50 protein-coding genes and 1 tRNA gene are annotated in these 56,162 nt (G+C 56.9%); 23 read left to right on the top strand and 28 right to left on the bottom strand.

Annotation, left to right across the window (positions count from 1 at the left end; genetic code table 11):
• Positions 1 to 369: 369 nt before the first annotated feature.
• Positions 370 to 1,464, bottom strand: a complete 1,095-nt coding sequence (locus AC2FIZ_RS19560; RefSeq protein WP_496791501.1) for a tyrosine-type recombinase/integrase — start codon at positions 1,462 to 1,464, stop codon at positions 370 to 372.
• Between the two features lie 365 nt (positions 1,465 to 1,829).
• Here AC2FIZ_RS19560 and AC2FIZ_RS19555 point away from each other — a divergent pair, with 365 nt between their 5' ends.
• The 6 genes from AC2FIZ_RS19555 to AC2FIZ_RS19530 all read left to right on the top strand — a co-directional run bounded on the left by AC2FIZ_RS19555 (position 1,830) and on the right by AC2FIZ_RS19530 (position 10,312).
• Positions 1,830 to 2,252: a helix-turn-helix domain-containing protein gene (locus AC2FIZ_RS19555; protein ID WP_025059175.1), complete on the top strand. Its 423-nt coding sequence runs from the start codon at positions 1,830 to 1,832 to the stop codon at positions 2,250 to 2,252.
• 330 nt (positions 2,253 to 2,582) lie between these two features.
• Positions 2,583 to 3,668 carry an SH3 domain-containing protein gene (locus AC2FIZ_RS19550; RefSeq protein ID WP_496791500.1) on the top strand — a complete coding sequence of 362 codons (1,086 nt, stop codon included), beginning with the start codon at positions 2,583 to 2,585 and terminating at the stop codon, positions 3,666 to 3,668.
• A 53-nt stretch (positions 3,669 to 3,721) separates the two neighbouring features.
• A complete protein-coding gene (locus AC2FIZ_RS19545; protein ID WP_496791499.1) occupies positions 3,722 to 6,679 on the top strand; it encodes a hypothetical protein in 2,958 nt (985 codons plus the stop codon).
• On the top strand, positions 6,676 to 7,122 hold the full coding sequence (locus tag AC2FIZ_RS19540) for a response regulator (protein WP_025059171.1): 447 nt from the start codon (positions 6,676 to 6,678) through the stop codon (positions 7,120 to 7,122). The genes AC2FIZ_RS19545 and AC2FIZ_RS19540 overlap by 4 nt, the downstream gene beginning before the upstream one ends.
• On the top strand, positions 7,119 to 8,315 hold the full coding sequence (locus AC2FIZ_RS19535) for a phosphorylase family protein (protein WP_496791497.1): 1,197 nt from the start codon (positions 7,119 to 7,121) through the stop codon (positions 8,313 to 8,315). The genes AC2FIZ_RS19540 and AC2FIZ_RS19535 overlap by 4 nt, the downstream gene beginning before the upstream one ends.
• On the top strand, positions 8,303 to 10,312 hold the full coding sequence (locus AC2FIZ_RS19530) for a DUF2075 domain-containing protein (RefSeq protein WP_496791496.1): 2,010 nt from the start codon (positions 8,303 to 8,305) through the stop codon (positions 10,310 to 10,312). Before AC2FIZ_RS19535 ends, AC2FIZ_RS19530 begins: the two co-directional genes overlap by 13 nt.
• Here the strand turns inward: AC2FIZ_RS19530 and AC2FIZ_RS19525 are convergent.
• From AC2FIZ_RS19525 to AC2FIZ_RS19505, 5 genes are all read right to left on the bottom strand, one after another.
• Positions 10,305 to 10,607: a hypothetical protein gene (locus tag AC2FIZ_RS19525; RefSeq protein WP_025059168.1), complete on the bottom strand. Its 303-nt coding sequence runs from the start codon at positions 10,605 to 10,607 to the stop codon at positions 10,305 to 10,307. The genes AC2FIZ_RS19530 and AC2FIZ_RS19525 overlap by 8 nt on opposite strands.
• A 29-nt stretch (positions 10,608 to 10,636) precedes the next feature.
• Entirely contained in the window at positions 10,637 to 12,205 is a 1,569-nt protein-coding gene (locus AC2FIZ_RS19520; RefSeq protein WP_496791495.1) for a relaxase family protein, read from the bottom strand.
• Complete coding sequence (locus AC2FIZ_RS19515) at positions 12,202 to 12,672, bottom strand: plasmid mobilization protein (RefSeq protein ID WP_245604566.1); 471 nt, start codon at positions 12,670 to 12,672, stop codon at positions 12,202 to 12,204. The genes AC2FIZ_RS19520 and AC2FIZ_RS19515 overlap by 4 nt, the downstream gene beginning before the upstream one ends.
• Positions 12,669 to 13,469 carry a hypothetical protein gene (locus AC2FIZ_RS19510; protein ID WP_496791493.1) on the bottom strand — a complete coding sequence of 267 codons (801 nt, stop codon included), beginning with the start codon at positions 13,467 to 13,469 and terminating at the stop codon, positions 12,669 to 12,671. Before AC2FIZ_RS19510 ends, AC2FIZ_RS19515 begins: the two co-directional genes overlap by 4 nt.
• Positions 13,470 to 13,681: 212 nt before the next feature.
• Positions 13,682 to 13,758: transfer RNA gene (locus AC2FIZ_RS19505), tRNA-Arg, on the bottom strand.
• 115 nt (positions 13,759 to 13,873) lie between these two features.
• Between AC2FIZ_RS19505 and AC2FIZ_RS19500 the strand changes: the two genes are divergently transcribed.
• Together AC2FIZ_RS19500 and AC2FIZ_RS19495 are read left to right on the top strand one after the other, a co-directional pair.
• On the top strand, positions 13,874 to 14,899 hold the full coding sequence (locus tag AC2FIZ_RS19500) for a LacI family DNA-binding transcriptional regulator (RefSeq protein ID WP_142637565.1): 1,026 nt from the start codon (positions 13,874 to 13,876) through the stop codon (positions 14,897 to 14,899).
• A gap of 3 nt (positions 14,900 to 14,902) precedes the next feature.
• Positions 14,903 to 16,117: a winged helix-turn-helix domain-containing protein gene (locus AC2FIZ_RS19495; RefSeq protein ID WP_271952604.1), complete on the top strand. Its 1,215-nt coding sequence runs from the start codon at positions 14,903 to 14,905 to the stop codon at positions 16,115 to 16,117.
• Here the strand turns inward: AC2FIZ_RS19495 and AC2FIZ_RS19490 are convergent.
• Together AC2FIZ_RS19490 and hpaR are read right to left on the bottom strand one after the other, a co-directional pair.
• Positions 16,110 to 16,808 (bottom strand): fumarylacetoacetate hydrolase family protein, encoded by a 699-nt coding sequence (locus AC2FIZ_RS19490; RefSeq protein WP_281973881.1) that lies wholly within the window; start codon positions 16,806 to 16,808, stop codon positions 16,110 to 16,112. The genes AC2FIZ_RS19495 and AC2FIZ_RS19490 overlap by 8 nt on opposite strands.
• Positions 16,809 to 17,424: 616 nt before the next feature.
• On the bottom strand, positions 17,425 to 17,877 hold the full coding sequence (gene hpaR / locus AC2FIZ_RS19485) for a homoprotocatechuate degradation operon regulator HpaR (RefSeq protein ID WP_142637561.1): 453 nt from the start codon (positions 17,875 to 17,877) through the stop codon (positions 17,425 to 17,427).
• A 228-nt stretch (positions 17,878 to 18,105) separates the two neighbouring features.
• Between hpaR and AC2FIZ_RS19480 the strand changes: the two genes are divergently transcribed.
• Positions 18,106 to 19,518 (top strand): pyridoxal phosphate-dependent decarboxylase family protein, encoded by a 1,413-nt coding sequence (locus AC2FIZ_RS19480; RefSeq protein ID WP_271952609.1) that lies wholly within the window; start codon positions 18,106 to 18,108, stop codon positions 19,516 to 19,518.
• 9 nt (positions 19,519 to 19,527) lie between these two features.
• Positions 19,528 to 20,295 carry an HpcH/HpaI aldolase family protein gene (locus AC2FIZ_RS19475; RefSeq protein WP_496791492.1) on the top strand — a complete coding sequence of 256 codons (768 nt, stop codon included), beginning with the start codon at positions 19,528 to 19,530 and terminating at the stop codon, positions 20,293 to 20,295.
• On the opposite strand, the gene AC2FIZ_RS19470 is transcribed toward AC2FIZ_RS19475, so the two are convergent.
• Positions 20,292 to 21,434 (bottom strand): DUF3095 domain-containing protein, encoded by a 1,143-nt coding sequence (locus AC2FIZ_RS19470; protein WP_496791490.1) that lies wholly within the window; start codon positions 21,432 to 21,434, stop codon positions 20,292 to 20,294. The two genes, AC2FIZ_RS19475 and AC2FIZ_RS19470, sit on opposite strands and share 4 nt — an antisense overlap.
• A gap of 141 nt (positions 21,435 to 21,575) precedes the next feature.
• Here AC2FIZ_RS19470 and AC2FIZ_RS19465 point away from each other — a divergent pair, with 141 nt between their 5' ends.
• The 4 genes from AC2FIZ_RS19465 (at position 21,576) to AC2FIZ_RS19450 (ending at position 26,459) form a co-directional block, all read left to right on the top strand.
• Complete coding sequence (locus AC2FIZ_RS19465; RefSeq protein WP_281973864.1) at positions 21,576 to 22,748, top strand: MFS transporter; 1,173 nt, start codon at positions 21,576 to 21,578, stop codon at positions 22,746 to 22,748.
• A 23-nt stretch (positions 22,749 to 22,771) separates the two neighbouring features.
• Positions 22,772 to 23,806 (top strand): glycosyltransferase family 4 protein, encoded by a 1,035-nt coding sequence (locus tag AC2FIZ_RS19460; protein ID WP_496791489.1) that lies wholly within the window; start codon positions 22,772 to 22,774, stop codon positions 23,804 to 23,806.
• A 111-nt stretch (positions 23,807 to 23,917) separates the two neighbouring features.
• Positions 23,918 to 24,940, top strand: a complete 1,023-nt coding sequence (locus AC2FIZ_RS19455) for an aspartate-semialdehyde dehydrogenase (protein WP_142637551.1) — start codon at positions 23,918 to 23,920, stop codon at positions 24,938 to 24,940.
• A 181-nt stretch (positions 24,941 to 25,121) separates the two neighbouring features.
• Positions 25,122 to 26,459, top strand: coding sequence for a metal-dependent hydrolase family protein (locus AC2FIZ_RS19450; protein WP_281973867.1), 1,338 nt, complete (start codon positions 25,122 to 25,124; stop codon positions 26,457 to 26,459).
• 92 nt (positions 26,460 to 26,551) lie between these two features.
• Here AC2FIZ_RS19450 and AC2FIZ_RS19445 read toward each other — a convergent pair whose 3' ends face one another.
• Together AC2FIZ_RS19445 and AC2FIZ_RS19440 are read right to left on the bottom strand one after the other, a co-directional pair.
• Complete coding sequence (locus AC2FIZ_RS19445; protein WP_496791488.1) at positions 26,552 to 27,088, bottom strand: SRPBCC family protein; 537 nt, start codon at positions 27,086 to 27,088, stop codon at positions 26,552 to 26,554.
• A 104-nt stretch (positions 27,089 to 27,192) separates the two neighbouring features.
• Positions 27,193 to 27,843: a carbonic anhydrase gene (locus AC2FIZ_RS19440; RefSeq protein WP_142637545.1), complete on the bottom strand. Its 651-nt coding sequence runs from the start codon at positions 27,841 to 27,843 to the stop codon at positions 27,193 to 27,195.
• A gap of 144 nt (positions 27,844 to 27,987) precedes the next feature.
• Between AC2FIZ_RS19440 and AC2FIZ_RS19435 the strand changes: the two genes are divergently transcribed.
• The 3 genes from AC2FIZ_RS19435 to AC2FIZ_RS19425 all read left to right on the top strand — a co-directional run bounded on the left by AC2FIZ_RS19435 (position 27,988) and on the right by AC2FIZ_RS19425 (position 30,557).
• On the top strand, positions 27,988 to 28,377 hold the full coding sequence (locus AC2FIZ_RS19435; RefSeq protein WP_496707765.1) for a hypothetical protein: 390 nt from the start codon (positions 27,988 to 27,990) through the stop codon (positions 28,375 to 28,377).
• A 63-nt stretch (positions 28,378 to 28,440) separates the two neighbouring features.
• Positions 28,441 to 29,823, top strand: a complete 1,383-nt coding sequence (locus AC2FIZ_RS19430; RefSeq protein ID WP_496791486.1) for a leucyl aminopeptidase family protein — start codon at positions 28,441 to 28,443, stop codon at positions 29,821 to 29,823.
• The gene (locus AC2FIZ_RS19425; protein WP_281996106.1) at positions 29,820 to 30,557 is read left to right on the top strand and encodes a C40 family peptidase; all 738 of its coding nucleotides are present in this window, start codon (positions 29,820 to 29,822) and stop codon (positions 30,555 to 30,557) included. Before AC2FIZ_RS19430 ends, AC2FIZ_RS19425 begins: the two co-directional genes overlap by 4 nt.
• On the opposite strand, the gene AC2FIZ_RS19420 is transcribed toward AC2FIZ_RS19425, so the two are convergent.
• The 10 genes from AC2FIZ_RS19420 to AC2FIZ_RS19375 all read right to left on the bottom strand — a co-directional run bounded on the left by AC2FIZ_RS19420 (position 30,554) and on the right by AC2FIZ_RS19375 (position 41,546).
• Positions 30,554 to 30,904: a DUF2794 domain-containing protein gene (locus tag AC2FIZ_RS19420; protein WP_271950694.1), complete on the bottom strand. Its 351-nt coding sequence runs from the start codon at positions 30,902 to 30,904 to the stop codon at positions 30,554 to 30,556. The two genes, AC2FIZ_RS19425 and AC2FIZ_RS19420, sit on opposite strands and share 4 nt — an antisense overlap.
• Positions 30,905 to 30,975: 71 nt before the next feature.
• Positions 30,976 to 32,643 (bottom strand): ABC transporter permease, encoded by a 1,668-nt coding sequence (locus AC2FIZ_RS19415; RefSeq protein ID WP_281996107.1) that lies wholly within the window; start codon positions 32,641 to 32,643, stop codon positions 30,976 to 30,978.
• A 119-nt stretch (positions 32,644 to 32,762) separates the two neighbouring features.
• Complete coding sequence (locus AC2FIZ_RS19410) at positions 32,763 to 33,983, bottom strand: phenylacetate--CoA ligase family protein (RefSeq protein ID WP_281996108.1); 1,221 nt, start codon at positions 33,981 to 33,983, stop codon at positions 32,763 to 32,765.
• A gap of 19 nt (positions 33,984 to 34,002) precedes the next feature.
• Entirely contained in the window at positions 34,003 to 34,836 is an 834-nt protein-coding gene (locus tag AC2FIZ_RS19405) for an ABC transporter ATP-binding protein (protein ID WP_271950688.1), read from the bottom strand.
• Between the two features lie 108 nt (positions 34,837 to 34,944).
• Entirely contained in the window at positions 34,945 to 36,228 is a 1,284-nt protein-coding gene (locus AC2FIZ_RS19400) for an ABC transporter substrate-binding protein (RefSeq protein ID WP_142637531.1), read from the bottom strand.
• Between the two features lie 73 nt (positions 36,229 to 36,301).
• Entirely contained in the window at positions 36,302 to 37,378 is a 1,077-nt protein-coding gene (locus tag AC2FIZ_RS19395) for a branched-chain amino acid ABC transporter permease (protein ID WP_142637529.1), read from the bottom strand.
• Positions 37,379 to 37,381: 3 nt separating this feature from the next.
• Complete coding sequence (locus tag AC2FIZ_RS19390; RefSeq protein WP_271950685.1) at positions 37,382 to 37,639, bottom strand: hypothetical protein; 258 nt, start codon at positions 37,637 to 37,639, stop codon at positions 37,382 to 37,384.
• 2 nt (positions 37,640 to 37,641) lie between these two features.
• Positions 37,642 to 38,628: a branched-chain amino acid ABC transporter permease gene (locus AC2FIZ_RS19385; protein WP_142637525.1), complete on the bottom strand. Its 987-nt coding sequence runs from the start codon at positions 38,626 to 38,628 to the stop codon at positions 37,642 to 37,644.
• A 77-nt stretch (positions 38,629 to 38,705) separates the two neighbouring features.
• Positions 38,706 to 39,524, bottom strand: a complete 819-nt coding sequence (locus AC2FIZ_RS19380; RefSeq protein WP_142637523.1) for an ABC transporter ATP-binding protein — start codon at positions 39,522 to 39,524, stop codon at positions 38,706 to 38,708.
• A gap of 78 nt (positions 39,525 to 39,602) precedes the next feature.
• A complete protein-coding gene (locus AC2FIZ_RS19375) occupies positions 39,603 to 41,546 on the bottom strand; it encodes an AMP-binding protein (RefSeq protein WP_496791503.1) in 1,944 nt (647 codons plus the stop codon).
• A 575-nt stretch (positions 41,547 to 42,121) separates the two neighbouring features.
• Here AC2FIZ_RS19375 and nadA point away from each other — a divergent pair.
• The 3 genes from nadA to nadC are packed head-to-tail and all read left to right on the top strand — an operon-like array spanning position 42,122 to position 45,600.
• Positions 42,122 to 43,174: a quinolinate synthase NadA gene (gene nadA, locus AC2FIZ_RS19370; RefSeq protein WP_281996109.1), complete on the top strand. Its 1,053-nt coding sequence runs from the start codon at positions 42,122 to 42,124 to the stop codon at positions 43,172 to 43,174.
• A gap of 6 nt (positions 43,175 to 43,180) precedes the next feature.
• Positions 43,181 to 44,749 (top strand): L-aspartate oxidase, encoded by a 1,569-nt coding sequence (locus AC2FIZ_RS19365; RefSeq protein ID WP_281996110.1) that lies wholly within the window; start codon positions 43,181 to 43,183, stop codon positions 44,747 to 44,749.
• Positions 44,746 to 45,600, top strand: coding sequence for a carboxylating nicotinate-nucleotide diphosphorylase (gene nadC, locus AC2FIZ_RS19360; RefSeq protein ID WP_142637514.1), 855 nt, complete (start codon positions 44,746 to 44,748; stop codon positions 45,598 to 45,600). The genes AC2FIZ_RS19365 and nadC overlap by 4 nt, the downstream gene beginning before the upstream one ends.
• A gap of 41 nt (positions 45,601 to 45,641) precedes the next feature.
• On the opposite strand, the gene AC2FIZ_RS19355 is transcribed toward nadC, so the two are convergent.
• From AC2FIZ_RS19355 to AC2FIZ_RS19335, 5 genes are all read right to left on the bottom strand, one after another.
• Positions 45,642 to 46,616 (bottom strand): hypothetical protein, encoded by a 975-nt coding sequence (locus tag AC2FIZ_RS19355; protein WP_281996111.1) that lies wholly within the window; start codon positions 46,614 to 46,616, stop codon positions 45,642 to 45,644.
• A 91-nt stretch (positions 46,617 to 46,707) separates the two neighbouring features.
• Positions 46,708 to 47,160: an SRPBCC family protein gene (locus AC2FIZ_RS19350; RefSeq protein ID WP_142637510.1), complete on the bottom strand. Its 453-nt coding sequence runs from the start codon at positions 47,158 to 47,160 to the stop codon at positions 46,708 to 46,710.
• 144 nt (positions 47,161 to 47,304) lie between these two features.
• Positions 47,305 to 48,843: a tripartite tricarboxylate transporter permease gene (locus tag AC2FIZ_RS19345; protein ID WP_142637508.1), complete on the bottom strand. Its 1,539-nt coding sequence runs from the start codon at positions 48,841 to 48,843 to the stop codon at positions 47,305 to 47,307.
• Between the two features lie 10 nt (positions 48,844 to 48,853).
• Positions 48,854 to 49,285, bottom strand: coding sequence for a tripartite tricarboxylate transporter TctB family protein (locus tag AC2FIZ_RS19340; RefSeq protein WP_281996112.1), 432 nt, complete (start codon positions 49,283 to 49,285; stop codon positions 48,854 to 48,856).
• A gap of 86 nt (positions 49,286 to 49,371) precedes the next feature.
• The gene (locus tag AC2FIZ_RS19335; RefSeq protein WP_142637503.1) at positions 49,372 to 50,340 is read right to left on the bottom strand and encodes a Bug family tripartite tricarboxylate transporter substrate binding protein; all 969 of its coding nucleotides are present in this window, start codon (positions 50,338 to 50,340) and stop codon (positions 49,372 to 49,374) included.
• A 148-nt stretch (positions 50,341 to 50,488) separates the two neighbouring features.
• Here AC2FIZ_RS19335 and AC2FIZ_RS19330 point away from each other — a divergent pair, with 148 nt between their 5' ends.
• The 3 genes from AC2FIZ_RS19330 to AC2FIZ_RS19320 are packed head-to-tail and all read left to right on the top strand — an operon-like array spanning position 50,489 to position 53,581.
• A complete protein-coding gene (locus tag AC2FIZ_RS19330; protein WP_281996113.1) occupies positions 50,489 to 51,160 on the top strand; it encodes a response regulator transcription factor in 672 nt (223 codons plus the stop codon).
• Entirely contained in the window at positions 51,153 to 52,550 is a 1,398-nt protein-coding gene (locus tag AC2FIZ_RS19325; protein ID WP_281996114.1) for a sensor histidine kinase, read from the top strand. The genes AC2FIZ_RS19330 and AC2FIZ_RS19325 overlap by 8 nt, the downstream gene beginning before the upstream one ends.
• Entirely contained in the window at positions 52,547 to 53,581 is a 1,035-nt protein-coding gene (locus AC2FIZ_RS19320; RefSeq protein WP_281973878.1) for an ABC transporter substrate-binding protein, read from the top strand. The genes AC2FIZ_RS19325 and AC2FIZ_RS19320 overlap by 4 nt, the downstream gene beginning before the upstream one ends.
• On the opposite strand, the gene AC2FIZ_RS19315 is transcribed toward AC2FIZ_RS19320, so the two are convergent.
• Complete coding sequence (locus AC2FIZ_RS19315; RefSeq protein WP_281973879.1) at positions 53,578 to 55,074, bottom strand: heme biosynthesis protein HemY; 1,497 nt, start codon at positions 55,072 to 55,074, stop codon at positions 53,578 to 53,580. The two genes, AC2FIZ_RS19320 and AC2FIZ_RS19315, sit on opposite strands and share 4 nt — an antisense overlap.
• A gap of 10 nt (positions 55,075 to 55,084) precedes the next feature.
• Positions 55,085 to 56,162, bottom strand: a 1,078-nt coding sequence (locus AC2FIZ_RS19310; protein ID WP_281973880.1) for a COG4223 family protein, incomplete at its 5' end; no start/stop codon positions are given.

The following is a 56,162-nucleotide window of genomic DNA, read 5'->3' as shown; positions in this document are numbered from 1 at the left end:
TATACCCCTGAAACTCACGGGTATGAATCACGCAGGCGGGATGACGGCAACCAAATTAATAGGTCCAGAACCTAAGCTGGCGAATGCCACAAATTCGCGAGGCTGGCCCCGTCACAGAGCAAGAATGGACAATATCCGGTCGACTTTCGGACCAGTAATTTGTTTTGCCGCACTCGCCCCAAAAGAAATTCATTCTCGGCGATGGATATTTTGATTGGCTCATCCGAACCAATTTTTAGTCATGTGTCACCTTTCGAAGCGAGTGAATTGTCTAAAGTATGGAAAATAAATGATTTCATTAGATATCTTGGCGACCCCGGCAGGATTCGAACCTGCAACCTGCCCCTTAGGAGGGATGCGTTCATAGCGCTATTCCTTTTGTGATTTCTTGCTGTTGGGTGTTTGTACGGCGTCATCCTGTACATGGTTTGTACGAAAACGGACTCTGATGTCGGCCTCATCGGTCTCCGCGTGGGCATAGATGCGCATCGGCAAATTGGGGTCTGACCAGCGTCCAGCCTTGGCTGCCGTGACGGGATCGACGCCCTGACGGACAACAAGCTCCGTGAAGAAGCCGTGCCGTCCTGCTGGGTGAGCAGAAAGGTACGGGATGCCCGCGCGCTTGCAGATAGTCTTCCAGCGTGTGTTGTAGCCAGTTGAACTGCCATAGCCGAAAACGCGCGCCTTCATCAGCTTGCCGGTCTTGCGGTTCTTTGGCCGTTTGGGTGGTAGTGCGAGAAGCTCGTCCATCATCTGCGGTGAGACAGTGATCCAACTCTCTGGATGCCCCTTCTGCGCTTTCACTCGGACTTTGTTCTCATGCGGCCGTAGGTCATCCGGCTCCAATGACACGGCCTGATCAATCCGTGCGGCCGTCTCGAACATGAAGCGGACCAGAGCGGCGTTATATGGATCGGCGGCACGGCAAAATGCCTCGATCCATTCCTTGTCAGCTGGCGTGCGTTCGACCCGGCTAAGCTTGCCGCGCCGCTTGTCCTGCGCGATCCGTTCGAACTTATCGTAGGGCTTCACGCGGATCAGCGGCGTCCCCTCCAGCTCGTGGGCATTGTTGATCACAGCACTCGCTGGCGTCACAATTTCACGCCACCAGGTATCGGTCGACGCCTTGGGTTTCAGCTTCGGCCCAAGGCTTTTCAGTAGCGCGCCAGATATCGCACCTAACGACAGGTCACCGATTGCTTCGACTATCGGGATCAACTGCTTCGCTGCCTTAGGCGATGCGTTGTAGAGCATAATTGCATCGGAGAACGTCTTACTCGGTTCGTCGCCCACGACATAACGGCGGATTTGCCGTTCGGTCTCATGGTTTATCCAGTCCCGTGCGCCCTCTTCTGTAGATGCCTTAGTGCTTCGCCGGTATGGGCCGGCGATTGGCCTGCCGTTGTATTCAATCCACCCCTTGGCCCAGTAGACACGGCCCCTCTTGTAAATTTGGAGCGGCATGACTGGCCTCCTTCAAAAATCGTGTCGATCTGCGCGGGGGTGATCAGCATGGTTCGCCCAAGGCGATAGAATGCGCCCGTCTCATTGGCGCGTTCGCGTAACGTCCGCTCTGAAATATCGATCCCCATCCCGGCCATAACTTCGACCCACTGCGCGGGCGTTTTTCCTAGCCCCAGGATCTGAGAGCTGTCTGAATAGTTGGTCTCTGCCATTTCAGTCGTCCTTGTCCGCTTAAGTTGAATCGGCGACACGCATGGAATCGCTTGTTCTGCACCTTCTGACGTGGTCAGATGGGATTAATTGGAATTTTATGTCATATTGTGCAGTTTCGCGCAATTTGACAGTCACGTCAATGGGAACCTTGCATGGCGCGGGATTTGAAGGCTGTCTTCTCGGCAATGGGTGCGCGTCTTGCGATCGCGCGCAACGAAGTCGGCTTGACGCAAACCGCTATGGCGGACGCCATCGGCGTCTCACACCGCGCATATCACAGCTACGAAAAAGGCCAGCGCGGCCTTCCTGTTGAGGCCTTGGTCGCGATTGCCGACAAGTTCGAAGTAGACGCAGCATGGATACTCTTGGGCACAAAGTCCGTCAGAGCTGCGCATGATTTCGAGGCGCTAAAGCGGATCGAGATTTCGCTGGATCAACACCTCACTGAAGAAAACATCAAAATTAAGAGCGAGAAACGCGGAGCAATCGTAGCTCGTTGGTATCAGTCACACGTCGAAGGCCGTGAAGTCAGTGACGATGATGTGCACACGTGGATTGAATTGGTAAGGGATTAAGATTGTGAAGCATGCGAGCAAAAATTGGCGCCAAGTCAGACGTGCTACGTTGGAACGGACGCAAAGAAGCATTGTCCACCCTTTGCTGTCTATCCAGACCGCCTTTTTGGTTGCTATCTCAATTTATTTCGGCGGGCTTCTTCGCTTCTCAATCTTTTACACTGGCCCTTCCGAGTTTTTCTTGTTCGATGTTTTTCAGGCTGTCACTTTGGTGGCTGCTTCGATCGCAATCATGCTTTTGCTCGGTCCCGTCGTTATTCTAGGTATGCTTTCTCGACGCTTTGAGCGCCTTCTCGGGGAACAGTAGGATCCGTAAAAAGCACGTCTCAGATGCCATTCTCAAAAGAGCGTACAGAACTCATACTGTCCCGCATTAGGGGCAAGCTAGACTCAGATTCAGTAAATGATTGGGAACAATCATTCCTTCAAAACATGGAGGCGCTGTTCTTGCGGCATGGGCCCAAGACCAGTCTGAGCAAGGCGCAATACTCGAAGCTCCACAAAATTCTGAAGCTGGAACGCCCAAAGAGCGACGACAAATCCACTGCTGCAACGCCTCAACAGGTTGGGAAACCAAACGACCCTTCGGCGCAAATGCCAGCCGTTAGGACCGTACAACAACGATCTCGGCCTCGGAAACGGACTGAGTCACCGGCCCAAATCATCTATGCGCCCAAACGGGCAATTCGTAGAGCCCAACGAAAGCTGTTTTTCCCCGTCATCCTCGTTATGGGGATTTTGGGCCTGCTAAGCGCATTGTTTGATAGTGGGTCATCCAGCGTTCAAACTCGCCCAGCCGATAGTTCGACATACGCGATTGTAACCGGGAGCAGCGTCAATCAACGTGAAGGCCCTTCAACCAACAATCGGGTGATGGGCCAGCTGGCAGAGGGCGCAAGAGTACGTGTTCTCACCGATCAGAACGGCTGGTCGCAGATCACCTCTCCACTCGGGACGGGCTGGATGTCATCCAACTACCTAGCTGCATCAGGAAGACGCGTTCCCGCGCCAACAAATAATCCAAGCAGCAGAACGGTCAGCGCATCTGAAGTTCGCGTCATTGACGGCGATACCGTAGCAATAAGAGGTCAGCAGGCAAACGTTCGGTTGGTTGGGTTTAATGCCCCAGAAACCGGCTCTCCTGCATGCAACGCTGAGCTCCAGCGCGGGCGGCAGGCGACAAATCGTTTGCGAATCCTATTACAGGAAGCTGGATCTATTCAATTCCAAAGGGTGGCTTGTGCTTGCCGCCCCGGGACTGAAGGAACTCGTGATTGCAACTATGGAAGGCAATGTGGTTTGCTTTCCGTTGATGGGATGGATGTGGGAAGAATTCTGATTGGTGAAGGCCTAGCTGTCCCTTACCGTTGCGGCGCTACAAGCTGCCCGCCGCGGCCAGGAAATTGGTGTAGATAATCGGCATAAGGATAGAAATTGAAGAATTTTCAGTGGGAATACCTGCAGTGGGCGTGAAGAAAGACCGGAAAATGGAAAGTGATATTGGTATCGGGATTGCCCCCACAAAAAAGGCAAAAAACTTACTTCGGGGTCTTTTGGATCGAAAGATACAAGAGGATCGCCCAGGCGTTTTCCCTTCAGTGATTTCAAAGATCTACAAATCTAAGGATACGGAAGCCATACGCTGGTCCGATTTTCAACTTCGATACAACAACCAGTACTCACATGTGCAAATACCTAGAGATTTTCCGCACTCACCAGACCCGTTCCGTGAGACAATTCTACTTAAAATGACGAACCCAACAGTTCGTGCACGTACAATAGTTGACCGTGGAAATCGAAACGCATCAAAAGTTGTTCGATCCTTTAAGAAGCTAAAAGATATCAATCGCGCAATCGCCGACCACAACCACACCCAAATACTAGCCAATATGACGGAGTACCTAGATGAGTTTGGGTTCTCCCATATTTTGCTGCGGAAAGCGGCATTTATCGCGTCCACGACCAATGAGAAGGATCGATCCGAAGAGTTCAAATCACTGATTGATAGACTCGAATTTTCAAAGCGCGATGTGATCAGACCAAGCCTTCTAGATGCCTACAACCGAAAAAGGCAGTATTTGGGTGTGGTTTCGAACATCATGAATATTTCAGGTCAAAGTGAGCGGAGCAGTTTTAGAAAGGCTATTTCAAAATTCACTGTTAGACCAATTTGCTACAGCGAAAGAGAATTTAGCGAAACCTTAGAGGCTTTTTCAAACTATTCGCTTGTAGACGCTCTTCACTTTCTCTCACTTCACATCGAAACACAGACCGATCTCAAAATTTGGCCTGAGCTATCAAGGATTTGGTCGGATCTTGATGATGAAGTTCGGGACGTAATGTTTTGCGACTTGGTCAATCAAGAAACTTTGCAACCCTTTTACGCCGACACGGACGAAGAAGGGGAAAAAACTGATATATCAAGCTATCGCCACCTTTCAGCGTTTCTTGAGTGTCAAAGTCACGTCAAATTGCGCGCTGTCGGAGACTTCTATTTCGCATACAAACCGGAAACATCTAGTGAACCCTCGTTTGTTGGTATGCTGAGAGAAGAACGTTACGGGCAGGCAATTTCGTGGCAAGGCTTAACTTGTAAGGAAACGACTAAAGGGACACTACTAGTAGGCCAGGCGTCAGGCAGCCTGAGCACGCTCGAACGAACGCTAGCGATGGCGATATTCTTCGCTAGGCAACCCCTGCCAGAAAGTACTGGCGCAGACGAAATACTATGTTTGATGAACGAAACTACATTTGCGGATCGAGTAATTTCCAAGAGAGTGTTGAACCAACTTTACGATCAAGCTCGAGCTTCCGGCGACCAATTGTTTCAGATAATTCCTCTTTGCCTACTTGCTGTCGATCCACAAAACACTCGGGATGAGTTTCGATTGAGGCGTGTTTTGCAAGACTATGTGCGTGAAAACTTTGCTTCTGACTATGTCAGCTTCATTGAAGACGTACATGAGCAAGCGCCTCAGGTTGGTATCTATCTATATCAAGTCTCAACAGATGAGTTTTTATTACAATTTTATCATTTGTTCGACGAGTCCTCCCAGGCAGTTGAATGCCGTGCGAAACTTCACGAACTAATGTACAAACACTACGGAGACCGGCGGTTCCAAGATCTCGCCGATAGCCTAAGGTTGTCTGCAAAAATTTCTAAAGCACGAGAAGAGCTTGATGACTCGCGTATATATGTCGACTTAACCAGGTTTGGAAATTGGCTTAAGGACCATCAACTCGAACGGATGTTGACACTAATTCGTTCTGGCGCCCTGCAGAAAGATACTCTTGAGAGCCTCAATATTTCAACGATTAACAGCTCCCAGGGCAATGAGTCCGAATTCATGAAAATACTTGGGGAATGCTATAGGGAGTTTTGTGAAAATCGCATCTTTGGGATTGCGTCCTTTCTTGGGCGGCGCATCCGGCATGGAACACTTAGAGGGACGCTATTGCAAGACTTTGAACGTTCAGTCGATGAGCGCTTTCCACAATTCTTTCGCACCGAACCATGCAGGGAGTATTTCGACCAATGGAAAGACGACTTCGAAAGATACATCAAAAAAATTGGATCAGATTACTTTCATATTAGGTCTCAGCAAAAAACTAAGGGAATGATAAACCCAGAGATTACTGAGGGGCGAAAATTCGGATACCTAAAAGCAGGCGCCAATTCGATCCTGGATGCCTTTGAAGACTACGAAGACCCAGAGTATTTTATACGTATAATAAGCGAAACCTGCTGGCAAATAGCCACTACGGACCTGCAAAATGCGCAACAAGTTATTGCGTCTTGCAAGGCAACCAGGCGGATTGTGTCTATACCTGAGCCCGCGAAGGCTGGACTCGGCCCCAACCATGTTGAGTTTATTAAGCATATGAACGCAAAACTCGACGAGAAGTTTGGTCTTATTGCATCATGGTTCAACCGGCCGCGAATTACTGTTCCTAGTGTGGATTTACCCACGCTTCTTCGAGTGGTTCAAAGCGAAGTAAGTGAAGAGTTTAACAGCTACGAAGGTGCAACTACTGATGAGAGCCAAACAAGAATAGAGTTGACCGGATCCTCCTACCACATAGTGTACGACTTCCTGTTTGTGACCCTAAAGAATGCAGCAGAACATGGGAAGCCCGGAGGAAACGTAAGCATCGACGTTAGTGCTGCTTTTCAGGATGCCATGGTCACGCAACTCGTGCTGAAAATTTCTTCCGAGTACAAAGAACAAGAGGACGCATCGACAGTGAATGAGCAGGTAAATCTCTGCCGCTTGGATGCTTTGGACCTCGCTTACGTCGAGGAGGGCAAGAGTGGGTTGCGTAAGATAAAACGACTAGAGAGGGATTGGAATGAAGTATCTGAAGTGTCCATAGATGCCGCCGAGGATGGGTTTCATGTGACGATGACGCTGGATTTGATACGTTGAATATACTGATAGTTGAAGACGATGAGTTCAAGTTGAACGCACTACAACGGCTTGTAACTGACGTACGCGATGACATAAAAATCGAGATCTGCAAAAGTGTAAAAGCAGCCGTCAAAGCCGTTTCAGAGCGAGATCACGACCTCCTAGTCTTAGATATGTCGCTCCCCTCTCATGACTTGGAACTAGCTGAAGGCTTGGGCATACCTCGATTGTCTGGGGGCATCGAAGTTCTCTTTGAGGTGCAGTATCAGGCAAAGAAAATGCCGACCATTATTGTTACTCAATATCCTGAGATTGAGCTGGAAAACCGGATGGTGCCGATTTCTGAAGTAAGAAAATACTTGATTGACGCATTCGAAATTGAAGTCGACACATGTCTATTTTTTGACCTGGAAGACATGACTTGGTCAGAAGAACTTAGAAGGGTTTTAGCCGCCAGATGAAGATACTTATTGTCGAAGATTCGATTGAAAAATTTGAAGAAATTCGCTCGGTTATCACCGATAACTTTGACTGGTGTTCAATTGAGTTTCACTGTGCTGGAAGTGTTCATGAGTATTGCAAGGTGATCAATTCTCAAAAGTTTGATCTGATTATCTTGGACATCCTTCTACCCCGGTGGTCCGGTGAGGACGCGATTGATGTTTCCAACGAACTTATGCAAGAGCGCTTGGGTACACTCAATCAAGAGTCCTTTGCTGTAGCCTTAACGGCAATGACATCACCAGAGTATGATACGCTGCTGTGCTTCAATGAGTGCTCAGTACCTGTCCTGATGCATGGACACTCAGATTCCGCATGGAAACCCCAGCTCTTAAAAATCGTAAACGGCCTATCCGATGTCTCGATGCTCGATTTTGCAATTTGTTGTGCTCTCGAAAAAGAAGCCGACGCTTTCGAAGCAACTGATGCCACGCTTAAACCATGGAAATCTGATTTAGGTGCCCTGAGGTGGCGGCCAATTCAAGTCGGGGATCAGAAGGGGGCGATTTTTGTCTTTCCACAGATGGGTGTTACACAGTCCGCCCTGTACACATCCAGAGTGCTAGAGGCATTTCAGCCAAAAGTAGTCGCTATGTCTGGAATATGTGCCGGCCTTAAAGATGAATGCAATTTGGCGGACATCGTCGTCGCCACCATGGCGTGGGACCATCAGGTAGGCAAGATGACTGACGAAGGCTTCAAGCAAGAGATTAATTTGGAAAATGTGGATCCGGATGTAATTGGTCGACTAAAGCACGTACAGAAGACGCGCCCAACGACTTTCAATCTCCTCGCCAATGGAGAGAATTCGACCCAGAACTACTCTCCAAAAATCGTTTTCGGACCGGTCGCATCTGGCTCTGTGGTAGTTGCAAGCACAAAGGAAATTGCGCGTATTGAGGCGCAGCAGCGCAAGGTAGTCGGAGTCGAAATGGAAATAGCAGCCTTCCTTGCTGCATGCAGCTACAGCCGTGTTAAACCCAAAGCCTTTGCTGCGAAATCAGTTGTCGATTTCGCCGACGCAGATAAAGATGATGACGTTCATAGCATTGCATCAATAGCATCTGCTCAATATGTGGTAAGCGTGTTGCCGGATATCTGCACAATGTCGTCTGGCAATACGATACACATCGGGTGCCTTTGGAATTCCTAGAACAATCAGAAACAGAGCGCGCCTTGGAAAAAGCTTACTACCAAGAAAAATTTGCAGCGTTCTGCTGTGAAAATGGTTCCTCAGTTCTGGGAATCTTGACTGCTCACAATCGGCATGACCTAGAACATTTGCAACGCAATGCCTGGATCGAGCAAATCCAATATCTCAAGGGCTCTCTGCCTCCTACTTCGCCAGGAATGTTGTTCTTCGAGTTCATCATACCTCGCATGGGCAAGCGCGCCGATTGCATTCTCGTTACAGGAGGTATCGTCTTTGTTATTGAATTCAAAGTTGGCTCGTCGACCTTCGATCGGCATGCCATCGAACAAGTTCATGACTATGCCTTGGACCTAAAGAACTTTCATGAAGGTAGCCACGCCTCCACAATCATTCCTGTTTTGATTGCCACGAAATCTGACAAAAGCGAATTCGTTCTGGACCTTGGCCTAGATGGGGTAGCAGCTCCAATCTGCATAGGACGGTCAGGCCTCGACGACCTTCTCGCTCAAGCTTCTGGCATACCGCGTGAGCAATCTGTTTCATCACCCAGTTGGGAGGCATCCGGATACAAACCGACACCGACCATAATCGAGGCCGCACAGGCTCTCTACAAATCGCACGATGTCACCGAAATTTCCCGTTCAGATGCGAGCGCTAAGAACCTGAAGGCGACCTCTGACCGCATCGCGGAAATCGTCGAAACTTCCAAACGAGAACACAAGAAATCAATTTGCTTCGTAACTGGTGTACCGGGCGCCGGCAAAACGCTCGCAGGGCTCAACATCGCGGCAAGTCGTGCTGAAAGGCATGAGAACGAAAACGCAGTTTTCCTATCTGGCAACGGTCCTTTAGTCACCGTTCTCCGAGAAGCATTGGCTCGGGACAAGGTAGAGCAAGGAAAGGTCAGCGGTGAAAAAATCTCAAAGAAGGATGCTGAGCGGGAAGTAAGCCTTTTTGTTCAGAATATTCACCACTTCAGAGACCACTACCTAAACGATCCAGGCGAACCGTTTGAGCATGTGGTCGTCTTTGACGAGGCCCAACGCGCATGGACAACAGATCAAGCCTCAAAATTCATGCAGCAAAAGCGGGGGTTGGCAAACTTCGATCTATCTGAGCCGGAATTCTTGATTGGAGTCATGGATCGTCACTCCGAATGGTGCACGATTGTTTGCCTTATCGGTGGTGGCCAGGAGATCAATACTGGCGAAGCGGGGCTTGGAGAATGGTTGCGAGCGGTCGAGAACCGCTTCTCTGATTGGGAAGTGCACGCGTCGACCCTCTTGGACGATCCACACTATACGGTTTCTCAGGATGCTGTAGAGCTTCTGCGCTCGCCGAAGATTTCAAAGCACGAAGATCTCCATTTGTCGGTTTCGATGCGATCATTTCGCGCGGAAAAACTTTCTTCTTTTGTGTCATCTGTATTGGATGGCGATGTATCGTCGGCCTCTGAGGCTCTGGCTAGCTTGGGCGACAGGTACCCGATACTCCTTACGCGTGACCTTGCCTCTGCCAAGAATTGGTTGAACGGCATGGCGCGCGGGAGTGAGCGGACAGGCCTGGTGGCATCTTCAGGCGCCCATCGTCTGCGCCCCGAAGGGATACATATCAAGTCTGCGATTGATCCCAAAAGCTGGTTCCTGAACGACAGCCAAGACGTGAGATCCTCTTACTATTTGGAAGATGTCGCAACAGAATTTGACATCCAAGGCCTTGAGCTGGATTGGGCAGGCATGTGCTGGGATGCAGATCTCAGAATGGTGGATGGCTCCTGGCAATTCAATGCATTCAAAGGAAGCAAGTGGCAGTCTGTAAAGTCTTCTACGCGGCAGGTGTATTTGCTCAATGCCTACCGGGTTCTTCTGACAAGAGCCCGCCAAGGCATGATCATTTTTGTCCCGAATGGCGATGCTAAGGATCCAACTCGCCCACCGGCTTTTTATGATCAAACCTATGATTTCTTGCGTGGGTGTGGAATTCCTGAACTCAAGTAGAACGACAGTCTTTAAGTACGACAAGCACCTGCCCGACCTGTAACTCCTTTGCGTTCAAATCTAGCTCACGGATCACGTACCGGCCGGCACGGCCTGAAATGTGGCGGCGGTAGGTTTGACCATCCGGATCAATGAACAGACAGCGTATGTCGCTGTAGTCGCCCCAGACACCTGCGATGGCCATTAGCGGGATGCCTTCGGGCAAGCGATCGACTTTTTGATAGTCGCGATAGTCGATGCCGTGATCTAAGGCTTGGCGGAAACCGAGCGTGAATTGAATGTGTTCGAACTGCATGTGTTGCCTTTCTGCGGCTTGGAAACTCGTCAAAGCGAGTGACCGGAGCTGCGGTGACTGTCTCTCCCGTCTAGCTCTCGTTCAGCCGTTTCTCGGCGTCTTTCGCTAGTTTCCAGCTGGTCTCTAATCCCGCCTGAAGCGTGTCGTAATTCTGCTCCTCGCGCAGCAAGGCGGCCAATGTGGTGACGGACGTGAGATGTGATTTCATCAATAGCGCCACGCAATGCGCCAAGCCATTCACCTTGAATTCGATCCTGCTGGTCGAGCGTTTCTCCAAGGCGTGCAATTCCTTGGCTGAGCTCTCGCAGGCCGTCACCAACCGTTCGACGGATGCGAGCAATTCGCGCTCCAATGCTGTCAGGGGTGTTGTCGGTGGAATGGTCATCTAAGGCTCCTTGATCTCGATGCAGCTGATGGGCGTACCCGCCATCGTGCAGGTCTTCAACTCGGTCCGGTCGGGGTCCAGCGTCACCCATATCTGACCGCCCTGTTCGATCCGCGTCAGACCCAGCTCCTTCAATTCCGAGCGCGTGATCAAACCCATCCAGAACCAACTCGCCAGCAGCACCGTCACGACCCAGGCTGAGATCATTCCCACGATCACCCAGGGCGAGATCGTCAGCCAACGCCTGATCGTCTCGCTGCGCCTCTCCAACTCGCTCTTGCTGTCGCTCAGAAAGAACCTGATATCTGTCTCGATTGTATGCAGCGCGCTGGTCGCAATTTTGCTGAAATCGCTCCTGAAGCTCTCCAGTTGAGATGCCATCAAGGCGGCGTGGTCGCTCCGGATCGCCTCCAGGTCCGCGTTCAATTTCTCGGCGAGGCGGTTCGGCTTGCCAGTCGTCATGGAAAATCTCTCCTTTCAATCGCCAGCGCTCGCCGGTGTCGGGGTCTTGGGCAGTGATGTAATTCTTGCTGGCACGGGGGATCTCGAATCCCGCGTCAGTCAGTGCGTGGCTCATGCTGGCACGGTCAGTGATGATGCCGATGCTGATCTGATCCAGGATCCAGTCGTGAAGCGCTTCGCGACCTTGCGCCCGCGTCGGCGCTTCAATCGTCGCCCTCACTTCGCGGGCGCGTTCTGGATCTAAAGGGTCTGCCCAACCGTGCGTCTTGTTCAAAAGATCGCGCAGGCTGGCAAAGGCGTTCTCATGCCCTGGCGGTGCGATGTTCAACGCCTTGCCCGTGCTCAGCTCAAGGCGTGGCGCGCAGAAGTGCAGTTCGACGTTGCCCTCGTGCGTATGGCGCACCCAAAGGCAGTCGTATTGATCCCTGTCCAGCCCAGCAAAGGCCAGAGCCTCAAATAGCTCAATGGCCTCTTGCTGTGCGTCGGGACTGGGATCATCGCTGTCGGCAAAGCTGATGACGCCTGCCGTGTAGCTCCACTTGTTGGGGCTTGCATCGATCAGGTCGCGGGTCTGGTTTGGGTTTCCGTGCAGCACCTCGGGCAGCGGGTCGCGGATCTTGGTTTGCGGCTGGCCGTTGTCGTCGCGGATCAGATTACGGTTCTCGTCATAGGCCAGAACTTCGCGCGCGGTCAGGTAGTCAACGGGGGCCGTACCGCCGCCGGTGCCAGTGGAGAAGAACGAGATGATCAAGCGTCACCGCCTGCGTGTGCCGCCACGATCTGCGCTAACTGCCGTTCGATGACCACTAGCTGCGTCGCGACCTTGAGCGCATCGATCTGGCTTGCACGACCAGATTTGACCGCGCCGTTGATCCAGCGGGAGAGCTGGTTGAGGTTGCCGCCGACACGGGCAATCGCAAAGGTCAGCTTCGGGTCAACTCGGGGGACGGGCTTGCGCCGACGTGCCTCAGTCAGCCCCAAGGCCTCGCGCATCAACGTGGCATTGGGCAGACCAGCGGCGTGCGCTTTGGCCACAAGCGCGGCCTTTTCCGACGGGCTGCATCGAAAGATCACGCTCTCGGAAAGGCCCTCTTTGACGCCGCTTGCGTGCGTCTGGTTGGGGTTTGAAGGGGAGGCTGGCCGCCCCTCACAAGTCCCGCCGATGTAATCGGTGGGTAACCTTGCTCTCTGCTCTTTGGCGGGACCAGTTGCATTCATGATCGGAGCCCCGCCGCCTCGATTTCAGCAGGGCTGACCAGGTTTGCGGCCAGCAAAGCGGTTACTTGGCCGGGCGTGATATGGCGGCATAATGGATGGCGGTTCGTGACCCAGTCGGCCAAACCTTTCAGCAATTCAGCCTCTTTGGCTCTGCCCGCTTCTCGCGCCTCCTCAACCTCCTGAAGGTATTTCAACCAACGGCCAGAGGAGAACCAATTGTCGGAGAAGCACACCTTGGAGCGGGTGAAACCTTCACTCTCGGTCGCATAGGCCCGCACGGCGTCCTCAAGGTCTTTGGCATCCACTCCGTTGGCCAGCGCTTGGCGGATTTGCGAGAGACAAACCGCTTTGCTGCGAATCCGATCCTCCGGATAAGCGGACAAAATCTTTTTAGAAACTTCATCCTCCACCGCCGCCTTCGCGTGCGAAGGATTTGGTTTTTGATATGGTTTATATCTGTTCTTATAGGATTTGCCCTCTGGGGCAGATGGCTTGCCCTCAGGGGCAAATGCATCATCTTCCCTTTCGGTCGGATCGATTTGCCCATTTGGGCAAATGGAGTTGCCCAAGGCATACCAACAGGTCCGATCATAACGATCATCGCTGAAATTGCCCTTGATGATCAGCTCCGCGCTGACCAGTTTTTCAAGCGCTGTGCGGATCTGCTTTTCGCTCAGATAGGGGAACAACTCACCAAAGGCCGAGATCGAATTGTAGGTCCAATACCGCCCGTCTCGAAGGTTGCGGCGATTGGCTTGGTTCTTCTCGATCCAGAAGGTGATGTTCTGAAAAATCACCGCTGCATTGAGACCGACACGCCCGGCGATTTCGGGGTCAAAGCTATGGCGGCTCATGATTGCCCCCCGAAATACGCACAAACGTGCGAATTTTGTACAGGTTTTGTACGAGAAATTGGCCGTTTCAGCTGATTTCGGCCTGAAAGCTCACGGGCCTTTCTGCAAGCTTCCGCACAACGTACTGAAAATAAGCCATATTTTTCAGGTGTTTTTGGCGACCCCGGCAGGATTCGAACCTGCAACCTGCCCCTTAGGAGGGGGCTGCTCTATCCAGTTGAGCCACGGGGCCGCGCAAAACTCTCTGTAGCGTGGTTTTTTCGGGTTGTCATCGGCTTTGAAGGGCAGTTGTAAAATGCGTCCTGTTCACGCTACCATCGGACAAAACAACAACGCAGGTGCACCCCGTGACCACAGAAAACAAACGCCCACTCACCCTTCGTGATGTTTCTGAAGCGTCCGGAGTGTCTGAGATGACGGTCAGCCGGGTTCTGCGCAATCGGGGTGACGTGTCGGATGCGACCCGCACACGCGTTCTGGCCGCAGCAAAAGAGCTGGGATACGTGCCGAACAAAATCGCTGGTGCACTTGCCTCAAGCCGGGTGAACCTTGTGGCAGTGATCATCCCGTCGCTGTCGAACATGGTGTTCCCCGAGGTGCTGACCGGCATCAATCAGATTCTTGAGGATACCGAGCTACAGCCAGTGGTCGGCGTCACCGATTATTTGCCCGAAAAAGAGGAAAAAGTCCTGTACGAGATGCTCTCGTGGCGGCCTTCGGGCGTGATCATCGCCGGATTGGAACATACCGATGCCGCACGCGCCATGCTGGATTCGGCGGGGATTCCGGTGGTCGAGATCATGGACACCGATGGTAAGCCGGTGGACGCGATGGTCGGGATTTCCCATCGCCGCGCTGGACGTGAGATGGCACAGGCGATCCTGAAAGCGGGCTATGAACATATCGGCTTTATGGGCACCAAAATGCCCCTGGATCACCGCGCTCGGAAACGGTTCGAAGGCTTTACCGAAGTGCTGGGCAAGCATGGGATCGAGATCGAAGACCGCGAGTTTTATTCCGGGGGCTCGGCCTTGGCCAAAGGCCGCGAGATGACTCAAGCCATGTTGGAACGCTCACCGGATCTGGATTTCCTGTATTATTCCAACGACATGATTGGTGCTGGCGGGTTGCTGTATCTGTTGGACCAGGGGATAGACATTCCAGGCCAGATCGGTTTGGCAGGGTTCAACAATGTCGAACTGTTACAGGGTCTGCCGCGCAAGCTGGCCACAATGGATGCATGTCGACACGAGATTGGGCGCAAGGCAGCCGAGATAATCGCCGTTCAGCTTTCCGATCCCACTTCCGAGGTCGAAAACCGCATAACTCTGACCCCCAAGATCAGTTATGGCGATACGCTGAAACGCCGCTGACCCATGGCGATGCAAAGGCTGAACAATCGGGCGGCCCGCGCCCTGTTCATGGACCGGCACGCGCTGGCAGAACAGCCGTCCGGGGCTGCGAAAGGGCCTGACCTGCTTGAATTGATCAGGCGTCTGGGATTTGTTCAGCTGGACAGTATCAACACGGTCGCCCGCGCCCATGACATGATCCTGTTTTCGCGCAGGCCCGCGTATCGCGCCAAAAACCTCAAGCATGTGTATGAACGTGACCGTGGGCTGTTCGAACACTGGACCCATGATGCCGCAGTCATTCCGATGGAGTTCTACCCCCATTGGCACTTGCGGTTTCAGCGCGACGCTGACCTGCTGAAATCGCGCTGGAAAAACTGGCGTCGCGATGGGTTCGAGCAGCAATTTGAAACCGTATTGCAGCATATACGCGATCATGGGCCAGTTTCCTCGTCGGATGTGGGAAAAGACGAAAAGAAAGGCTCCGGCGGATGGTGGGATTGGCACCCGTCGAAAACCGCGCTGGAGTTCCTGTGGCGCTCGGGCGCGCTGACCGTGATCGGCAGGCAAGGGTTCCAGAAACGCTATGACCTGACCGAGCGGGTGATCGAGACGCATCTTTGCCCCGGCAACATGCCGTGTGACGCCGAACATACCTTGGATTGGCTGTGCCATGCGGCACTTGACCGGCTGGGGTTTGCGACCTCGGGCGAATTGGCGGCGTTTTGGGATACGGTCAGCACCGCAGAAGCCCGAAGCTGGTGCAAAACCGCCTTGACCGAGGGCCATGTCGAAGAGATCGAGATCGAATGTGCCAATGGTCAGGTCAGGAAACTGTTTGCACGCCCGGATGTTGCTGAACAAGCCGCGCAGATCCCCCCAGCGCCGGGTCGGATCAGAGTGCTGAGCCCGTTTGACCCCATGCTGCGGGACCGTGATCGCGCGCAGCGGCTGTTTGGGTTTCACTACCGGATCGAGGTTTTTGTTCCTGCCCCTAAACGCACCTATGGCTATTATGTTTTCCCGCTTCTCGAAGGCGACCGGCTGATTGGCCGGATCGACATGAAGGCCCATCGCGATCAGTCGGTGCTGCGGGTCAGCGCCCTGTGGCCAGAACGTACAGTACGGTGGTCAGATGCCCGCACGCGCCGCCTACAGGCCGAACTGGACCGGGTTCGTCGCTTTGCCGGGTTGGATGACATAGAATTTGCCGAGAATTGGCAAAAAGACCCTATTTAGGGTCTGATATAATCAATTTGACCGGCTGCAACCCGTCAATCTCACCCTCGAGTGAATCTCCGGGATGAACCGGCCCTACACCGGCCGGCGTTCCGGTCAGGATCAAATCCCCTGGTCGCAGATGATAATAGCCGGACAAGTGACTTATGATCTCGTCAATCGACCAGATCAGCTCATCCAAGGTTGCGTCCTGCCGGGTTTCGCCATTAACGCGCAAAATGATGCGTTTTTGCGGGTCGGGTTGCCAATCGCTCACGCGGGTCAGAGGGGCAAATACGGCTGCATTCTCGAAATCTTTTCCAAGATCCCAAGGGCGCTGTTTGTTGCGCTCGCGAATTTGCAGATCACGTCGGGTCATGTCCAGGGCGCAGCCAAAGCCAAACACCGCTTCCTGCACCTGAGAAGTATCAGCCTGAAAAACCGGCTTTCCGATTGCAACAGCCAGCTCCATCTCATGGTGGAAATTTTCGGTCCCCGGAGGATAAGCCGTCGTCACCCCAGACAGGACCGCGTTTGCAGCGGCCTTGGTGAAATAGAAAGGGGCCTCACGGTCGACCTCATGTCCCATTTCAGCCGCATGTGCGGCATAGTTCCTGCCCACACAAAAGATTCGCCCAACCGGGTATGTGTCGTCCTCGCCGGTAACCGGCAAAGCGATCGGATCAGGAATAGAGAACAGGCTACCCATCATCATGCCGCCATAACACAGGTTAGTTAAAGTGGATATTAAAGGGCATAAACCAGAGCAAGTCGCAATCCTTGGAAACCCGCACGCCGGTTTTTGCCGACAATTCGGGGATGATTCGGCACAGGCTTGCCCAAATCGAACCGGTAAGCCTGCGCGTGTTTCAAAATTCGCAGACATGGCTACTTATGGCGCTGGGCTTACTTTCAACATGCGGCTGAAAACACTGCGACAGCTCATTCAGTTTTTAGCCGTTAAACCTTGGAAAACCGCTGTATCGCGCTAGCTTGTTGCTAACAGAAAGCGTTCAGCACTGAGACGTCACCACTCACAAAGGCGGCGGACCACCAATCCTTCGCCTTCTTGCGAAGACACCCGCGTGGACGGCAGAAATCGCTAAAATCCGGGTGCGAGTATTCAGAGGACCACGGCTAAACACCCATCCCCCTGGGTAAGTTTGCGCCTGAGAAACCCCGATTTTCGGGGTCTGATGTTCTCTGAAACGTTGCCGGATCGTTTGAACACCCCTCGTATCCGGCTGTAGGCCAGGCACATGGTCCACTCGGGCCTGGCCACTCCGCCAGAGAGGTCACAAAGGCCCTCTGGCGGGGCCCACACACTGTTAGTCCCGAGAATCTGATTGTAATTTCAACTGGTGCAGATCGTTGAGAAGATCCAGCAACGCCTCATGCCGCTCTGGTCCCAGCGTGTTGCGGATTTCTTCAGCCAAAAGCAACGTATAGTCGATGTTATCCCGGATAATCCCTGCCCCTTTGACCGTGATCTCAACTATCTGCCTGCGCTTGTCGACCGGATGGCTTTTCCGCACGACAAGGCCCTTGGCCTCAAGCTTTTGCAGAATGCGGGTCAGGCTGGGCAAAAGCAGACAGGCACGGTCAGCAATATGGGTGGGCTCTTGCGGGCCTTCCTCTTCCAGCACCCGCAGAACCCGCCATTGCTGCTCGGTTACGCCCGCCTCTACAAGCATTCTACGGATAGGCCCCATAACCCGTTCCCTCGCGCGCAGCAGCGCAATAGGCAAAGACCGGGACGTCAATGGAATTTCATGAGCCATGTTAAATTCTGGCCGAATTCGGTTCATTCTTCAACTGACCTTTCCGTGTTTGGAATTCCAGGCATTTATCGCTTATTAGAGCCTAAATTATTCCATTTCTCTCTGCGGAAACATGTTCAGAAAAATCTCAGACCACTGGATTCCTGCAAAGGGCGTTGACGTTTCAACCCGGATATTCATCACTGGCACAGGATCGAAAGCGGTGTTCAGAGAAGATTGGAAGATAAAATGAACTGGGATGAATTCTCGGATTGGGGCGCCAAGATTGCTGAGTGGGCACAGGATTACCATCTGACTGTCGGCGACAATCCGGTTCGGGCCAGAACGGAACCCGGTGATATTCTTAACGCCTTACCCGCGCGCCCTCCCGAGCGCTCCCAGGCGATGGAGGAAATCTTTCACGATTTCGAACAGATCGTGATGCCTGGGATTACCCATTGGCAACATCCTCGCTTTTTTGCCTATTTTAATGCAAACGCCTCGGCCCCGTCGGTTCTGGCCGAGTTTCTAACCAGCGCCATCGCTCCGCAATGCATGTTGTGGCAGACATCCCCCGCCGCGACCGAGATGGAGACGCGGATGATGGATTGGTTGCGGCAGGCCCTGGATCTGCCCACGGGCTTTGCAGGTGTCATTCAGGATTCCGCCTCGTCCGCGACCCTGGCCGCTGTGCTGACCATGCGGGAAAAGGCGCTGAATTGGCAGGGCAACCAACAAGGGTTGTTCGGACAGAAACCGCTGCGCGTATATTGCTCGGCCGAGGTCCATACCTCGGTTGATCGTGCCATATGGGTTGCGGGGATCGGGCAGGAAAATCTGGTGCGGGTGCCCATACAAGGCGACTGGCGCGGGATGGACCCACAGGCGCTGGAAACAGCAATCCAAGCCGATTTAGACTCTGGTTATCAACCAACCGGCGTGATCCTCTGCGTCGGCGGCACCGGAACCGGCGCGGCCGATCCGGTAGAGGAATGTCTGAAGATTGCGCAAAAATACGGGCTATATTCGCATGTCGATGCAGCTTGGGCTGGCTCGGCCATGATATGCCCCGAATACCGCCATTACTGGGAGGGAGTCGAGCAAGCCGACAGCATCGTGTTCAACCCGCATAAATGGCTGGGTGTTCAGTTCGATTGCTGCGCCCATTTTCTGAAGGACCCCGATGATCTGGTACGGACACTCGCGATCAGCCCGGAATTCCTGAAGACCCACGGCAAGGACGGGATCATAAATTATTCTGAATGGTCGGTACCGCTGGGCCGCAGGTTCCGAGCCCTGAAACTGTGGTTCGTCATCCGCGCCTATGGTCTGGAAGGGCTACGTGAAAGGTTGCGCAATCATATAACATGGTCAGTGGCTCTGCATGACCGGCTGAAAGCTGAATCCGATTTCGAAATCACCACTAACCCTATGTGGTCATTGTGGACATTCCGCTATGCCCCCCCTGGATCAACCGATCTGGACGATCTGAACCTACGGCTGGTCAATGCGATCAATGATGATGGCCGCATTTACTTGACTCAAACCCGCGTTGATGGCGACTTGGTGATCCGCTTTCAGGCCGGTCAGTTTGAAACCACGCATGCAGACGTCCAAATGGCATTTGACGTGATCACTGAAATCGCCCGCTCGCTAAACTAGAGGTTCCACATGTCCGCATCCGTCAACACGTTCAAACAAGCCCTGAAAAACGGCGACCATCTGATTGGGTGTTGGTCCAGCTTTGCTGAGGCGGTAACAGCCGAGATCATGGGCACTGCCGGATTCGACTGGCTGGTGATCGACGGTGAGCACGCGCCGAATGATATCCGGTCCATCCGGGATCAGCTGATCGCGCTGGCCGCCAGTCCGACACATCCCGTCGTGCGAATCCCGGTGGGCGACACCGCATTGATCAAGATGGTACTGGACGCAGGTGCTCAGACAATCCTGGTACCGATGGTGGAAAGTGCCGAACAGGCGCGCGATCTGGTACGTGCCTGCCACTATCCGCCCCAAGGTGTGCGAGGCGTCGGCGCGATGGCCTCACGCGCAACGCAATATGGAACGGTTCAGGACTACATTCAGACCGCAGACGATCAGATATGTCTGCTGTTACAGGTGGAAAACCGCGCCGGTATCGCCGCATTGGATGCCATTGCACAGGTAGAAGGCGTGGATGGCGTGTTTATCGGTCCGTCTGACCTGTCCACTGACATGGGTTTTCAGGGAAACAGCGCCGCGCCCGAAGTCCAGGCGGTGATCGCCGACGCGATGAAGCGCATCGTTGCAGCAGGCAAAGCCCCGGGCATTCTTGGTGTCACGGATGAGGCATCGCAGGCCTATAAGGACATGGGCGCCCAGTTCCAAGCGGTGGGGATCGACGTGATGCTGCTGACACAGGCGGCGCGTGCCCTGGCCACAAGGTGGAAGGCCTAAGCCCGCATCGCCGAGGCCGCCTGAGCATACCCGCCCGAGGCACCATCGACGAAATGGACGTGATCGTCACGGGTGGCTGAGGGGACAAAGCAGGTCATCATCGCCTCATCCTGCGCGTGCAGCCCGTATCGGATCCTGCCCTGTTTCCGGGCCTGTTCAAGAACGGTCTGAATCTGGTTCAGGGTGGCCGGGTCACAATCCAGGGTCATTTTCAGCCCGTCATCGAATTTGCGGAAATCCGCATTGCGGCTGACCGTGCGCTTATAGTGTTCCGGCTCAAAATTCCCCAATCGCTTGCCGGATTTGAACAGCAGCCCGATCATCAAATTCTGCGCCAACAGCTTGATTTTCTGCAGCAAAAGATTGCGACCCGCACGGGACACATGGGCGTCCAGCGCCAAACCAGGCGGAGGCCAGCGGATCGGAGGGCCGCTTTCCGGCATCGGGTGGCCGGACCGGTCCAATCCTTCAGCGGCCACTAGAACAGCCCTTGACAGGTCGGCGAAATCGGTCTCGGTAGCGCGGGCAGTTGGCTGAACCACCACCGAGACAATCTGACCATTCTGCGCCTTGCTGTTGGACCAGCGGCAGGACAGCCCGGTCAAATCCGGCAGCGCACCAGGGGCTGCGTACGGAACCTCAAACCGGCCTGCTTTCATCTCGGCCTCGGCCCAGGCCAGACCACCGCCCGAGAACATTGCATAATCCACCCCCTCGGATGGCGCGTAACGCGCAACCCGAAGATCCTTGCCCGCCTGCCGGATTTCGGCGACGGGCACGACGGCCCCACGCAACGCGATCGAGAACTCTTCTTCTGCCCAGCGCCGCAAATCGGCCAGAACGCTACGTGCTGCCTCTGCCGCGCTTGCCGGTACGGCGAACCCGGCACCATCACCCCCAAAGACATAGGGAAATTCTTGCCCGCGAAGCGCATTGATCATGGCCGAGATCACCGCGGCCCCAACCATGTTCACGGCCTTGTATCGTCCCCGCTCTATCTGACCGGAGGAATCCACGACATCTGCGACACCAAGAACCCATTCCGTCGGCACCGCGGTAAAGCGTTCAGGATCGGTCAGATTGTTAAAATCCCGCAACAGCGGAAGGCTGTCATAAAATGCGGCCTGTGCATCTTTCATTGGTTCCTCGACAATATGAATAGACCTTCAGATAGCCCAAATTTGTTCGATGTCCGCTGAAAACATCATAGCACACGCGCTTGTACATATCACGGGGACATGCCAAGCATTTGCTGGCGGGTTGGGCGAAAGAGGCGTCTCATGAAAACCGGACTGGTGGTTCTGTGTCTGGGCTATGTGCTCAGCCAATTTTTTCGCGCCTTTCTTGCCGTTCTCAGCGTCGATCTGGGGCGTGACATCGGGGCAAGGCCCGAAGATCTGGCCTTTGCCTCGGGGCTTTGGTTTCTGGTTTTTGCCGCCATGCAACTGCCAGTGGGTTGGGCGCTGGACCGGATCGGGCCGCGTTTGACGGCTGCGGTTTTGTTGCTGGCAGGTGGCGCGGGCGGCGCTGCGTTGTTTGCAGTGGCCAGCACCCCGTTTCATATCGCAATCGCGATGGGGCTGATCGGAGTCGGGTGCTCGCCCGTTCTGATGGCATCCTATTACATCTTTGCCCGCGAATACCCGCCCGCCCGCTTTGCCACGCTAGCAGCCATCATGCTGGGCGTTGGGTCGGTCGGCAATCTTGTGGCCTCCTACCCCACAGCACTTGCGGTCGAACTGATGGGCTGGCGCGCCACAATGGCTACACTGGCCATCGTCTCGGCCATTATCGCAACGGGCATCTGGATCAGCGTTCACGACCCCAAACCGGTTGAGACCGAGCATCGCGGGTCAGTGCTGGACCTGCTGAAAGAACCTGCCCTGTGGGCCATCCTGCCGCTGATGCTGGTGGCCTACGCCCCCGCGGCTGCGACACGAGGCCTGTGGGCGGGTCCATATCTGAACGACGTTTTCGCCCTCAGCACTACGCAGATCGGAACCGCGACGCTGGTCATGGGGGCGGCTATGATTGCCGGCACCTTTGCCTATGGGCCACTGGACCGGCTGCTGGGAACACGGAAATGGGTGATCTTTGGCGGCAATGCCTTGGGCGCGGCGGCGCTGGGGCTGTTGTGCCTGTGGATCGACATGGCGGTCTGGGTGTCAGTAAGTCTGATGGCGGTGATCGGATTCATGGGCGCCAGCTTTCCGGTCATCATGGCCCATGGCCGCGCCTTCGTGCCGCCGCATCTGGTCGGGCGTGGCATGACCCTGTTGAATCTGTTCGGCATCGGCGGAGTGGGACTGGCGCAATTTGTCACCGGCCGCGTCCATGCCGCGACAGTGGACATCAGTCCAACCGCGCCCTACACAGCGATATTCGGCTTTTTTGCAGTCACGCTTGCCATTGGATGCGTGATTTACCTATTCAGCCGCGACAGCGTTGACTGACGCTGGAACCATCGGGAGAGCCCATGTCCGACCCTGTTGTCATCGCACCCAACCTCAAACGCAGGCTGTCCGGCGTGACCGCGACGATTGCGCGGCTGGTGCCTTTGCAGGTGCAATGGATCGACATCGCCGCCACCGGACCGGGCCTTCCAGCCGACCTGCCCCATATCCCGCTGGGCCGCCTGCCCTTTCTGTCGCGCAAGACCACGCGCGTCTGGCATGCGCGCCGCAATACCGAGATGCTGTTGGGCCTGTTCCTGCGCAATGTCTTTCGTCTGCGCCTGAAACTGCTATTCACCAGCGCCTCGCAGCGGTCGCATACGGGCTATACCAAATGGCTGATCGACCAGATGGACGCGGTGGTTGCCACCTCGCGCAAAACCGCCGGATATCTTGAGCGGGACGCGCAGGTCATCATGCATGGCATCAACCTGCAGAATTTCACCCCGCCCGCGGACAAAGCCGCCCTGCGGGGCAAACTTGGCCTGCCCAGTGGTCTGCTGCTTGGGTGCTATGGCCGTATCCGGCACCAGAAAGGCACCGATGCTTTCGTCGATGCGATGATCGACCTTTGTGGCCGTTTCGAAGACGTCCATGGCATCGTCATGGGCCGCGCGACCGAAAAACACACCGGCTTTCTGGCCGAGTTGAAAGACAAGGTCGCCAAGGCGGGCCTGTCTGACCGCATCCTATTCAAACCCGAGGTCACTGTGGATCAGATCGCCGAGTGGTACCAGGTGCTGGACTTGTTCATCGCGCCGCAACGCTGGGAAGGCTTTGGTCTGACCCCGCTCGAGGCGATGGCCTGCGGCGTGCCTGTGGTGGCAACCGATGTTGGTGCCTTTGCAGAGATCGTGACCGACCCCTCACTGGGCCATGTGGTCGAACCGGGGAAGATTCCCGCCCTGGCTGATGCCGCCGCTGAAATGCTGTCGAACTCCGAGTCGCTGGCGCTATCCGGCAGCGCCGCCCGCGTCCATGTGGAACAGAATTTCGACATCTACGGCGAGGCAAAGACCTTGGTGGCGCTCTATGAACGGCTTCTAACCGACGCCTGAGGCGATGCACCGCGTAAAATCGGTGTCATTGGGGGAAATATCCCGTGAAACCTCTTTTTTCTTTGCTGCAACGCGGCTATGAACGCGCGTCCTTAACTTTGGAGACATGAAATGGGCTATCGCGTCGTAGTCGTCGGCGCCACAGGTAATGTGGGCCGCGAAATGCTGAACATTCTGGCAGAACGCCAGTTCCCCATCGATGAACTTGCCGTGCTGGCAAGCCGTCGGTCGCTGGGAACCGAAGTAAGCTTTGGCGACAAGACACTCACGACCAAAGACCTGGACACGTTTGATTTCACCGGCTGGGACATGGCGCTGTTTGCCGTGGGATCCGAGGCGACCAAGGTCTACGCCCCCAAGGCGGCGGCGGCTGGCTGCGTGGTGATCGACAACTCGTCCCTGTATCGCTATGACCCTGCAATTCCGCTGATCGTGCCGGAATGTAACCCCGAGGCGATCCACGACTATAAGAACAAGAACATCATCGCCAACCCCAACTGCTCGACCGCGCAGATGGTTGTCGCGCTGAAACCGCTGCATGACCGCGCCAAGATCAAGCGCGTCGTCGTGTCGACCTATCAGTCGGTTTCCGGCGCGGGCAAAGAAGGGATGGATGAGCTGTGGGATCAGACCAAAGCCATCTACAACCCCACCACCGAAGTTCCGCCGAACAAGTTCCAGAAGCAGATCGCCTTCAACGTCATTCCGCAGATCGACGTCTTCATGGAAGACGGCTCGACTAAAGAAGAGTGGAAGATGGTTGTCGAAACCAAGAAGATCGTCGATCCCTCGATCAAGGTTACAGCCACTTGCGTCCGCGTTCCGGTCTTTGTCGGCCATTCAGAGGCCGTGAATATCGAGTTCGAGGAATTCTTGGACGAAGACGAAGCCCGTGACATCCTGCGCGAAGCACCAGGTATCATGGTGATCGATAAGCGCGAACCGGGCGGCTACGTCTCGCCGATCGAATGCGCAGGTGATTTCGCCACCTTCATCAGCCGCATCCGTCAGGATTCAACCATCGAGAACGGCCTGAACCTGTGGTGCGTCAGTGACAACCTGCGCAAGGGCGCAGCGCTGAACGCGGTACAAATCGCCGAATTGCTGGGCCGTGAGGTCCTGAAGAAGGGGTGAGCGATACGCACAACCCTTAGCATTGATTAAGTAAACCCCGCTGCATGGTCAGCGGGGGGTTTTTTTTATTGAACGTCGGCTAGGCGGACAAAGCCGACCTTGGAGAAAAGCGAGGTAATGCTTGAAAAATCTTGCTTCCGCTGGGATGGTTTATCCGACAGAATTTTCTGAGGAATTTCGAATGCATTTTCCCAAACTTGCCGCAGTTTCGTCGATTGCTCTTGCAATAACCAGTTCGCAAGCGCTCTCCCAGGATGGGGGACCGATACTGTTCACAAACGTCAACGTGTTTGATGGTGTGAATGAGGAAATGATTGCAAATGCCAATGTCGTTGTAACCGACAATCTGATCACAGATGTGTCCTCAGAACCCCTCGCCGTCGCCAATGGTATCGTCATCGACGGTGGCGGGCGCACGTTGATGCCGGGCCTGATCGACGTGCACTGGCACACGCTTTACTGTTGCAATCCGCAGAGTGTGGTTGTGACCGGCGATATTCTTGAGGTCGCGGTGCGGGGTGCCATCGGGTCCGAAGGCACGTTAATGCGCGGCTTTACAACGGTGCGCGACGTTGGCGGCAATTCATTTGCCATAAAACGGATGATTGACGCAGGCGAGATCGAAGGCCCCCGTATTCTGCCGTCCGGCCCACCCGTGACACAAACCGGCGGCCACTTTGACTATCGCCCCTACCAAGCGGTTCCGACGAACGGCGCGGATTCGCAATGGTACTGGTACAGCGTTGGTTTGATGGCGCAGGCTGATGGTGTTCCGGAAGTGGTCAAACGCGCGCGTGAAATCATGCGCATGGGCGCAAGCCAGCTTAAGATTTCCACCGGTGGCGGGGTGTCATCTACCTATGACCCTCTGGATGTACGCCAATACACCAAGGCCGAAATCGAGGCATTCGTAGAGGTGGCTGACACCTACAACACCTATGTTGCATCTCATGTCTTCACGGACGAGGCAGTGGAGATAGCCGTTGCCGCTGGCGTTAAGTCCATCGAGCATGGCTTCTTGATGAGCCGCGAAACGATGGAACTGATGCGCGACAACGACGTGTGGTTGTCAGTGCAGCCTCTTCTGGATGACGAGGATGGCTTTTCTTTCGACGACCCTGTTAGCCAGCAGAAATGGATCGACGTCACCAACGGTACAGATTTCACCTACAAAACGGCGAAAGAAGTTGGCGTGAAAGTCGCTTTCGGCACCGACATCCTGTTCGATCCCAAACTGGCCGAACGTCAAGGCGCGTTCCTTGCCAAGTTGCAGCGCTGGTACACGCCATACGAGGTGCTGAAAATGGCGACTTCAACCAATGCTGAACTGCTCAAACTCTCAGGCCCGCGCCACCCCTATCAACAAGGCGATTTGGGTGTAATCGCAAAGGGCGCTTATGCCGACTTAATCCTTGTGGACGGCAATCCGCTGCAAGATATCGACCTGATCGCAGACCCGCATGAGAATTTCGATCTGATCATGAAAGACGGCAAAGTCTACAAGAACACGCTGGACTGAGTTCCAGATGAAGTCCTTTGCTCAAAGCCAGCTTTGTAACGACTGCTCGGGGCTCAAAGCCGCCATCCGAATACACCTCGGGGTCCTCTAAATCACCCCTGCCCCTCGACCAGCGTTTTCAGATTATCCAACCCGCGCTGGTAATCTCCGCCAACCCATTTATCCATCATCAGCCCCATCCAGCGGGACATGGGATTCATACCCAATTCGGATTCAAACCCCCAGGTCACTTTGGTGCCGCTGCCCTCCGGCTGCAGTTCAAACATGGCAATGGCAGTGCCCATTGGACCAAAATCCAAGGCGGTTCTGACCATCTGGTTTTCAACGCTTTCGGTGATCTCTTGCGAACCGGTGCCGACCTGCGAGTGATCCGACGACCAGTTCAGCACATTCCCGACCCCGGAATCAGGCCCGCCATAGGTCAGCTTCGTCTCGGGATCACGAGATAACCATGGCGACCATTTCTCGGTTTCCTGCATGGAGTTGACATAAGGAAAGATGACCTCGGGCGAGGCATCAATCGTGATGCTACGCGAAACATCTGCTTTGCCTGGCAATATAAAGGACACCCCTACCAGAACCGGAATCAAGACTAGCAAGGTGACAAGAACACGTTTGATCAATCGCATGGAATGCTCCGAATCCCTAAAATGACATCCCAAACTTATCAAAAAAACAGCGCGGAATCAGTAGTCTGATCCGCGCTGCCTGAAATTGTCGAAAATCCGCCGGGTCAGACGACCACGAATTTCTTTTCGCCGGGATCATAACACTGAAGGCCACCTTCACCGATATCTGTCCACAAACCGTGCAGGCTGAGCGAGCCGCTCTCTACCGCCGCGGAGATGAAGGGGAAGGTCATCAGGTTTTCGAGCGAAGCAACAACCGCCTGCCGTTCAAACTGGCGCGCTTGGTCGGTGCTGTCTTCGATATCGGCAACCAGATCATATTTTGGTTTGAGGATATCCATCCAGCGACCAACAAAGCTTTCTTTGGCTTCCAGCAGTGGTGCCTGGCCCTTGCACATGTCGATACAGCCCTGCACACCACCGCATTGGGAATGGCCCAGCACGATCAGATGCGCCACTTTCAGCGCGGTCACCGCGTATTCGATGGCAGCACTGGTGCCGTGATGATCACCGTCGGGCGCATAAGGCGGCACCAGATTGGCAATGTTGCGGTGAATAAAGAACTCACCCTGATCCGCCCCAAAAATCGAGGTGACATGAACCCGGCTGTCGCAACAGGAAATCACCATGGCCCGCGGACGCTGCCCTTCGGTGGCCAGACGGCGATACCAGACCTGGTTTTCCGAATATGTGGTGGCTTTCCAGCCATGATACCGATTGACCAGATAGTTTGGCAGAGGTTTGGCGAATTCCATTCTTGTGTCCCTGTTCATGTCTCGGTGGACTGCTGTAACCTGAATTCGAAGAAAATTCGAGCCATTATCCTGCCCCATGGCAAGGTTTTGCAAAGGAATTGCGCACCACATTCGGGCTATGCCGTGGGGGCGTATAGAATTGGGGTGAATGTGGTGGAAAAGATCGTCACGCTTGAACACAAAGAAACAGTGCGGCTGGATTCGGATCGTCTGAATGGGCTGTATCGACAACTGGGTGAGAAAAACGCGTTGGACGTGCTGTGTCGCACGGTCGAGGAATTGGCGGTGCGCCTGTCGAATTGCGAGCGGTTCTGGAGACAGCGTGACTGGGCCGGGCTGCGCAAATGTGCGCGATCCATTGTGGCCATTGCCGAACAGATCGGAATGATGGCGCTGGCCCGTGTGGCCAATGATGTGGCGCAGAATGTGGATGCGGGCGACTCGGTCGCCGCCGGGGCCACCCTGTCGCGGTTGATCAGAGTGGGTGAGAAATCGCTGACCGTGATCTGGGATCAGCAAGATCTTTCGGTCTGACAGGACTTGCGGACGGTCCATGGACGGCTAGGTTGGGCATAAGCCACAACAGTCGAGATTTCCATGACCCTATCTTTCGCTCCATCGTCGGACGCATCTGTCTCCCTTCACGTCATTGCCCAGCCGGATCTGGACGATTGGCTGGCGGGCCAGCCCGAAGCCGTGACGACCTGGGCCAAGATCAGTGGATTTACCGGTGCACTGGGTCAGGTCTTACTGATTCCCGGCGCTGACGGTGCGGTACAGTCTGCTTTGGCGGGGTATGGCACAACCACAGGCCGGGCCCGCAAGCGGTTTCCGCTGGCCGCCGCCGCCGAAGCCCTGCCCGAAGGCACATATCACATCGCATCGGGCATAGACCAAGCGGATCTCGAAATCGAATGCCTGGGGTGGTTGCTGACCGGTTATGCCTTTGACCGCTATGCCAGCCAATCCCCGGCCAAGGCTCGTTTGGTTGCCCCCGACGGCATCGACACCGCCCGGCTTGAAATTCTGGCCTGGGCCGAGGCCTTGACCCGCGATCTGGTCAATACACCGGCCTCTGATATGGGGCCGGAACAGCTTCATAGCGCAGCCGAAGCCCTGGCACAGGAATTCGGCGCCTCTTTCGAGGTTGTTCTGGGCGACGCCCTGCTAGAGCAGAACTTCCCCATGATCCACACGGTTGGCCGCGCCGCCGCACAAGCGCCCCGTCTGATTGAGATGAACTGGGGCGTGACAGGCCCAAAGCTGACCCTTGTCGGCAAGGGCGTCTGCTTTGACACTGGCGGGCTAAACCTGAAACCCGGCGCCTCGATGGGGCTGATGAAGAAAGATATGGGCGGGGCCGCAAATGTATTGGGGCTGGCCCGGATGATCATGGCCCTAGAGCTGCCCGTGCAGCTGCGCGTGCTGATCCCGGCAGTAGAGAATTCCGTTGCGGGCAACGCCTTCCGGCCCGGCGACATCCTGACCTCGCGCAAGGGGCTGACCGTTGAGATCAACAATACCGATGCCGAAGGGCGCTTGGTTCTGGCCGATGCATTGGCGCTGGCGGATGAGGGCGAACCGGATCTGGTGATCTCGATGGCGACGCTGACCGGGGCGGCACGTGTGGCAGTGGGCGCCGATCTGGCGCCGTTCTATACCGACAACGATGCCGCGGCTGATGCCTTGACCCACGCTGCAGGCAGAGCAGCCGATCCTGTCTGGCGCATGCCTTTCCATGACCCCTATGAGGGCCTGATCGAACCCGGCATTGCCGATCTGGATAACGCTCCGGCAGGTGGTTTTGCCGGTTCGATCACCGCCGCGCTGTTCCTGCGCAGGTTTGTCGGTGACAGCCCCTATATGCATTTCGACATCTTCTCGTGGCAGCGCAGCAAGGAACCCGGACGCAGCAAGGGCGGGTTCGGTCAGGGGCCCCGCGCCCTTCTGACGGCCCTGCCTGAGATTTTGGGCATATGACCCGGCACCGCATCATACAACCGGTCATCGACCTGTTGCGCGCCCCGGACGGGCCGCGAGATCGCCAGCTTTTGTATGGGGATGGTGTTTGCACGCATGAAGAGAACAAGGGCTGGAGCCGGATCACCTCGGACAAGGACGGCTATGCGGGCTGGGTCCGGTCAGACTGTCTGGCTCCCGAATTGCCTGCCACCCATTGGATCACCGCGCCCTCAACCCATGCTTATGAGCAGCCCGCGATGAAATCCCGGGACCGAACCTCGTTAAGCTTTGGCAGCAAGGTTCAGGCCCTGTCCGAACAGAATGGATTTCTTGAGACGGAACTAGGCTTTATCCCGGCCATACACGCCAAACAGATCAACGTAACCCTGACCGATCCGGTCGCCGTGGCCGAGCTGTTTCTGGGAACGCCCTATCTTTGGGGCGGCAACAGCCGGTTCGGACTTGATTGTTCAGGTCTGGTTCAGGCCGGAATGCTGGCTTGTGGGCTGCCCTGCCCCGGTGATAGTGGCGACCAGGAGCGTGATCTGGGTCAGGCGCTGACCCCTGGCACACCCGCTCAGCGCGGTGATCTGTTGTTCTGGAAAGGGCATGTGGCCTGGGTCTACGGCGACAATATGCTGCTGCACGCAAATGCGTTCCACATGGACGTGACCTTTGAGCCGATGGATGTTGCAATCACGCGCATTCTGGAACAGGGCGATGGGCCCGTGACCGCCCATAAAAGGCTCTAATCCAAGTCGACCGACCGTATCAGCTTGCGTTCCAATACCCGCAGAACCGTGCGCAGATCATGACCGCGTTTCAGGATGCGACCATCCATACCGACCACCGAATACATCCCTTGTCGTGCCCGCAGACGCGGGTCCTTTTCAACCCGATAGATCGGATGTTCTGCTGTGCGCCTGAAAATGGAAAACACCGCCATATCACACAGGTTCGAAATCCCGTAGTCGCGCCATTCTCCGGCGGCGACCATCCGGCCATAGACAGAAAGGATTTGGGACATCTCGTGCCGATCGAACGCGACGGGCATCTGGGTCGAGTTTGCAGAATACCGGCTGGGAGGCTGCATGTTCATGGTTCAAGCCTTGCCGGAAAACGCGTTCGAATCAAGCCCATCCGCAAATAGGTGTGGTTTTTTGGTCAAGTCTAACGCTGTCGCCCGACTTGCCGACAGATCAGGATCACCGGCAGCAACCCCACTGCCAATATGACCAGCGAGGGCACAGCAGCGCCCTCTAACCGCTCGTCTGATGCCAGCCTATAGGCCTGCACCGCCAGCGTATCGAAATTGAAAGGCCGCATGATCAGGGTCGCGGGAAGCTCTTTCATCACGTCCACAAAGACGATCAACAAAGCTGTCAGCAAGGAGGGTGTCAGAATCGGCAAATGCACCCGGCGCAACGTCCCTAGCGGCGTCTGCCCCAAAGACCGCGAGGCCGCATCCATATTGGCATGCACCGTGCTCTGCCCTCCCTCATATGCGCTGAGCGCGGCGGCCAGAAACCGCACCATATAAGCGGCTACCAACAGCCAGATCGAACCGGTAACAAGCAACCCGGTCGACAGGTCGAAATTCTGCCGCATCCATGCATCCAGTGCGTTATCGAAACTGGCAAAAGGCACCATCAGCCCGACGGCAATCACACCGCCTGGAACCGCATAGCCCAGCCGCGCCATGTACCCGGCACCAGAGGACACCCTCCCCGGCCGCAATCGCTGGAAGAACCCAACGCTGATGGCCGCAAAGACCGTAACAAACGCCGCCACACCGGCCAGCGTCAGCGAATTCTGAATGAACCCGAGATAGCGCCGTGACAGAAGGTTCTGTTCGGACTCCATCCCCATCTGAACCAGAATGAACACCGGCAACAGAAATCCGAACAGCACCGGTATGGCACACAGGGCAAAAGCCGCGCCCGCTTGCCAGCCCTTCAGCCGGGCGGATGGCAGCGAGGCGTGGCTTTTGCCTGCCTGATAGTACTTGGCCTTCCCGCGCTGCATCCGTTCTGCCACGGCCATGACCAGCGCAAAGCCCAGAAGGCAGAGCGCCAGCTGCGCCGCACCCACCCGATCACCGATCGAAAACCAACTGGTATAGATGCCCGTGGCAAATGTCTGCACCCCGAAATAGGCCACGGTGCCGAAATCGGCGATGGTTTCCATGATGGCAAGCAGCACGCCACCCGCAATCGCCGGGCGCGCCATTGGCAGCGAAACGTGCCAAAAGGCCAGCCACGGACTTTTGCCCAACGCGCGCGCTGCCAGAAAGGCCGTTGCACTCTGCTGCAGAAAAGCGGCCCGGGCCAACAGGTAGACGTAAGGATACAAGACCAAGATCAACATCACCGCCGCACCCTCGGTCGACCGAATCTCGGGGAACCAATAGTCGCGCGGGCCCCAGCCCGTTACCTGACGCAGGGTGGTCTGGACAATGCCCGGGTGATCAAGAATGAATGTATAGGCATAGGCCAGCACATAGGCCGGAAAGGCCAGCGGCAGCACCAACGCAATTTCCAGAATGCGCACGCCAGGGAACCGCGTCATCGTCACGAGCCAAGCTGCGCCCACGCCGATGGAAAACGTGCCCGTGGCCACCAGCACGACCAGTATCAGCGTCGTCATAGCATAGCCGGGCAGAACAGTTTCCAGGAGATGCGAAACCGTATCCGTGCCGCCCGTCGTAGCGGCCAGAACAACCGCAAGCATCGGCAACAGACAGGCTGCCGCCACAAGGCAGGCCACTACGCCGACGAGGCGTGTACCTACAGCGCCGCGGTTGCGCCGTCCGTGCTCAGAGATTTCGATATCGGCCATGATCCCGGCTTTAACTGGCTAAGGCGCAGAGTCCGTCTTTAATCGACCAAAACGCTCGGAAACACCAGTGGGCAGCGAAACAAATCTGCGACACATACTGCCGCAGAGTTGCACAGCCTTCATTCGTAGACGCGCTGATCCTCGATCACCAAACCATCTTTCGGCAGCGATCCCGGCGCCACGACTTCGATCGCGCCTTTCAGCTTCAGCACCTCGACGACGGATTTCGCATAAACCAAGTCATTTCCGCCGGCGCTTTCGATCTGAACCGTCATCGTGTCCATCTCACCCTGGCGGGCGGCAATGACGCGCGCCTTGACGATTTCATCATGCTTGTCGACCAGCGCCGCGACCTGTTCAGGGCGCACGAACATACCCTTGATCTTGGTTGTCTGATCCGCGCGTCCCATCCAGCCCTTGATGCGCATGTTGGTACGACCGCAAGGTGACTGACCAGGTTGAACCGCCGACAGATCACCGGTGGCAAACCGGATCAGCGGATAATCGGGGTTCAGTGAGGTCACGACAACCTCACCCACTTCACCCGGCGCGACCGGGTTTCCGGTTCCGGGGGTGACGATCTCGACGATGACATGCTCATCAATGATCATCCCGTCCATCGCCGGGCTTTCATAAGCGATGCTGCCCAGATCGGCGGTGGCATAGCATTGCAGACAGGCGATACCGCGATTGGCGTATTCCTGACGCAAAGACGGGAACAAAGCACCGCCACCAACAACGGCAGTCACGAAATCCAGTGCCACGCCCATCTCATCGGCCTTGTCCAAGATGACCTTGAGGTAATCCGGTGTGCCCGCATAAGCGGTGCAGCCGACATCGCGCGCGGCTGTTACCTGCAGTTCGGTTTGGCCGGTGCCGGCAGGCAGCACCGCAGCACCCACCGCCCGCGCGCCGCTTTCGAAGATCATGCCCGCCGGGGTCAGGTGATAGCCAAAGCAATTCTGAACGATGTCTCCGGGCCCGACACCTGCTGCGTGCAGGAACCGCCCCATCCGCCACCAGTCGTGATCGGTGCTGCCGGGCTCATAGATCGGGCCGGGCGACTGGAAAACATGATGGAAATGCCGGGCCGGTTTGACGGTAAACCCGCCAAAGGGCGGGCGCGACGCCTGCGCCTTAGCCATATCTGACTTGCGCAGAACTGGCAGCTTCACAAGGTCGTCCAGCGACTTTACAGCTGCCGTATCAACATCCGCCATATGCGCTGCAAACCCCGGAGCCGAGTTCGCGCGCCTGATCTGTACCTGCAACGCCTCAGCCTGTTCAGAAGCGCGCTGGTCGGCCGAGCGGGTTTCTAGCGCATCGTAGAATTTCGTCATCGCCAAATCCTCCATCCGCCTACAGCCACCTCTTGCGGCGGCGGTATGAGCGCACATCGCGGAAGCTTTTGCGGCCGTCATCCGACATGCCCAGATAGAATTCCTTAACATCGGGGTTTTCGCGCAGCTCGGCAGCTGGGCCATCCATCACCACGCGGCCGGATTCAAGAATATAGCCGTAATGTGCGAACCTGAGCGCCACATTGGTGTTCTGCTCGGCCAGCAGAAACGAGACGCCCTCTTTTTCGTTCAGATCTTGAACGATGCCGAAAATCTCTTCGACAAGCTGCGGGGCCAGCCCCATGGACGGCTCATCCAGCAGGATCGTCTCGGGCCGCGACATCAGCGCCCGACCCATCGCAACCATCTGTTGCTCTCCGCCCGACGTGTAACCCGCCTGGCTGCGGCGGCGTTCCTTCAGACGTGGGAAATAGGTGTAAACAAGGTCCAGATCCTGTTGGATCGCGGCCTTACCATCTTTGCGGGTATAGGCGCCGGTCAGCAGGTTTTCCTCGACCGTCAAATGTTCGAAACAATGGCGGCCCTCCATCACCTGGATGACGCCTTTTTCCACCAGATCTGCAGGATCGCTTTCATGCACGCTGGTCCCGCGATACTTGATTGATCCCTTGGTGACTTCGCCCCGTTCCGAATGCAGCAGGTTCGACACAGCCTTGAGTGTGGTGGTCTTGCCTGCCCCGTTGCCGCCCAGCAGGGCCGTAATGCCCCCTTTGGGCACCGTTAGGCTGACGCCTTTCAGCACAAGGATCACATGATTGTAGATCACCTCGATATTGTTGACCTCAAGCAGGGTTTCCGCCTGCACGTCAGTGGTTTGTGCCGCATCCAGCATCAGCGCGTGTCCTCATGCCTGTCCCGAGAGGGACCGTTGGGATAGAGCGGCGGCTGCCCGCCGCTCTGGTCAGTTTCGCGGCCCCGGATCAAGACCGGGGCCAGCCATTTATTCACACCCAGGTGTGATGTTGTTTTCCGCTGCATAGGCTGCAGAATCTTCTTCGATCAACGTGTTGATCACATCTGCATCGGTCGGCTGGAAGTCCTGAACCGGGTTCCAGGTTCCGGCCGCAGCATCCCACTGCACAACGCCGACAAGGCCGGGTCCGCCGTGATTTTCGCACGAGACCGAGAATTCAGGCCCGAAACCGGTCATGCCCAGCGCTTCCATCTTGGCGTTGGTCATTTCCAGCGCCTCCATACCATCGCGCATCATGGATGCGTCGATATCAGCGGTATTATGGATTCCCTGCGCAGTCTTCACAGCTTCAGCGGCCAGCATGGCGGCATAGAGACCGCGGTTATACTGAACCGAGCCAAGCTGATCGCCCGCACCCGCCGCTTTGCCTGCATCCACCACGTATTTCTGCAGATCTTCATAGACCGGATAGTCCATGCCCAGCCCGGTAAAGGTCAGTGCCTTATAGCCGTTTGCCTTGTCGCCCGCGGGCTGCACGTCAAATTCAGCGCCAGACCACCAGACACCGATGAAGTTTTCCATCGGGAAGCGGATGTTCGCAGCTTCCTGCACCGCGACCTGGTTCATCACGCCCCAGCCCCACATGATTACATAATCAGGCTTTTCGCGGCGAATTTGCAGCCACTGCGATTTCTGTTCCTGACCGGGGTGGTCAACAGGCAGCAGCGTCAGGTCGTACCCGTGCTTTTCAGCCAGGGTCTCCAGCGTGCGGATCGGTTCCTTGCCATAGGCCGAGTTGTGATAGACCAGTGCGATTTTCTTACCGTTCAGGTCACCATCGTTTTCGCTCAGCAGATAGTTGATCGCGCCCGACGCTCCGTTCCAGTAGTTGGCCGGATAGTTGAACACGTGGCTGAATACCTTGCCGTTCGCAGCAGAGGTCCGGCCATAGCCCATCGTGTGCAGCGGAATGCCATCTGCGGTCACTTTTGGGATCAGCTGGTATGTAATGCCGGTCGACAATGGCTGATATACCAAGGCGCCTTCGCCCTTTGTGGATTCATAGCATTCCACGCCTTTTTCGGTGTTATAGCCGGTTTCGCATTCGATCACATTGGCCGAAACACCTCCGATGCCGCCATCACGCTCGTTGAGCAGTGTGAAATAATCGGCATAGCCGTCAGCAAACGGGATACCGCCTGCCGCATATGGTCCCGTCCGATAGCTGAGCGACGGGAACACAAGGTCGGCCATGGCCGGACCTGCGGCCATCATGGCGCCCAGCGCCAGGGTTGCCAGTTTCGTCTTCATCGGGTGTCTCCTCCCTTGATTGGTCCGATGTTGAATTCGGGCTTTGCACCCGTCTTGTCTTTGGGCCTGCCCGTCAGTGCGGAAACGGCCAGAGTCTGAGTTTCTCTTTCGCCACACGCCAAAGCTGCGCCAGCCCATGCGGTTCCAGAATCAAGAACATGATGATGAGTGCGCCGACGATCACCAGATTGAGATGCGCAACGATATCAGTGGGCCAGCCCAGTAGATCGACACCGACCACCTTCAAAACAACCGGCAGCAATACCAAGAAAGCTGCCCCGGCGAAGGAGCCGAAGATAGACCCTAATCCACCGATAATGACCATGAATAGGACCAGGAACGATTTCTGGATGCCAAAGACTTCGCCAACCTCAACCGCGCCCAGATAGACCGCAAAGAATAGCGCCCCCGCGATACCCACAAAAAATGAGCTGACAGCAAAGGCGGTCAGTTTTGCCTTGAGCGGGTTTACCCCGATGATCTCGGCCGCGATATCCATGTCGCGGATCGCCATCCATGTCCTGCCGGTCGTTCCCCGAGTCAGGTTCCGTGCAATGATGGCGCAGAAGGTCAGGAAGATCAGGCAGAACAGATAGGTTGCCCAGGCCGGAGCATTCGGGCCTGTGATGATGATGCCGAACACATCCCGCTCGGGCGCGTTGATCTGCCCAGATGCCGAGTAGTTGTAGAACCACGGCACACGGTTGAACAGCCACACCAGAAAGAACTGCGCCGCAAGCGTGGCCACGGCCAAATAGAACCCTTTGATCCGAAGCGAAGGCAATCCGAACAGAACACCGACAATGGCGGTGATCCCGCCCGCAAGGATGACATGGATGAACATGCTGACTTCGGGAAAGGCCGTCATCAGCTTGTAGCAGGCATAGGCCCCCACAGCCATGAACCCACCGGTACCCAGCGACACCTGCCCGCAATAGCCAACCAATACATTCAAACCGATGGCGGCGATCGCATAGATCAGAAACGGAAGCAGCAGCGCGTTCGCCCAGTAGTCATTGATGATGAATGGAATGATCCCAAATGCCACTGCCAGCACCACATAGTACCGATACCGGTCAAATTTGATCGGAAAGGTCTGGCTGTCTTCCACGTAAGAGGTTTTGAAATCTCCGGCCTCGCGATAAAACATGTCTTACTTTCCCCATTCTTCCTGCGCCCGGTCGCGGGCAGCAGTGTTCAGTTGGCTGGAGCCTTTGGCATATCCGCTCGCCTCTGAGGCGCGCACAAGTTTCATGTAGGCCATGACACCCGTGACCAACCCGGCAAAAGCCAGGATCGCGGCGATCGTCAGTTGGCTGTCGGTCAGATCGTCCGAGGTCAGGGCGATATACCCAAACGCCCAGAACCCGGCCCATGCGATCACGTTGAGAATGGCGATGAGCTTGGTCATGACTACACCCTTTCGATGATCTTCTCGCCGAACAGGCCCTGCGGCCGGAACACAAGGAAGATCAGCGCAAGCACGTAGGCAAACCAGTTCTCGGTCGCACCGCCAACCATCGGGCCAATGGCGAACTCGAACAGTTTCTCACCCACACCGATGATCAACCCTCCGACGATGGCTCCGGGGATCGAGGTAAACCCGCCCAGCATCAGCACCGGCAACGCTTTGAGCGCGATCAGCGACAGTGAGAACTGCACGCCAGACTTGGTGCCCCACATGATGCCCGCGACCAGCGCTACAAACCCGGCCACAGACCAGACCATGATCCAGATGAAGTTCAACGAAATCCCCACCGACAGCGCCGCCTGATGGTCATCCGCCACAGCGCGCATCGCCCGGCCCTGCTTGGTATATTGGCTGAACACAACCAGCGCCGCCACCAGCAGCGCCGCAATTACCGTTGCCACAATGTCCAGATTGTCGATGAAGAACCCATAGCCGAAGACGTTAAAGGTCGCCTCATCGAGCCAGAGGTTGATGCCCTGCGGCAGGCCTACATCCAGCGTCTTGATCTCGGACCCCCACATCAGGTCGGCCACGCCCTCAAGGAAATAGGCCAGCCCGATGGTGGCCATGAACAGGATGATCGGCTCTTGGCCAACCAGATGGCGCATCACGAACCGCTGCACCGCCCAAGCCAGCAGAACCATCACCGCCATAGTCAGAATAATCGCCAGCAGCGCAGGGACACTCCAGCCAAAGTAATGGATATGCGTCCCGAAAGTCGCATTGATCAGATGTGCAAACGGCACCTGCCCGTTCATGATCCCGACCAGAGTCATCGCGGCAAACAGGGCCATAACCCCTTGCGCATAATTGAAAATCCCTGACGCCTTGTAGATCAGCACAAAGCCCAGCGCGACCAGCGCATAGAGCACCCCGGCCATAAGACCGTTGAGGATGACTTCCATCGCAAATACGAGTTGTTCAGGCATCCTATGTCCTCCGAACAGATTTCATCTGGCGCGTCATCCCGGAAAATTCGTCGAATTTTCTCAGCCCGTTCCGTAGATCAGTCATGGCTCACCCCCAGATAGGCATCGATGACTTCCTGATTGTTGCGCACCTCATCAGGCGTGCCGTCGCCGATCTTCTTGCCGTAATCCATCACGACCACCCGATCGCTCAGATCCATCACCACGCCCATGTCATGTTCGATCAGGGCGATGGTGGTGCCGAATTCATCATTCACGTCGAGGATAAAGCGGCTCATGTCTTCTTTCTCTTCAACATTCATCCCGGCCATCGGCTCATCCAGCAGCAACAGCTTGGGTTCAGCGGCCAGCGCCCGGGCCAGTTCGACCCGCTTTTTCAAGCCGTAGGGCAGGCGTGAAACGGGCGTCTTGCGGATATGCTGGATTTCGAGAAAGTCGATGATCCGCTCGACCGCCTCGCGGTTTTCGGTCTCTTCGGCCTCGGCCTTACCCTTCCACCAAGCCTGCTGCAGGATATTGGTCTTCATATAGTTCAGGCGCCCGGTCATGACGTTGTCCAAAACGCTCATCCCTTCGAACAGGGCGATGTTCTGGAATGTTCGTGCAATCCCCTGCCGCGCGACCTCATAGGGTCGCATTGGAGGGCGCTTGGCCCCGTGAAACCAGACCTCGCCCTCTTGCGGGACATAGAACCCCGAGATTACGTTCAGCATCGAGGACTTACCCGCCCCGTTCGGACCGATAATGGCGCGGATCTCACCCTCACGGATGTCGAACGAGATATCCTTGATCGCCACCACACCGCCAAAGCGCAGAGTGATGTTCTTCATCTCCATCACGACGCCGCCGATCTTGCGGCCGTCTTCGGTGACATATCCTTCGGAACTATCCAACATCAGCCCCTCCTTGACTTACGCAATACACGGAATGGCGGGCGGGCGATGACCATAGGTCGAGCGGCGCAGGACCGGACTTCATTCCGCCGCTACCTTGTGTTGCGCGACCGTTACAACCGGCGCATCGACGATCTCAAGTGTGGCACTGATCGAACCCTTGCGGCCGTCCTCATAGGTCACCTCGGTCGTGGTCGAAACGCTTGAAGACCCGTCATAAAGCGCGGTGATGATGTCGTGGAATTTCTCTTCGACAAAGCCCCGGCGCACCTTGCGGGTTCGGGTCATCTCGCCGTCATCCGCATCCAGTTCCTTGTGCAGCACCACAAAGCGATGCACCTGGCAGCCCGACAGCATTTCATCGGCGGCGACCGATTTGTTGACCGCTTCCACATGGGACTTGATTGTCTCTAACACTTGCGGATGTGCCGTCAGTTCCTGATAGGACCCATAGGCGACGTTGTTGCGTTCGGCCCAGTTCCCCACGGCGGTAAGGTCGATATTTATGAACGCCACGCAGCGATCCTTGCCATTGCCGAACAGCACGACCTCAAGAATATCGGGATAGAACTTCAGCTTGTTCTCAACATATTTCGGCGCAAACATCGAGCCATCGACCATTTTTCCGACGTCCTTGGCGCGGTCGATGATCCGCAGATGACCGCTGCTTTCCTCAATGAACCCGGCATCACCCGTGGCCACCCAACCCTCGGCATCCTTGGTCGAGGCGGTCGAGTCCGGGTTGTTGTAATATTCGACAAACACACCTGGCGAGCGATAGTAGATCTCGCCCGTTTCGGCGATCTTCAGCTCGACATCTGGCGCGGGCACACCAACCGTATCGGCGCGCACCTCGCCATCGGGCTGCACGGTGATGAAGACCGTCGCCTCGGTCTGCCCATAAAGTTGCTTCAGGTTAATCCCCAGCGAGCGGTAGAAATCGAAAATCTCAGGCCCGATCGCCTCGCCTGCCGTATAACCGACCCGGAACCGGCCATACCCCAGCGTATCCTTCAGCGGCCCATAGACCAGCAGATTGCCCAGCGCGTATTTGATCCGATCACCAAACCCAACCGCTTTGCCATCCAGCAGTAACCCACCCATCTTTTTGGCATGGGCCATAAAATGGTGGAACATACGCTGCTTCAGCTTGCCCGCATCTTCCATCCGGATCATGACGTTGGTCAGCTGCGTTTCAAATACCCGCGGCGGGGCAAAGAAATAGGTCGGACCGATCTCGCGCAGGTCGGTTATCATCGTGTCAGCGCTTTCGGGGCAGTTTACACAGAACCCGCACCAATAGGCCTGACCAATGGAAAAGATGAAATCACCCACCCAAGCCATCGGCAGATAGGACAGGATGTCCTCATTCCGGGTCAGGTGGTCAAACTCTGCAGAATTCTTGGCGCTTTCGATCACATTGCGGTTCGACAGCACCACGCCTTTCGGCTTGCCTGTGGTGCCCGAGGTATACAGCATCACACAAGTGTCATCATAGGTGATCGCAGCGATACGCGCGTCCAGCTCGGCATCAAAGCGAGCATGACCTGCGCTGCCTTCGGCCTTGATGTCGTCCAGCGCGTTCATCTGGGAATGATCATATTTCCGCATCCCACGCTTGTCAGTGTAGAGGATGTGTTTGATCTGGTGAACTTTTTCCTGAATCTCGATGACCTTATCGACCTGTTCCTGGTCACCGCAGACGACATATTTCGCCCCGCAATGTTCCATCACATATGTCATCTCTTCGGCGACCGCGTCCTGATAGAGCGGCACCGGAATCGCACCCACCATTTGGGCCGCAACCATCGACCAGTAATGCGCCGGGCGGTTCCGGCCTATGACGGCGATATGGTCGCCCTTCTCAACGCCAATCTCAAGAAACCCCAGCGCAATGGCGCGGATTTCCTTGGCCGCCTCGGCCCAGGTCCAGCATTGCCAGATCCCGAATTCCTTTTCGCGATAGGCCGGGGCATCCCCGAACTGAACCACATTGCGGTGTAGCAGCGCCGGAAGAGACTGCATCCCTTCAGCGCCTGACTGCGTCTGAGTCAATCTTTTTCTCCTCCCCACCCGGCCCCTCCCCGGGCCGGAAATGGCGGGTCCGGGTCTGGCCCGGACGCCAACGCCCCGATTAAGGGACGTCGACACGATCAGCGTCAAGTTTTGCCTGATGTTTTCTCAATTCTTACGAAATGTAACAAGTTGGGCCGTGCCGCCCGGGTCATACACCTCGTCAGAGACCCGACCCGAGATGACCACAAACTGTTCCGCGAACTGCAAATTTGCTGCAGGTAAGCGCATTCATCCACGTATACCGGTATTGGCTTGGGGTTTTGTATGTTTACCGCGCCTGGAATTCACCGTATGCATCCCGCAACTGAGTAGGATATTCAGAGCGGTTTTTCATGCCGATTTGCTATGCATGTGTATCGACCGAAGGCATCGGTTATGCGGAATGATCCAGATCGCATGACCAAAACCGCTCGAATTGTGCGATCAGAGGCGTGCGCATTTGAAATCAACCGTTTTCTTGGACGGTCGGGCAGCACGAATTCCGACCCCTTTCCCACCCCAATACGCAAGGCAGGACTGCCGAGATGAATGTCACTCACCAGAGCATCACCAATGTGCTTTCTCAGCATTATGACCTGACACCTTCGACCGAATTGGTTGAGGAAATGCAGGAGACCTATGCCCGGATGGACCGGGTGGTGACGCCGCCGGATTTCGCGATCTATGCGCCCTATATCAAGGCGATCAATGCGCTTAAAAAAGAGCGGAACGCGGTCATTCTGGGCCATAACTACATGACGCCTGAAATTTTCCATGGCGTGTCGGATTTTGTGGGTGACAGTCTGCAACTGGCGATGAAGGCCAGCGACGTCGAAGCCGACGTGATCGTACAGGCGGGCGTGCATTTCATGGCCGAAACCTCGAAAATCCTGAGCCCCGAGAAAATCGTGCTGATGCCGGACATGGCCGCAGGCTGTTCGCTGGCCGAAAGCATCACCGCCGAGGGAATCGACGAGATGCGCGCCAAATACCCCGGCGCGCCGGTCGTCTCCTATGTGAACACCACCGCCGAGGTGAAAGCCGCGTCCGATATCTGCTGTACATCGTCCAACGCCGTTCAGATCGTCGATGCGATGGAATCCGACACCGTCATCATGACGCCGGATCAATATCTGGCGCAGAACGTGGCAAATGAAAGCCGCAAGAACATCGTGTACTGGCTGGGCTCGTGCATCGTGCATGAACAATACACCGCCCAGGACCTGCGCGATTTTCGCAAATGGAATCCGGGCACACGGTTGATTGCCCACCCGGAATGCCCGCCCGAAGTGGTGGCCGAGGCCGATTTCTCTGGCTCGACCAGCGGGATCATTAAGTATGTCAGCACCGAAAAGCCCGAAAAGGCGATGCTGATCACCGAATGCTCGATGGCCTCGAACATCGCCGATGAACTGCCCGAGGTCGACTTTGTCGGCCCCTGCAACATGTGCCCCTACATGAAGAAGATCACGCTGCAAAAAATCCTCTATGTGCTGCACACGATGGAAGGTCAGGTCGAGGTTGACGCCGAGATCGCGGAAAAAGCGCGCCATTCGGTGCAGGCGATGATCGACCTGTCGCGAAAGCTGGGTCTCTGATCCGAGATGGAAACCCTCACCACCGACCGCGTTATCATCGTGGGCGCCGGGCTGGGCGCGCTCTATGCTGCGCTGAAACTGGCCCCGCATCCGGTGGTGATGATCTCTCCTGAAGCGTTGGGCGAGGGTGCTAGTTCTGCCTGGGCGCAGGGGGGAGTGGCTGCGGCGATGGACGCCGATGACAGCCCGGAAAGCCACGCGGACGACACCGTGAATGCCGGTGCGGGCACCGTTGATCCGCAGGTGGCTGAGTTGGTGACGCGTCAGGCGCGCGACTATATTCTGGACCTGACCACGCTGGGCACGCCTTTCGACCGGACCGCGGACGGCGATTACGTGCTGTCGCGCGAGGCCGCGCACAGCTTTGCCCGTGTCGTCCGGGTCAAGGGCGATCAGGCAGGCGCGCAGATCATGGCCGCCCTGATCGAACAGGTGCACGAAACCCCGTCGATCCAGGTTCTGGAGGGCACCATGGCCCTTGGGCTGGACGTCGAAGACGGGCGCGTTACCGGCGTCAGCATTCAGCGTGCGGATAATGGCGGGTCAGCCCCGGTGATGCTGCGCGGGGCTGCGGTTTTGCTGGCCGGGGGCGGGTCAGGCGGGCTCTATGCGCTGACAACCAACCCGCCGCGTATTCGCGGGCAGGTGATTGGCATGGCGGCACGCGCGGGGGCGCTGATTGCGGATGCCGAATTTGTCCAGTTCCACCCCACCGCGATGGATGTAGGTGAAGACCCCGCGCCGCTGGCGACCGAAGCGCTGCGCGGTGAAGGGGCCATTTTGATCAACCGTCATGGCGCGCGGTTCATGCAGGCCATCCACCCGGATGCCGAGCTTGCCCCGCGCGACGTCGTCGCCCGCGCCATCTATGCGCAGGTTCAGGCGGGCAACCGTCCCATGCTGGACACGCGCGAGGTTCTGGGCGAGGCGATCAAGGCACAGTTCCCCTCGGTCGCCGAATATTGCGCCCGCAATGGCATCGACCCGGCGCAGGAACCCATCCCCGTTGCCCCCGCTGCGCATTACCACATGGGTGGCATCGCGACCGAAACCAGCGGATGCGCCAGTATCGACGGCTTATGGGTCTGCGGTGAGGCATCCTCGACCGGGTTGCACGGTGCCAACCGTCTGGCCTCGAACGGTCTGCTTGAGGCGCTGGTCTACGCCCGCATCTGCGCGGAAGGCATCGCCCGGACCCTGCCAACACCTAGCGCGACGCCGCCGCTGGAAATCACCTTTCAGGACGGCGGCACCCCATCTGACCCTGCCGCCGTGACAGAGCTGCGCCAGACCATGACCCGCTATGTTGGCGTTATCCGTGATCGCAAGGGCCTGATCAAAGCGCTTGGCATCATCGCGAGGCTAGAGGCAGCAAACAGCGACAACCCGTCTTTCCTGAACATGTGCGCCACCGCCACTTTAATCGCGGCGGGCGCTTTGGCGCGCGAAGAAAGCCGCGGCGCGCATGAACGATCCGATTTCCCCGACCCCTCGGCCGGACCCGGCAAACGATCCGAAATGTACCTTTCCCAAGCACTCGCCATCCGCGCGCAGGCCTGCAAGGAGCAATCATGAGCTTCTCTACCGTTCCCGATCTTGTCCTTGAACCGATGATCCGCATTGCCCTGATGGAAGATCTTGGCAGCTATGGCGACGTCACCACCCGCGCGGTGATCCCGGCGGATACCACCTATGATGCTTGCCTGAACGCGCGCGAGGATGCGGTCGTGTCCGGCATGCAAGTCGCGGCGCTGGCGTTTCGCCTGATCGACCCCTCATTGGACATCACCACGCATATTGCCGATGGCCAACCCTGTAAGGCAGGCGATACGCTGATGACCATCAAGGGATCGGCCGCCTCAATCCTGTCGGGCGAACGGGTGGCCCTGAACTTTGCCGGTCGCCTGACCGGGATCGCCACAAAGACCGCCGGCTTCGTGGCTGAAACTAAAGGCACAAATGCCCGCGTCACCTGCACCCGCAAAACAACCCCCGGCCTGCGTCTGGTTGAAAAACTGGCCGTGCTGCATGGCGGCGGGTTCAACCACCGATACTCTCTGTCAGATGCGATCCTGATCAAGGACAACCACATCGCAGCCGCTGGCGGGGTGCGTCAGGTGCTGGAGGCCACCAAGGCCCATGCCAGCCACATGATGGCCGTCGAGATCGAGGTCGACCGTCTGGACCAACTGGCCCAAGTGCTTGAGGTCGGAGGCGCCTCGGTCGTCCTGTTAGACAATATGGACAATGACATGCTGCGCGAGGCGGTGGCGATGGTGGATGGCAGGCTCAAGACCGAAGCCTCGGGCAATGTGAAGCTGGATCGCATCGCCTCAATCGCGGCAACGGGTGTTGACTATATCTCTTCAGGTGCATTGACCCATTCGGCGCGCACCGTGGATTTGGGATTGGACTTTCCGGTCTAGACCACGGTCGCGCGTCAGCACTGGCACATGGGCTACAGCTGCTAACCCTGTGCAGAAAGCTCCACCATTTCCCTGTGCCGGTCCCGCGCCTGCCCCTGTACACGCTTGACGAAGGGCTGAGGCAGCTCCGGGCCAAGGCGCGTCCCATATTTTTCGCAGGATTTATCACCGATCAGCTCAGCGAACCTGACCCATGTCCGAAAGGCAAAAACGTCCCGCAAGCTGAGGATCGGTTTGGAATTGCTTGGTCTTTCCGGGGCAGGCATCGGAATGTCCGTGAAATACGCCTCTTCGATCCCGCTCCAATCGGATGGTGTTTCAAAGTCGTCCCCCGCACCCTCGGAATACTTAAACGCGGGGTATTCCATACTGTATTCAGAACATCCGTGGGATATTTTTGAGTGAACCCCAGTGATCTCAAATTCCGCCTGTGCGGCACGGAAAATCGCAAGACACTCTTTCGCCTCTGCGATCGACTCACAATAGATATACGCCTTATAGGGAAACTTGACCGCTTCGCGCAGCTCGATCATGCTTTTTCTGGCATTGTCCCTGGGCAGCTGCAGGTTGAGCAGCAAGAAATAGACCTGAAACATCCCCTCAAGGTTCTCAGGCAGGATCTGCACCTTGTAGCACTCGTGGCACAGTCCACAAATCACCTTGGTTTCTTCAAAGAAATTCAGGCGTTGGCCGCAATTCCCATGCTCGCCATTGATGGTGATGGTTTGACCCACATAGATCTGGGCGATGGGCACGGCCAACTGGATTTTCTGTGTGTCCAGGGCTTTCATCCAACCAGAATAGGCGGCGGTCTGCCGTCCGGTGTCGACCAGGGCTGCCTGCCAGCCCTTTTTCAACCCGCCCGTCACCTCAAGCTGCGCTTTGCTGTAGGCGCCCAGATGCTCTTTCGGTAGGTTGGAGTATTCCAGCATCGTCACAAGCTGCCGGATGGCCTGTCGGTCATTGGGCTTGAGTGAAACCCGCTTCTCAAGACGTTCCAGCTGCGCGTAATCCATCACTCTGGCCTCCTGCTTCGGGTTTGGCCCGCCAGTTTTTCTTGTGATTGCGCCGAATGAGGTCGCCGTCAACTGAAATGCGCGAAACTGGCTAGCTGCCGGATTGTTCTGAGACGATCTCTCCGAGCCGGGTAAAGAATTTCCCCGACAGTTTCTTGGCAGTCCCGGCAATCAAACGGCTGCCAAGCTGGGCGATCTTGCCGCCGACATCCACCTTAGCAGTATAGGCAAGAACCGTCTCGGACCCGTCTTCGGTCAGGGTCACATCGGCACCGCCCTTGGCAAACCCCGCAGCCCCGCCCTTGCCCTCGCCCTGCAGCGAAAATCCGTCCGGTGCCTTGGATTTATCCAGCGTGACCTGACCCGCGAACCGCGCTTTCACCGGACCGATTTTCAGAACCACCTTTGCCTCAAGGTCTTGCGGCGAAGATTGGGTCAGCTCTTCGCAGCCGGGGATACATTCCTGCAGGATATCGGGGTTGTTCAGCGCCTCATACACCACGTCCCGCGGGGCAGCGATGCGGATTTCGTCACTGAGTTCCATTCTGGCATCCTTCGCACAACAGCTTTGTGCCTATCAATACCGCGGTTTTTGCCAAATGTTTCAATTTTTTGTTTCAGATCAGGATACGCGACCCCAAATCTTACCTAATCGGGCGCCACCGGTTTGCGGTGACGCCCAATGCGGTCAGTCGCTGATCGCGCCCTCTTCGTCGCGGCGCTGATGCATCTTGGCTTTGACACGCGCGCCTACAATCAGAGGCAGAACAAATCCGATCAGGGCAATGGACCACAAGCCGATGGCCAGCGGGCTGTCAACCAGCGTCCACCAGTTGCCATTGTCGATGGTGACCGCACGGCGCAGGTTATTCTCCATCGAGTTGCCCAGCAGCGTGCCCAGAATGATCGGCACCAGCGGCACGTCCAGCTTGCGCAGAACCCAGCCCATGACACCGAACCCGATCATCACCAGCAGATCAAAGCTGGACCCCGAGATGCCGTAAATACCCACAAAGCTGACCATCGCCACGACGGGCATCAGGATACGCGAGGGCACCATCAGGACGCGGGTGAACAGGCCCACCATCGGGATATTCATCGCGAGCAACATAAAGTTGGCAATGAACAGTGCCGCAATCAGGCCCCAGACCACATCCGGGTTCTGGGTGAACAGCAGCGGTCCGGGCGTGATATTCAGCGCCAACAGAACCGCCAGCAGCACGGCGGTGGTCCCTGACCCCGGCACGCCCAGCGCCAGCATCGGCACCAAGGCCCCCCCGGCGGCGGCGTTGTTGCCGGCCTCGGGCGCGGCGACGCCACGCGGATCACCGGTGCCAAATGTGTTGTCCTTGTCGACCAACCGTTTCTCCATCGAATAGGAAATAAACGAGCCCAAAGACGCCCCGGCCCCCGGCAGAACCCCCGCCAGAAAGCCCAAGAATGAGGTGCGCAGCATGGTCGGCATGCATTGCTTGATCATAGACATCGGCGGGTAAAGCCGCCCGATATTCAACTTGCGCCCAGCGGCATCCGATCCGCCATGACGGTTCTCCAGAAAGATGAACACTTCGGACAGGGCAAACAGGCCGACAATGGCGACAAGGAAATCCAGCCCATCATACAGGTGCACCTCACCAAAGGTGAACCGCGGCACGCCGGTCTGGGTATCGACACCAATGGTTGCCAGCCCTAGGCCCAGCGCAGCGGCAAAGGCCGATTTCGCCTGATTGGTCGAGGACACGCCGCCCAGCGTCATGAAGGCCAGCGCGAACAGGGCGAAATATTCAGCCGGTCCAAACAGCAGCGCGATCTTGACCAGCTGCGGCGCCAGAAAGATCAGGCCCCATGTGGCCAGAAACGCACCAATGAATGAGGCGATACCGGACAGCGAGAGCGCCTCGCCCGCAAGACCTTTTTTGGCCATCGGATGCCCGTCCAAGCAGGTCATCATCGCAGGCTCGTCCCCAGGGATGTTCAGCAGGATCGATGAGATTCTCCCGCCATACATTGCCCCATAATAAACACTGGTCAGCAGGATCAGAGACGGCGTCGCGCCCAGCCCCAGCGTGAACGCAAGGGGGATCAGAATGGCCACGCCGTTCGACGGGCCCAGACCGGGCAACGCGCCCATGATCGTGCCCAGAAAACAGCCCAACAGGGCCAGCAACAGGTTTTGCCATGTCAGCGCGATAGCGAATCCATCGCCAAGGGATGCAAGAGTTTCCATGACGTTCCCCTTAGAAACCCAATGGTCCGCGGGCCAGCGACAGGCCCAGTACCAGATGGAAGATGACGTAGATACCGACCGAGGTTCCAACCCCAACCACAACGGCCTCGATCGGGCCGGACCCCAGTCGCCAGGCCAGATAGGCGGCGGCAAAGGCGGTAGAGATGACAAATCCCAGAACCGGCAACAGCTCGGCATAGAAGATCATCACGACTACAGCGGCGCCGACTTCGACCAGCCGGCCCAGCGCGGGCCACTCGGGCTCGGCATCCGGGCGCAACGCGATGACCGCGCTGGACAGGCCAAGGATGGCGGCGACAATCAGTGGAAAGGCCTTGGGGCCAACCGCGTCTGACAGAAAGCTCTCTTCAATCGCCAGCGCTGACAGGGCAAAGCCGATGGCAAGAAGAATGCCGAAGACCCCGAATATGCGATCACTCATGGGTATCTCCTATGTAAGGGAAGTATGGGTCTGGTCGGGGTGCCGCGCGCCCGGCGCGACACCCCGCTCTCAGGTGAGTGCTGGTCTTATTTGATGATCCCGATCTCTTTCGAGATGGTCTGGATCTGACCCACGGATTGCGCAACAAAATCCTGGAAAGCTGCGCCTTGCAGGTCCAGCGGGGCCAGACCATTGGCGGCCATGACCTCTTTCCATTCATCCGAGGCGTAAAGATCACCGATCTTACCGACCCAATCGCCATAGGCCTCATCGCTCATTCCGCCAGGGGCGTAAAACCCGCGCCAGTTTGCGCCGATGGCATCAATGCCCTGCTCCTTGGCCGTCGGAAAATCGGCGAATTCGCCGGGCAGACGTTCAGGCGCTAATACGGCGATGACTTTGATATCGCCCGAGTCGACAAAACCCTTGGCTTCCGAGATGTCACCGGTAAAGGCTTGAACCGAACCAGCCAACAGCTGGGTCACAGCTTCGCCGCCGCCATCAAAGGCGATGTATTTGACCGACCGTACGTCCTCGATGCCATAGGCATTGGCCGCGATCAGAACCTTCAGGTGATCCCAACCGCCCACGGCGGAACCGCCCGCCACGGACACAGACGTCGGATCGGATTTGATCTGATCCAACAGGTCGGGCAGCGTGTTAACCGCGCTATCGGCAGCAACGGCGATCACGCCATAATCCGCACCGATGGCCGCTAGCCAACGCACCTGATCCATGGTGTTGCCTGGATAGGCGCCCTGCGCCAGGCGGGTCGCCGTGGCTGCGCTGGCCGCTACGATCAGCTCATTATCCTCGCCGCGCTTGTTGACGACCTCGGCAAAGGCAACACCGCCACCGCCGCCGGCCAGGTTCACAACCTGCATGGTCTGGTCGATCAGACCCAGATCCTGCAGAGATTTACCGACCTGACGGCAGGTGAAATCCCAACCGCCGCCGGGGTTGGCCGGGGCAATACATTCCTGTGCGCTGGCGCTCACGCCGGACAGGGCAAAAACAGCAGCCGCAATCGCGCCGCTTGTTCCAAACAGTTTCATTCGTGTCTCCTCCTCTGGTCTTTTTGGGCTGCGTTCCCGCAACCGAAACCTGTTCCCGCAAGGGACTGTCCTTGCGGGCTGGTACTGTTTACAGAATAATGCTGTCACGAACCTGTCACATAGATTCAGGGCAGGGCGCGGGGGGACAATGCGCGTATTGATGATCGAGGATGCGGTAGATCTGGCCGAAGGCGTAATAGCTCATCTGGCGCGGTCGGGCGTTGTCTGTGATCTGGCGACCACTGTCGAATCCGCACGTGATTTCCGCGCAGTTCAAACCTATGACGCGATGCTTCTGGATATAAACCTGCCTGACGGGTCCGGCCTGAACTTTCTGGGCAAAATCCGAGACAGCGGCGACCGCACCCCAGTGCTAATGCTGACGGCACTGACTTCGGTCGAAGATCGTGTCGCGGCTTTGGACAAAGGTGCCGACGATTATTTGGGCAAGCCTTTTGACCAGCGCGAGCTTGAGGCGCGGTTGCGCGCCCTTGTCCGGCGCGATGCCGATCGCAAAAGCGAACAGATCACGCTGGGTCCGCTGATCTATGCCGCCAAGGATCGCAGCGCCACGCTGAACGGTAAACGCCTGAACCTAACCGCGCGCGAGGCGGCAGTCCTGGACGCCCTGATCCGGCACGAAGGTCAGTATCTGTCGAAATCACGGCTGTATAACTCGCTTTACGGGTTCGAAGACGCCGATGTGGGGGAAAACGCGGTCGAGCTGTATATCGCGCGGCTACGCAAGAGATTCACCGGCAGCGCCATCAGCATAACCACCCAGCGTGGGGTGGGGTATCGGATCGGTCTGAATGACTAGGCTGCGCCTGCCCCACAGCCTGACGGCCCGCGTTCTGAGTGCGGTGGTTCTGATCCTGGTTCTGGGCGGGTTTCTGGTTGGCCTGTCGATCTGGGCCAATGGTCGGCTGGCGGCGCGGCAGGCCTATGACCGGCTGCTGCTGGGCGCGGCCAGTGACATCGCCGAATCCGTTCGCATTCAGGACGGCCAACCCTTTGTCGACCTTCCGGTTTCAGCTTTTCAGCTGTTGGCGCAGGCGCCGGATGACCGGATTTTCTATGCGGTACAGGTGCCTGATGGCCCGTTCATAACCGGGCTGGACCGGGACACCGCGATCGAGGTGCCGCCACAGACTGGCACTGCGCCGGTCTATTTCGCCTCTGATCTGAACGGGGAACCCGCCCGTTTCGTCCGCGTTACCCGCCTGTTTGCCGAGCGCGATTTCTCGGGCGAGGTGGAAATTCTGGTCGGCCAAACCCTGCGCGCGCGCCAATCCATGACCGTGGGCCTGATGCGCGATGCCTTGCTGCCCATGGCGGTGGCCGGGATGTTGCTGCTGATCATGTCGTGGTTTGTCACCCGCTCGGCCCTGCGCCCGCTTGAGGCGCTGTCCGATGACCTGACCCGTCGCGATCCTTATGACCTGACACCGATGGCCAGCGACGGGTTGCCACGCGAATTGCAGGTGATGCTAAGCGCAATGAACCGGTTCATGGGGCGGCTGGACCGGCAGGTAGACACGATGCGCAACCTGATTGCCGACACCGCTCATCAGCTGCGCACACCCGTGGCCGCCATCCGGGTCCAGGCCGAGATTGCGCAGGACGATCCCGACCTTCCAGCCCGCACGCGCGCGCTGGATCGGTTGTTGGGGCGCACCCGGTCACTGGGCACGCTGCTGGATCAGTTGCTGTCGCGCGCCATGGTGATCCACCGTATCGACAGCGCCCCGCGGCTGCCCGTCGACCTGCGCGAAGTGGCGCTGGACGTGCTGGAACACAGCGATCATGAATTGATGGCCCCCACCATCGAGGTGCGTCTGGAAATCGGCGATACGCCAGTTCTTGTGAATGGCGATGCCTTTTCGATCGGCGAAGCCGCCAAGAACCTGCTTGGCAACGCTCTGCGTCATGGTTTGCCACCCGTCCGTATTGGCGCCGCGCAAGAGGGCGCGCGCGCTGTTCTGTGGGTGCGCGATCAGGGGCCCGGACCTGCGACCATAATCGCCGATCAGCTGGGGGACCGGTTCAATCGCAGCACCGGTTCGGGCGAGGACAGCACCGGCCTGGGCCTGTCCATCGTGAAATCCACCGCTGAGGCCTTTGACGGCCGAGTTGAGATGGGGCGGGATGAAACCGGGTTTCGCGCTGCGCTGAGTTTCCCGGCCAGAACAGATGAGAGCAGCACATGATCCGAGCCCTAGCCCTTGTCGTGCTGAGTTTGATTCCTTCGCTTTCGCGCGCCCAAGAAGCCATCGCAGAATTCGGCGCAGGTCAGGATCCGATGTTGATCCGGTCAACCACCGACATTGCGATCATCGCCCCCGTGCTCGAACGATTTACGGCGCTGAACCCCAATCTGCAGGTCACTTATGAACAATGGGGATCTAACGCTCTGTTCCAACACAGCCGCACGGTCTGTAAATCGGGTGAGAATCCTGCAGACATCGTGTTCTCATCCGCGATTCAACAGATGGTCTGGCTGGTGAATTCGGCCTGCGGACACCGGTTTCAATCCGACCTTACCAATGCCCTGCCCGCCGCGCGACGCTGGCGGGATGAGCTGTGGGGGATCACCACCGAACCCGCCGTCATCGTCTACAACAAGACCTTGTTACAGGATCAGAACGTCCCACGCAGCCGGTTCGCCCTGCTGGACATGATGCGAACCCAGCCGGATCTACTGCGTGGGCGCGTGGCAACCTATGACATCGCGGCCTCGGGTCTGGGTTATCTGTTTGCCTATGGAGACAGCCTTGAGGCCACGACTTTCGGCTCTTTGATCGAAGGTTTTGCACGTATCGACGCGGTGGCCACTTGCTGTTCTGCGGAAATCATCCGCGATGTGGCCAATGGGCGCTTTTTGATCGCCTATAACGTTTTGGGGTCTTATGTGGCCAATGCCAAGGCCCCGGGCATTGGGGTGATCCTGCCAGAAGACTATACTCTGGTCCTGTCACGTGCCCTGATGATCCCGCGCCAGGCGCGGAACAAACAAGCCGCCACGGAATTCTTGGATTTTCTCCTGTCGCCACAGGCGCAAACCCTGCTGGCAACTTCGGGTCTCGTCGCCCAGATGGACACCGCCGATACGGGGTTAACGCCCAGCGCCCGAAGGTTCATCGCCCTATCGCCGGCCCTATTGGTAGCCAGAGATCAGAACCGACGGGCCGAGCTGTTCAAGCTGTGGAACGACGCCTTCGACGTGGAAAGTGCGCGCTAGGTCTTTTCGTCGATGGCAGGTTCGATATCAGGCCGAACCGGTTCGATCTCTGCCTCGATAACCTCAGGCTCATCGGCCTCGTCGACCTCATCCATATCGGTGTCGGCCTTGTCCTCAAGCGCGCCAACAATCAATGGCAGCATGTGAACACCAGTGGCCGAGGCGATCTCTGGCGTTTGCGGCGTTTGCCAGCTGAGCGTGTCAAAGCTGTGGCAGTTCTGACAGACCGGACCCCATTCTGGCTGAATGTCATGGCAGTTGTCGCAGACCCATTGCGGCCCGCGCGGCGCGTTCAGCGCCTTTGCCAGCCAGCCCTGCACAACCACATCCGAGGCCCCTTCGCCGCGTTCAATCGCTGCCATCAGCGTATAGGCGCGGGCATCAGCCTGTTTTTCAACCACATCCCCCAGCGCGCGGCGGGCTTCGGGGAAATCTTCGGCGACGATGTTCAACTCGGCCAGAATCAGACAGGTTTCCGGATTCTGCGAGTGTATGCTGGTCAACGTCGCAAAGCGTTTGATGCGCTCGGCCGGTGATTCATCCGGTGCAATATCGGCAAAGGCATGGGCCAGATCGGGATGTGGCTGTGCCTCCCATGCCTTTTTCAGAATCTTCGTTGCGGCACGCGGCTTGCCTTTTTCGATATAGGCACGGGCAGCCATCGCTGCGGCAGGCACCAAATCAGGGGAAAGGCGGTTGGCCTCGATTGCCTGTTCCTGCTGTTCTACGGTCGAGCTTTCGTCCAGAATGCCCTTTGCCTCGGACAAGGCGAGCACCGCATCGCGGCGCTTGAACACATCGCGGGGCAAATGCCCGGATTTCAGCTTGGCGGTCAGCGTTGATCGCGCCCCAGCCCAATCCTGCGACTTGGTCTGCAGGCCCAGCAGGATATCTTGCGTTTCTTGATGGCGTGGTTTGATGGCCAATGCCTTTTCGGCCAGCTTCCGGGCGGTGTCATCATCGCCTTCGGCCAGCTTCTGCTTCATAATACCGCGCACCCCCACAAAACGCGTGGCATTATTCGTCACCAGTTTCTTATAGGTTTCAGATGCCTTTTGGGTATCGCCATTCATCTCGGCGGCCTGGGCCACCAGCAGGTTGGTCAGCTCGGGTTTGTTCAGCAGCTTTTCGGCCTTGGCCGCCTTGTTCATCGCGATCCGCCCCTCACCCGAGGCAAGCGCCATGATCCCATCGGTTAATGCCTGATATCCGCGCTGTTCCCGGCTGCGGTCGAAATAACGCGACAGGGCTGTTTCATCCCCATTGAGGAATTTCAGCGTGGCGATCAGCAGGGTCAGCAGCTTGAAGAACAGCCAGATCGCAATGATCATCACGCCCAGCGCAATGACCGATTGAAGCGGACCAAGCGTGTATTCCGTGCCACCCGCTGTGATCTGCACCCCGCCTTTGGTTTCCATAAGGAACCCGGCGCCAAGAGCCAACAAGCCGACAATCGCAACAAAAACAAGGATCTTAAACAGTGACCACAGCATAGCAGGCCCCTCAGTTCGAGTTCGCGCTTGAGGCAAGCGCATTTGCAGAATCCACAGCAGAAACCCGCGTCTGGGCCGCCTGTTCCCACCCTTCAAATGCAGCTTTGGCTGCATCGGGCAGGGATTTCAGCTCATCCAGGGCAGCAGAGACATCTCCGCCCGATAAAGCGGCTTGAGCCCGCGACAGGACCGCATCGGGGCTGTCACCTTCTTGCGGGGTAACCGAACGTGCACCTGTCTGGCGCTGCAAAAACGCGACAATTCCGGTGCCCTTGTCCGCGTCCCGCGCATCGGCCAGCGCCGTGCGCGCAGCGGGCGCAAAGCTGTCCTGAAGTGCTGCAATCGTCGCGACACCTTCGGTTGCCGGTGCTGCCAGCGCCTCGGGAACGGTTACGCCCGCGGCCTTCAGTTCTGCAATCAGGTCGCCATAAGGTTGACCCGTATTCAACTGTTCATGCACCCGTGACAGAAGGGCTGCATTGGTCGCCGCCAGTGATTTTGCTGCGGCCTCGGCCTCGAGCGTCTGAGCGTCGGACACCATCTTTTCCACCTCGGCCCGTTGCGCGGCCAAAGAGTCTTGGAGTTTTTTCAGCTCGGCCTCGATGGCCGCGCCGGTTTCAGGTGAAGCGCCCTGCGTCAGCGCGCCACTTTCCAACTCGGCCAAACGGCTGGCAAGCGGATCAACCTTGTTGGTCAGATCGGATATGCTGGACTTCACCCCATCCAGATCAGCGGTGATTGGCGCGATTTGGCTGGTCAGCGCGTCAATCTTCTGGGACAGGTCCGACCCGTTGGTCAGAGACTTCGACAGTGTTGATATCTGATCGGATTGTGCGGTCAGCTTCGCCTCAAGTGCGGCGATTGCGTCGGACTCACCCGAGGAGAACGCGCCGCTTTGACCCAGAGCGAACCCGGCCGCCGCAGCAATCGCACCGCCAATAAGCGCCGGGATAAAGCCGCCGCGTTTTTCGACCGGCGGTTCTGCGACGGTCTGATCAGGCGACGTAAGAGCGGCTTCGGCTTCGGCTTCGGCTTCGGCTTCGGCTTCGGCTTCGGCTTCGGCTTCGGCTTCGGCTTCGGCTTCGGCT

Source organism: Ruegeria sp. CDSB022, assembly GCF_059611145.1.
The sequence above is the reverse complement of the archived record's forward strand: the minus strand, read 5'-3'. Positions and strand labels throughout refer to the sequence as shown.

Excerpts from the sequence above, each read along its gene's own strand:
- AC2FIZ_RS19560 (WP_496791501.1), bottom strand. The coding sequence starts at position 1,464 with ATGCCGCTCCAAATTTACAAGAGGGGCCGTGTCTACTGGGCCAAGGGG.
- AC2FIZ_RS19555 (WP_025059175.1), top strand. The coding sequence starts at position 1,830 with ATGGCGCGGGATTTGAAGGCTGTCTTCTCGGCAATGGGTGCGCGTCTT.
- AC2FIZ_RS19550 (WP_496791500.1), top strand. The coding sequence starts at position 2,583 with ATGCCATTCTCAAAAGAGCGTACAGAACTCATACTGTCCCGCATTAGG.
- AC2FIZ_RS19535 (WP_496791497.1), top strand. The coding sequence starts at position 7,119 with ATGAAGATACTTATTGTCGAAGATTCGATTGAAAAATTTGAAGAAATT.
- AC2FIZ_RS19525 (WP_025059168.1), bottom strand. The coding sequence starts at position 10,607 with ATGCAGTTCGAACACATTCAATTCACGCTCGGTTTCCGCCAAGCCTTA.
- AC2FIZ_RS19515 (WP_245604566.1), bottom strand. The coding sequence starts at position 12,672 with ATGAATGCAACTGGTCCCGCCAAAGAGCAGAGAGCAAGGTTACCCACC.
- AC2FIZ_RS19495 (WP_271952604.1), top strand. The coding sequence starts at position 14,903 with ATGGCGATGCAAAGGCTGAACAATCGGGCGGCCCGCGCCCTGTTCATG.
- AC2FIZ_RS19490 (WP_281973881.1), bottom strand. The coding sequence starts at position 16,808 with ATGATGGGTAGCCTGTTCTCTATTCCTGATCCGATCGCTTTGCCGGTT.
- hpaR (WP_142637561.1), bottom strand. The coding sequence starts at position 17,877 with ATGGCTCATGAAATTCCATTGACGTCCCGGTCTTTGCCTATTGCGCTG.
- AC2FIZ_RS19480 (WP_271952609.1), top strand. The coding sequence starts at position 18,106 with ATGAACTGGGATGAATTCTCGGATTGGGGCGCCAAGATTGCTGAGTGG.
- AC2FIZ_RS19475 (WP_496791492.1), top strand. The coding sequence starts at position 19,528 with ATGTCCGCATCCGTCAACACGTTCAAACAAGCCCTGAAAAACGGCGAC.
- AC2FIZ_RS19470 (WP_496791490.1), bottom strand. The coding sequence starts at position 21,434 with ATGAAAGATGCACAGGCCGCATTTTATGACAGCCTTCCGCTGTTGCGG.
- AC2FIZ_RS19465 (WP_281973864.1), top strand. The coding sequence starts at position 21,576 with ATGAAAACCGGACTGGTGGTTCTGTGTCTGGGCTATGTGCTCAGCCAA.
- AC2FIZ_RS19460 (WP_496791489.1), top strand. The coding sequence starts at position 22,772 with ATGTCCGACCCTGTTGTCATCGCACCCAACCTCAAACGCAGGCTGTCC.
- AC2FIZ_RS19455 (WP_142637551.1), top strand. The coding sequence starts at position 23,918 with ATGGGCTATCGCGTCGTAGTCGTCGGCGCCACAGGTAATGTGGGCCGC.
- AC2FIZ_RS19450 (WP_281973867.1), top strand. The coding sequence starts at position 25,122 with ATGCATTTTCCCAAACTTGCCGCAGTTTCGTCGATTGCTCTTGCAATA.
- AC2FIZ_RS19445 (WP_496791488.1), bottom strand. The coding sequence starts at position 27,088 with ATGCGATTGATCAAACGTGTTCTTGTCACCTTGCTAGTCTTGATTCCG.
- AC2FIZ_RS19440 (WP_142637545.1), bottom strand. The coding sequence starts at position 27,843 with ATGGAATTCGCCAAACCTCTGCCAAACTATCTGGTCAATCGGTATCAT.
- AC2FIZ_RS19430 (WP_496791486.1), top strand. The coding sequence starts at position 28,441 with ATGACCCTATCTTTCGCTCCATCGTCGGACGCATCTGTCTCCCTTCAC.
- AC2FIZ_RS19425 (WP_281996106.1), top strand. The coding sequence starts at position 29,820 with ATGACCCGGCACCGCATCATACAACCGGTCATCGACCTGTTGCGCGCC.
- AC2FIZ_RS19420 (WP_271950694.1), bottom strand. The coding sequence starts at position 30,904 with ATGAACATGCAGCCTCCCAGCCGGTATTCTGCAAACTCGACCCAGATG.
- AC2FIZ_RS19415 (WP_281996107.1), bottom strand. The coding sequence starts at position 32,643 with ATGGCCGATATCGAAATCTCTGAGCACGGACGGCGCAACCGCGGCGCT.
- AC2FIZ_RS19410 (WP_281996108.1), bottom strand. The coding sequence starts at position 33,983 with ATGACGAAATTCTACGATGCGCTAGAAACCCGCTCGGCCGACCAGCGC.
- AC2FIZ_RS19405 (WP_271950688.1), bottom strand. The coding sequence starts at position 34,836 with ATGCTGGATGCGGCACAAACCACTGACGTGCAGGCGGAAACCCTGCTT.
- AC2FIZ_RS19400 (WP_142637531.1), bottom strand. The coding sequence starts at position 36,228 with ATGAAGACGAAACTGGCAACCCTGGCGCTGGGCGCCATGATGGCCGCA.
- AC2FIZ_RS19395 (WP_142637529.1), bottom strand. The coding sequence starts at position 37,378 with ATGTTTTATCGCGAGGCCGGAGATTTCAAAACCTCTTACGTGGAAGAC.
- AC2FIZ_RS19390 (WP_271950685.1), bottom strand. The coding sequence starts at position 37,639 with ATGACCAAGCTCATCGCCATTCTCAACGTGATCGCATGGGCCGGGTTC.
- AC2FIZ_RS19385 (WP_142637525.1), bottom strand. The coding sequence starts at position 38,628 with ATGCCTGAACAACTCGTATTTGCGATGGAAGTCATCCTCAACGGTCTT.
- AC2FIZ_RS19380 (WP_142637523.1), bottom strand. The coding sequence starts at position 39,524 with ATGTTGGATAGTTCCGAAGGATATGTCACCGAAGACGGCCGCAAGATC.
- AC2FIZ_RS19375 (WP_496791503.1), bottom strand. The coding sequence starts at position 41,546 with ATGCAGTCTCTTCCGGCGCTGCTACACCGCAATGTGGTTCAGTTCGGG.
- nadA (WP_281996109.1), top strand. The coding sequence starts at position 42,122 with ATGAATGTCACTCACCAGAGCATCACCAATGTGCTTTCTCAGCATTAT.
- AC2FIZ_RS19365 (WP_281996110.1), top strand. The coding sequence starts at position 43,181 with ATGGAAACCCTCACCACCGACCGCGTTATCATCGTGGGCGCCGGGCTG.
- nadC (WP_142637514.1), top strand. The coding sequence starts at position 44,746 with ATGAGCTTCTCTACCGTTCCCGATCTTGTCCTTGAACCGATGATCCGC.
- AC2FIZ_RS19355 (WP_281996111.1), bottom strand. The coding sequence starts at position 46,616 with ATGGATTACGCGCAGCTGGAACGTCTTGAGAAGCGGGTTTCACTCAAG.
- AC2FIZ_RS19350 (WP_142637510.1), bottom strand. The coding sequence starts at position 47,160 with ATGGAACTCAGTGACGAAATCCGCATCGCTGCCCCGCGGGACGTGGTG.
- AC2FIZ_RS19345 (WP_142637508.1), bottom strand. The coding sequence starts at position 48,843 with ATGGAAACTCTTGCATCCCTTGGCGATGGATTCGCTATCGCGCTGACA.
- AC2FIZ_RS19340 (WP_281996112.1), bottom strand. The coding sequence starts at position 49,285 with ATGAGTGATCGCATATTCGGGGTCTTCGGCATTCTTCTTGCCATCGGC.
- AC2FIZ_RS19335 (WP_142637503.1), bottom strand. The coding sequence starts at position 50,340 with ATGAAACTGTTTGGAACAAGCGGCGCGATTGCGGCTGCTGTTTTTGCC.
- AC2FIZ_RS19330 (WP_281996113.1), top strand. The coding sequence starts at position 50,489 with ATGCGCGTATTGATGATCGAGGATGCGGTAGATCTGGCCGAAGGCGTA.
- AC2FIZ_RS19325 (WP_281996114.1), top strand. The coding sequence starts at position 51,153 with ATGACTAGGCTGCGCCTGCCCCACAGCCTGACGGCCCGCGTTCTGAGT.
- AC2FIZ_RS19320 (WP_281973878.1), top strand. The coding sequence starts at position 52,547 with ATGATCCGAGCCCTAGCCCTTGTCGTGCTGAGTTTGATTCCTTCGCTT.
- AC2FIZ_RS19315 (WP_281973879.1), bottom strand. The coding sequence starts at position 55,074 with ATGCTGTGGTCACTGTTTAAGATCCTTGTTTTTGTTGCGATTGTCGGC.